Annotated in this window: 53 protein-coding genes, 14 pseudogenes and 1 riboswitch; of the genes and pseudogenes, 37 read left to right on the forward strand and 30 right to left on the reverse strand. The window is 68.2% G+C overall.

Annotated features, from left to right (window positions below; all coding sequences use genetic code 11):
• Nucleotides 1-242 precede the first annotated feature (242 nt).
• The 3 genes and pseudogenes from ABZ915_RS43705 to ABZ915_RS43715 form a co-directional block, all read left to right on the forward strand.
• Nucleotides 243-1343, forward strand: a pseudogene (locus tag ABZ915_RS43705) (ISAzo13 family transposase); the annotation flags it as partial.
• Nucleotides 1344-1460: 117 nt separating this feature from the next.
• Complete coding sequence (locus ABZ915_RS43710) at nt 1461-1835, forward strand: transposase family protein (protein WP_361815617.1); 375 nt, start codon at nt 1461-1463, stop codon at nt 1833-1835.
• Nucleotides 1836-2059: 224 nt separating this feature from the next.
• Nucleotides 2060-2239: pseudogene (locus ABZ915_RS43715) on the forward strand (CGNR zinc finger domain-containing protein); the annotation flags it as partial.
• Nucleotides 2240-2304: 65 nt separating this feature from the next.
• Here the strand turns inward: ABZ915_RS43715 and ABZ915_RS43720 are convergent.
• A complete protein-coding gene (locus tag ABZ915_RS43720) occupies nt 2305-3240 on the reverse strand; it encodes a helix-turn-helix domain-containing protein (protein ID WP_361815426.1) in 936 nt (311 codons plus the stop codon).
• Between the two features lie 413 nt (nt 3241-3653).
• On the opposite strand from ABZ915_RS43720, the gene ABZ915_RS43725 reads away from it, so the two are divergent.
• Entirely contained in the window at nt 3654-4148 is a 495-nt protein-coding gene (locus ABZ915_RS43725; protein WP_361815429.1) for a hypothetical protein, read from the forward strand.
• A gap of 86 nt (nt 4149-4234) precedes the next feature.
• Nucleotides 4235-4636, forward strand: a complete 402-nt coding sequence (locus ABZ915_RS43730; RefSeq protein WP_361815432.1) for a hypothetical protein — start codon at nt 4235-4237, stop codon at nt 4634-4636.
• Here ABZ915_RS43730 and ABZ915_RS43735 read toward each other — a convergent pair.
• A complete protein-coding gene (locus ABZ915_RS43735) occupies nt 4633-5325 on the reverse strand; it encodes an SDR family oxidoreductase (protein WP_361815435.1) in 693 nt (230 codons plus the stop codon). The two genes, ABZ915_RS43730 and ABZ915_RS43735, sit on opposite strands and share 4 nt — an antisense overlap.
• Nucleotides 5326-5591: 266 nt before the next feature.
• Here ABZ915_RS43735 and ABZ915_RS43740 point away from each other — a divergent pair, with 266 nt between their 5' ends.
• Complete coding sequence (locus ABZ915_RS43740; protein WP_361815438.1) at nt 5592-5768, forward strand: hypothetical protein; 177 nt, start codon at nt 5592-5594, stop codon at nt 5766-5768.
• Nucleotides 5769-5900: 132 nt separating this feature from the next.
• On the opposite strand, the gene ABZ915_RS43745 is transcribed toward ABZ915_RS43740, so the two are convergent.
• The 3 genes from ABZ915_RS43745 to ABZ915_RS43755 form a co-directional block, all read right to left on the reverse strand.
• Nucleotides 5901-7199 carry an FAD-dependent monooxygenase gene (locus ABZ915_RS43745; protein WP_361815440.1) on the reverse strand — a complete coding sequence of 433 codons (1299 nt, stop codon included), beginning with the start codon at nt 7197-7199 and terminating at the stop codon, nt 5901-5903.
• A 1539-nt stretch (nt 7200-8738) separates the two neighbouring features.
• Complete coding sequence (locus ABZ915_RS43750) at nt 8739-9620, reverse strand: hypothetical protein (RefSeq protein WP_361815443.1); 882 nt, start codon at nt 9618-9620, stop codon at nt 8739-8741.
• A 35-nt stretch (nt 9621-9655) separates the two neighbouring features.
• Nucleotides 9656-10432 (reverse strand): polysaccharide deacetylase family protein, encoded by a 777-nt coding sequence (locus ABZ915_RS43755; protein ID WP_361815446.1) that lies wholly within the window; start codon nt 10430-10432, stop codon nt 9656-9658.
• Between the two features lie 458 nt (nt 10433-10890).
• Here ABZ915_RS43755 and ABZ915_RS43760 point away from each other — a divergent pair, with 458 nt between their 5' ends.
• From ABZ915_RS43760 to ABZ915_RS43770, 3 genes are all read left to right on the forward strand, one after another.
• The gene (locus ABZ915_RS43760) at nt 10891-11382 is read left to right on the forward strand and encodes a hypothetical protein (protein WP_361815449.1); all 492 of its coding nucleotides are present in this window, start codon (nt 10891-10893) and stop codon (nt 11380-11382) included.
• A 179-nt stretch (nt 11383-11561) separates the two neighbouring features.
• Nucleotides 11562-12281 carry a hypothetical protein gene (locus tag ABZ915_RS43765; protein ID WP_361815452.1) on the forward strand — a complete coding sequence of 240 codons (720 nt, stop codon included), beginning with the start codon at nt 11562-11564 and terminating at the stop codon, nt 12279-12281.
• A gap of 427 nt (nt 12282-12708) precedes the next feature.
• Nucleotides 12709-13233, forward strand: a complete 525-nt coding sequence (locus ABZ915_RS43770; RefSeq protein ID WP_361815455.1) for an SHOCT domain-containing protein — start codon at nt 12709-12711, stop codon at nt 13231-13233.
• 218 nt (nt 13234-13451) lie between these two features.
• On the opposite strand, the gene ABZ915_RS43775 is transcribed toward ABZ915_RS43770, so the two are convergent.
• Entirely contained in the window at nt 13452-13817 is a 366-nt protein-coding gene (locus tag ABZ915_RS43775) for an STAS domain-containing protein (protein WP_361815457.1), read from the reverse strand.
• Between the two features lie 163 nt (nt 13818-13980).
• Between ABZ915_RS43775 and ABZ915_RS43780 the strand changes: the two genes are divergently transcribed.
• Nucleotides 13981-14463, forward strand: a complete 483-nt coding sequence (locus ABZ915_RS43780) for an ATP-binding protein (RefSeq protein ID WP_361815460.1) — start codon at nt 13981-13983, stop codon at nt 14461-14463.
• Between the two features lie 11 nt (nt 14464-14474).
• On the opposite strand, the gene ABZ915_RS43785 is transcribed toward ABZ915_RS43780, so the two are convergent.
• From ABZ915_RS43785 to ABZ915_RS43800, 4 genes and pseudogenes are all read right to left on the reverse strand, one after another.
• Entirely contained in the window at nt 14475-14612 is a 138-nt protein-coding gene (locus tag ABZ915_RS43785; RefSeq protein WP_361815463.1) for a hypothetical protein, read from the reverse strand.
• On the reverse strand, nt 14602-14805 hold the full coding sequence (locus tag ABZ915_RS43790; RefSeq protein ID WP_361815466.1) for a hypothetical protein: 204 nt from the start codon (nt 14803-14805) through the stop codon (nt 14602-14604). Before ABZ915_RS43790 ends, ABZ915_RS43785 begins: the two co-directional genes overlap by 11 nt.
• 172 nt (nt 14806-14977) lie before the next feature.
• Nucleotides 14978-15478 (reverse strand): GNAT family N-acetyltransferase, encoded by a 501-nt coding sequence (locus tag ABZ915_RS43795; RefSeq protein ID WP_361815468.1) that lies wholly within the window; start codon nt 15476-15478, stop codon nt 14978-14980.
• A gap of 130 nt (nt 15479-15608) precedes the next feature.
• Nucleotides 15609-15772, reverse strand: a pseudogene (locus ABZ915_RS43800) (IS3 family transposase); the annotation flags it as partial.
• Nucleotides 15773-16040: 268 nt separating this feature from the next.
• On the opposite strand from ABZ915_RS43800, the gene ABZ915_RS43805 reads away from it, so the two are divergent.
• Entirely contained in the window at nt 16041-19244 is a 3204-nt protein-coding gene (locus tag ABZ915_RS43805; RefSeq protein WP_361815618.1) for a TIM-barrel domain-containing protein, read from the forward strand.
• 135 nt (nt 19245-19379) lie between these two features.
• Here the strand turns inward: ABZ915_RS43805 and ABZ915_RS43810 are convergent, their stop codons facing one another.
• Nucleotides 19380-19526, reverse strand: a complete 147-nt coding sequence (locus tag ABZ915_RS43810; RefSeq protein ID WP_361815470.1) for a hypothetical protein — start codon at nt 19524-19526, stop codon at nt 19380-19382.
• 352 nt (nt 19527-19878) lie between these two features.
• On the opposite strand from ABZ915_RS43810, the gene ABZ915_RS43815 reads away from it, so the two are divergent.
• The 4 genes and pseudogenes from ABZ915_RS43815 (at nt 19879) to ABZ915_RS43830 (ending at nt 23596) form a co-directional block, all read left to right on the forward strand.
• Nucleotides 19879-21246: a cell filamentation protein Fic gene (locus tag ABZ915_RS43815; protein ID WP_361815620.1), complete on the forward strand. Its 1368-nt coding sequence runs from the start codon at nt 19879-19881 to the stop codon at nt 21244-21246.
• Between the two features lie 606 nt (nt 21247-21852).
• Nucleotides 21853-22395 (forward strand): annotated as a pseudogene (locus ABZ915_RS43820) (HAMP domain-containing protein); the annotation flags it as partial.
• Between the two features lie 254 nt (nt 22396-22649).
• Entirely contained in the window at nt 22650-22919 is a 270-nt protein-coding gene (locus ABZ915_RS43825; RefSeq protein ID WP_361815623.1) for an ATP-binding protein, read from the forward strand.
• Nucleotides 22916-23596 carry a hypothetical protein gene (locus tag ABZ915_RS43830; RefSeq protein ID WP_361815473.1) on the forward strand — a complete coding sequence of 227 codons (681 nt, stop codon included), beginning with the start codon at nt 22916-22918 and terminating at the stop codon, nt 23594-23596. The genes ABZ915_RS43825 and ABZ915_RS43830 overlap by 4 nt, the downstream gene beginning before the upstream one ends.
• On the opposite strand, the gene ABZ915_RS43835 is transcribed toward ABZ915_RS43830, so the two are convergent.
• Complete coding sequence (locus tag ABZ915_RS43835; protein WP_361815476.1) at nt 23577-24455, reverse strand: MBL fold metallo-hydrolase; 879 nt, start codon at nt 24453-24455, stop codon at nt 23577-23579. The two genes, ABZ915_RS43830 and ABZ915_RS43835, sit on opposite strands and share 20 nt — an antisense overlap.
• A gap of 11 nt (nt 24456-24466) precedes the next feature.
• A riboswitch (guanidine-III (ykkC-III) riboswitch) is annotated at nt 24467-24534 on the reverse strand.
• Between the two features lie 311 nt (nt 24535-24845).
• Here ABZ915_RS43835 and ABZ915_RS43840 point away from each other — a divergent pair.
• Complete coding sequence (locus ABZ915_RS43840; protein WP_361815479.1) at nt 24846-25571, forward strand: hypothetical protein; 726 nt, start codon at nt 24846-24848, stop codon at nt 25569-25571.
• 31 nt (nt 25572-25602) lie between these two features.
• Here the strand turns inward: ABZ915_RS43840 and ABZ915_RS43845 are convergent.
• Nucleotides 25603-25728, reverse strand: a pseudogene (locus ABZ915_RS43845) (IS5/IS1182 family transposase); the annotation flags it as partial.
• A 156-nt stretch (nt 25729-25884) separates the two neighbouring features.
• On the opposite strand from ABZ915_RS43845, the pseudogene ABZ915_RS43850 reads away from it, so the two are divergent.
• Nucleotides 25885-27112, forward strand: a pseudogene (locus ABZ915_RS43850) (IS110 family transposase).
• A gap of 109 nt (nt 27113-27221) precedes the next feature.
• On the opposite strand, the gene ABZ915_RS43855 reads toward ABZ915_RS43850, so the two are convergent.
• From ABZ915_RS43855 to ABZ915_RS43865, 3 genes and pseudogenes are all read right to left on the reverse strand, one after another.
• Nucleotides 27222-27734, reverse strand: a complete 513-nt coding sequence (locus tag ABZ915_RS43855; protein WP_361815482.1) for a hypothetical protein — start codon at nt 27732-27734, stop codon at nt 27222-27224.
• Nucleotides 27735-28066: 332 nt separating this feature from the next.
• Nucleotides 28067-28228: pseudogene (locus ABZ915_RS43860) on the reverse strand (transcriptional regulator); the annotation flags it as partial.
• A 333-nt stretch (nt 28229-28561) separates the two neighbouring features.
• A complete protein-coding gene (locus tag ABZ915_RS43865; RefSeq protein ID WP_361815485.1) occupies nt 28562-28687 on the reverse strand; it encodes a hypothetical protein in 126 nt (41 codons plus the stop codon).
• A 199-nt stretch (nt 28688-28886) separates the two neighbouring features.
• On the opposite strand from ABZ915_RS43865, the gene ABZ915_RS43870 reads away from it, so the two are divergent.
• The 4 genes from ABZ915_RS43870 (at nt 28887) to ABZ915_RS43885 (ending at nt 31379) form a co-directional block, all read left to right on the forward strand.
• Nucleotides 28887-29201, forward strand: a complete 315-nt coding sequence (locus ABZ915_RS43870) for a hypothetical protein (RefSeq protein WP_361815626.1) — start codon at nt 28887-28889, stop codon at nt 29199-29201.
• Nucleotides 29202-29425: 224 nt separating this feature from the next.
• On the forward strand, nt 29426-30220 hold the full coding sequence (locus ABZ915_RS43875; protein WP_361815488.1) for an NAD(P)H-binding protein: 795 nt from the start codon (nt 29426-29428) through the stop codon (nt 30218-30220).
• A gap of 77 nt (nt 30221-30297) precedes the next feature.
• Complete coding sequence (locus ABZ915_RS43880) at nt 30298-30603, forward strand: ATP-binding protein (RefSeq protein WP_361815629.1); 306 nt, start codon at nt 30298-30300, stop codon at nt 30601-30603.
• A gap of 74 nt (nt 30604-30677) precedes the next feature.
• Nucleotides 30678-31379 (forward strand): response regulator transcription factor, encoded by a 702-nt coding sequence (locus tag ABZ915_RS43885; RefSeq protein ID WP_361815632.1) that lies wholly within the window; start codon nt 30678-30680, stop codon nt 31377-31379.
• Nucleotides 31380-31428: 49 nt separating this feature from the next.
• On the opposite strand, the pseudogene ABZ915_RS43890 reads toward ABZ915_RS43885, so the two are convergent.
• Both ABZ915_RS43890 and ABZ915_RS43895 read right to left on the reverse strand, forming a co-directional pair.
• A pseudogene (locus ABZ915_RS43890) lies at nt 31429-31703 on the reverse strand (ISL3 family transposase); the annotation flags it as partial.
• Nucleotides 31704-31949: 246 nt separating this feature from the next.
• Nucleotides 31950-33161 (reverse strand): cytochrome P450, encoded by a 1212-nt coding sequence (locus ABZ915_RS43895; RefSeq protein WP_361815491.1) that lies wholly within the window; start codon nt 33159-33161, stop codon nt 31950-31952.
• Between the two features lie 121 nt (nt 33162-33282).
• Here ABZ915_RS43895 and ABZ915_RS43900 point away from each other — a divergent pair, with 121 nt between their 5' ends.
• On the forward strand, nt 33283-33933 hold the full coding sequence (locus tag ABZ915_RS43900; protein ID WP_361815494.1) for a helix-turn-helix domain-containing protein: 651 nt from the start codon (nt 33283-33285) through the stop codon (nt 33931-33933).
• Between the two features lie 150 nt (nt 33934-34083).
• Here ABZ915_RS43900 and ABZ915_RS43905 read toward each other — a convergent pair.
• Nucleotides 34084-34242: pseudogene (locus ABZ915_RS43905) on the reverse strand (IS701 family transposase); the annotation flags it as partial.
• 410 nt (nt 34243-34652) lie between these two features.
• Between ABZ915_RS43905 and ABZ915_RS43910 the strand changes: the two are divergent.
• The 7 genes and pseudogenes from ABZ915_RS43910 to ABZ915_RS43940 all read left to right on the forward strand — a co-directional run bounded on the left by ABZ915_RS43910 (nt 34653) and on the right by ABZ915_RS43940 (nt 38653).
• On the forward strand, nt 34653-35441 hold the full coding sequence (locus ABZ915_RS43910; protein ID WP_361815635.1) for a metalloregulator ArsR/SmtB family transcription factor: 789 nt from the start codon (nt 34653-34655) through the stop codon (nt 35439-35441).
• 65 nt (nt 35442-35506) lie between these two features.
• Complete coding sequence (locus tag ABZ915_RS43915) at nt 35507-36022, forward strand: hypothetical protein (protein WP_361815495.1); 516 nt, start codon at nt 35507-35509, stop codon at nt 36020-36022.
• Between the two features lie 378 nt (nt 36023-36400).
• Entirely contained in the window at nt 36401-36709 is a 309-nt protein-coding gene (locus ABZ915_RS43920) for a winged helix-turn-helix domain-containing protein (RefSeq protein ID WP_361815638.1), read from the forward strand.
• Nucleotides 36625-36984, forward strand: a pseudogene (locus ABZ915_RS43925) (transposase); the annotation flags it as partial. The gene ABZ915_RS43920 and the pseudogene ABZ915_RS43925, both read left to right, overlap by 85 nt.
• A gap of 62 nt (nt 36985-37046) precedes the next feature.
• Nucleotides 37047-37148: pseudogene (locus ABZ915_RS43930) on the forward strand (IS5/IS1182 family transposase); the annotation flags it as partial.
• Between the two features lie 209 nt (nt 37149-37357).
• Nucleotides 37358-38209, forward strand: a complete 852-nt coding sequence (locus ABZ915_RS43935; protein WP_361815497.1) for a MarR family transcriptional regulator — start codon at nt 37358-37360, stop codon at nt 38207-38209.
• Nucleotides 38210-38239: 30 nt separating this feature from the next.
• Nucleotides 38240-38653: a DUF6193 family natural product biosynthesis protein gene (locus tag ABZ915_RS43940; RefSeq protein WP_361815500.1), complete on the forward strand. Its 414-nt coding sequence runs from the start codon at nt 38240-38242 to the stop codon at nt 38651-38653.
• Between the two features lie 279 nt (nt 38654-38932).
• Here the strand turns inward: ABZ915_RS43940 and ABZ915_RS43945 are convergent, their stop codons facing one another.
• Together ABZ915_RS43945 and ABZ915_RS43950 are read right to left on the reverse strand one after the other, a co-directional pair.
• Nucleotides 38933-39715: a TIGR03084 family metal-binding protein gene (locus ABZ915_RS43945; protein ID WP_361815502.1), complete on the reverse strand. Its 783-nt coding sequence runs from the start codon at nt 39713-39715 to the stop codon at nt 38933-38935.
• A 219-nt stretch (nt 39716-39934) separates the two neighbouring features.
• Nucleotides 39935-40321 (reverse strand): annotated as a pseudogene (locus ABZ915_RS43950) (transposase); the annotation flags it as partial.
• A 335-nt stretch (nt 40322-40656) separates the two neighbouring features.
• Between ABZ915_RS43950 and ABZ915_RS43955 the strand changes: the two are divergent.
• Nucleotides 40657-41172: a hypothetical protein gene (locus ABZ915_RS43955; RefSeq protein ID WP_361815505.1), complete on the forward strand. Its 516-nt coding sequence runs from the start codon at nt 40657-40659 to the stop codon at nt 41170-41172.
• 357 nt (nt 41173-41529) lie between these two features.
• On the opposite strand, the gene ABZ915_RS43960 is transcribed toward ABZ915_RS43955, so the two are convergent.
• Nucleotides 41530-42339, reverse strand: a complete 810-nt coding sequence (locus ABZ915_RS43960; protein WP_361815508.1) for an SGNH/GDSL hydrolase family protein — start codon at nt 42337-42339, stop codon at nt 41530-41532.
• Nucleotides 42340-42940: 601 nt separating this feature from the next.
• A complete protein-coding gene (locus ABZ915_RS43965) occupies nt 42941-43474 on the reverse strand; it encodes an AAA family ATPase (protein WP_361815511.1) in 534 nt (177 codons plus the stop codon).
• A gap of 325 nt (nt 43475-43799) precedes the next feature.
• Here ABZ915_RS43965 and ABZ915_RS43970 point away from each other — a divergent pair, with 325 nt between their 5' ends.
• A complete protein-coding gene (locus ABZ915_RS43970; protein WP_361815514.1) occupies nt 43800-44609 on the forward strand; it encodes a universal stress protein in 810 nt (269 codons plus the stop codon).
• 158 nt (nt 44610-44767) lie between these two features.
• Here ABZ915_RS43970 and ABZ915_RS43975 read toward each other — a convergent pair whose 3' ends face one another.
• Nucleotides 44768-45337 (reverse strand): TetR family transcriptional regulator, encoded by a 570-nt coding sequence (locus ABZ915_RS43975; RefSeq protein ID WP_361815517.1) that lies wholly within the window; start codon nt 45335-45337, stop codon nt 44768-44770.
• Nucleotides 45338-45462: 125 nt separating this feature from the next.
• Here ABZ915_RS43975 and ABZ915_RS43980 point away from each other — a divergent pair, with 125 nt between their 5' ends.
• Nucleotides 45463-46170, forward strand: coding sequence for an alpha/beta hydrolase (locus tag ABZ915_RS43980; protein ID WP_361815520.1), 708 nt, complete (start codon nt 45463-45465; stop codon nt 46168-46170).
• 364 nt (nt 46171-46534) lie between these two features.
• Here ABZ915_RS43980 and ABZ915_RS43985 read toward each other — a convergent pair whose 3' ends face one another.
• Nucleotides 46535-47224: an ATP-binding protein gene (locus ABZ915_RS43985; protein ID WP_361815523.1), complete on the reverse strand. Its 690-nt coding sequence runs from the start codon at nt 47222-47224 to the stop codon at nt 46535-46537.
• A 51-nt stretch (nt 47225-47275) separates the two neighbouring features.
• Complete coding sequence (locus ABZ915_RS43990; protein WP_361815526.1) at nt 47276-47776, reverse strand: cupin domain-containing protein; 501 nt, start codon at nt 47774-47776, stop codon at nt 47276-47278.
• A 249-nt stretch (nt 47777-48025) separates the two neighbouring features.
• On the opposite strand from ABZ915_RS43990, the gene ABZ915_RS43995 reads away from it, so the two are divergent.
• A complete protein-coding gene (locus ABZ915_RS43995) occupies nt 48026-49009 on the forward strand; it encodes a helix-turn-helix domain-containing protein (protein WP_361815528.1) in 984 nt (327 codons plus the stop codon).
• A gap of 114 nt (nt 49010-49123) precedes the next feature.
• On the opposite strand, the gene ABZ915_RS44000 is transcribed toward ABZ915_RS43995, so the two are convergent.
• On the reverse strand, nt 49124-49627 hold the full coding sequence (locus ABZ915_RS44000) for a MarR family transcriptional regulator (RefSeq protein WP_361815531.1): 504 nt from the start codon (nt 49625-49627) through the stop codon (nt 49124-49126).
• A gap of 196 nt (nt 49628-49823) precedes the next feature.
• Between ABZ915_RS44000 and ABZ915_RS44005 the strand changes: the two genes are divergently transcribed.
• The 3 genes from ABZ915_RS44005 to ABZ915_RS44015 all read left to right on the forward strand — a co-directional run bounded on the left by ABZ915_RS44005 (nt 49824) and on the right by ABZ915_RS44015 (nt 51684).
• Nucleotides 49824-50018, forward strand: a complete 195-nt coding sequence (locus ABZ915_RS44005) for a hypothetical protein (protein WP_361815534.1) — start codon at nt 49824-49826, stop codon at nt 50016-50018.
• A gap of 88 nt (nt 50019-50106) precedes the next feature.
• The gene (locus tag ABZ915_RS44010) at nt 50107-50643 is read left to right on the forward strand and encodes an NAD(P)H-dependent oxidoreductase (protein ID WP_361815641.1); all 537 of its coding nucleotides are present in this window, start codon (nt 50107-50109) and stop codon (nt 50641-50643) included.
• A gap of 96 nt (nt 50644-50739) precedes the next feature.
• Complete coding sequence (locus ABZ915_RS44015; protein ID WP_361815537.1) at nt 50740-51684, forward strand: NADP-dependent oxidoreductase; 945 nt, start codon at nt 50740-50742, stop codon at nt 51682-51684.
• A gap of 195 nt (nt 51685-51879) precedes the next feature.
• On the opposite strand, the pseudogene ABZ915_RS44020 reads toward ABZ915_RS44015, so the two are convergent.
• The 3 genes and pseudogenes from ABZ915_RS44020 to ABZ915_RS44030 all read right to left on the reverse strand — a co-directional run.
• Nucleotides 51880-52254, reverse strand: a pseudogene (locus ABZ915_RS44020) (IS630 family transposase); the annotation flags it as partial.
• Nucleotides 52255-52357: 103 nt separating this feature from the next.
• Nucleotides 52358-52717, reverse strand: a complete 360-nt coding sequence (locus tag ABZ915_RS44025) for an amidase family protein (protein ID WP_361815540.1) — start codon at nt 52715-52717, stop codon at nt 52358-52360.
• A gap of 33 nt (nt 52718-52750) precedes the next feature.
• Complete coding sequence (locus tag ABZ915_RS44030) at nt 52751-53887, reverse strand: hypothetical protein (protein WP_361815644.1); 1137 nt, start codon at nt 53885-53887, stop codon at nt 52751-52753.
• 372 nt (nt 53888-54259) lie between these two features.
• Between ABZ915_RS44030 and ABZ915_RS44035 the strand changes: the two are divergent.
• Nucleotides 54260-54836: pseudogene (locus tag ABZ915_RS44035) on the forward strand (polysaccharide deacetylase family protein).
• Nucleotides 54837-54962: the final 126 nt, after the last annotated feature.

The following is a 54962-nucleotide window of genomic DNA, read 5'->3' on the forward strand; positions in this document are numbered from 1 at the left end:
AACAAGCACCGCGCACGCGAACGCACCGTCGGGAAACAGGGCTAACCGGACCTCACCGCAACCATCACAAGTAGCAGAGCTGGATAAACGTCAAGGTTAGGGCTTGCCGGGAAAAAATCGTGGCTTCCAGCTCTGGGGATCGTTGTAGTGGTATGGGGAGACCGGAGGGGATCGAGGCCGTCCTGGCGGCGAAGTTCGAGACGTTGTTGCCGCATCTGGACGAACGTCAGCGCTGACTGGCCATAGGGGCCGAGGCACGGTCGCTGGGGCATGGCGGGATCAGGCTCGTCGCCCGTGCGGCCAGGGTGCGGGAGGGCACGGTCTCACGCAGGTTTGCTGAACTGGAGTCCGTTCAGGGCCCGTTGGGCCGGGTCCGCCGTGCACGCGGAGGCCGGAAGAGGGCGAGTGAGCTGGATGCGGGACTGCGGCCCGCGCTGCCGGCACTGGTCGAGCCCGACGAGCGGGGCGATCCGATGTCACCACTGCGCTGGACGACGAAGTCGACCCGGAACCTGGCAGCGGAACTGACCCGGCAGGGCCATAGCGTCTCCGCCGATACGGTCGCCGGCCTGCTGCGGGAGGAAGGCTTCAGTCTGCAGGCCAACGCCAAGACCGCCGAAGGCGCTCAACACCCCGACCGAGACGCCCAGTTCCGCTACCTCAACGAGCAGGCACGAGATCACCGGAACGCCGGAGATGCAGTGATCAGTGTGGACACCAAGAAGAAGGAACTGATCGGCAACTACAAGAACGCCGGGCAGGAGTGGCGGCCCGCCGGGCAACCCGTCCATGTCAAGACGCACGACTTCCCCAGCCAGGCCGAGAAGGCGATCCCGTACGGGATCTACGACACGACAGCGAACACCGGCTGGGTCTCGATCGGCACCGATCACGACACCGCGGCATTCGCCGTCGCCTCGATCCGCCGCTGGTGGCAGGCCCGCGGCCGGCACGACTGCCCCCCACGCCCGCAGGCTGCTGATCACCGCCGACGCCGGCGGCTCGAACGGCTACCGCACCCGCGGCTGGAAAAACCCGCCTGACCGACCTCGCCGACGAGAACCGGCCTGGAGATCACCGTGTGTCACCTGCCGCCCGTCACATCGAAGTGGAACAAGATCGAGCACCGGCTGTTCTCCCACATCACCACGAACTGGCGCGAAAGGCCCCTGACCAGCCACGAGGTCACGCTCCGCACCATCGCCGCGACCACCAGCCGCACCGGCCTGACCGTGCACGCCGAACTCGACGGCTGCCAGTACCCCACGGACATCCAGATCAGCGACGAGGCCATCGCCGCTCTGCCGATCACCCGGCGCCGCTTCCACGGAGACTGGAACTACACCCTCCACCCCGCAGACCAGCGATCATGTCCGGACCATCCCCAGCAGAACCGGCCGCCAGCCGACGGCTCTCATTCCCTCATGCCCGACGAACTGCAGCACCTTGAGCTGACCGGCATGACACACCTGCAGCTCAGCGACCTGATCAGCACCTTGATCCCCGGGCTGGAAGAGTCCCGCGAGCGAGCTCGCCACGCAGCCCGCGGCGGACCCCGCCGCGTCGCCCGCGGCACAGGCCGCAAACCCAGCCTCACGCCCGCAGACCAGATCCTGGTCACCATCCTCTACCTGCGAAAGCACAGTCTTCAGGAGCTACTCGGGCAACTCTTCAACACCACTGCCATGACCATCAGCCGGGCCGTCAAAGACGTCCGCCCGCTCCTGGAGGCCCACGGCGTCCACGTTCCCGCCTCAACAGCCCGATTGCGCAGCCCGGATGACATCACCAGATTCCTCGCCCCGGACAACCTCAAGATCGAATCAGCGTGTTGATTCCCGGCAAGCCCTAAGCCGGTCTCCTCCGGTGGCGCCGCCCACCGTGTGCCGGCCAAGCAGCACGGCCAGCTGGTTCCCGACCCAGACGAACGAGGCGAAGTCCGCAGCGATGCCAGGCTGTACGGGCTGTCCAGTCGCGTTCGACGTCCTCGCCGGAGCAGTCGAAGTCACCGTCCGTCAGGAGCACCGCTGACCGGGATGCCGTACTCCCCCAGCAGCGAATCCTCGCGGGCGAACGAGACGGAAGACTCGCCTTGTGCGCGTCGCCGACCTGCCAAGCCGCCTTCTTCGACACCGGCCAGAGCCGCACCCGTAAGTGGTGCGACATGAACACGTGACGGAACCGCCAGAAGAAGGCGCGCTTCCACGCCATCCGACGCAAAAGCCTCAGATCGGCGGAGCGATCCTTCAGGGGCCGAGAGGGCGAGGAGGTCACCTCGTCCGGCCTCCGGTTCGCCACACCGGATCAGCTTGACCGAGCGCCTTGCCCCCGGCGCAAGTCGTTGACGGTCACACCGAACTCATGCTTGAGCGCCCGTCCGAGGTGCTTGCTGTCCTGTACTCCCCATCGCGCCGCGATCGCGGCGGTGGAGATGTCCGGGGAGTCGGCATCGAGAAGATCCCGACGGATCCGCACCAGGCGTTCGTGCCGGACCCAGGCGGCGAAGGTCAGATCACAGCCCTTGAAGAGGGCGTGCAGGTGCCGTACCGAGATATGGTGGCGCCGCGCAACTCGTTCCGCGCTCAGGTGGCTGTCCTCGAGGTGGGCCAGCGTGTAGGCACGTATGCGGTCGAGAAGGTCACTGGCAACGGAAGCGCGTTCGGGGGTCGTGTCGGCGAAAGCGGCCAGAAGAAGTGCGGTGAGCGCGTCGGCCAGATAGGTACGTGTCACCCTCTGGCAAGGCAGATCCTCGTTGGCTGTCCAGAAAGCGTGGCTGAGGAGTCTGCCGATTCCCCCCTGAGTGGACAGGGGTAGCGCCGTGCGCCCGCTGATCGTGTCCGCATGCCTGCCGAGGTGTGTCCGGGGAACGCAGAGTACGGTCATGTCAATGGCGTCGGCGCCTATGAGCCGGTACGGCCGGGTGTTGTCGCAGGCAAAAATCTCGCCGGACTTCACCGACGTGCTTCGGTCATCCTGAATGGCCGTCACTGGACCGTGGTGGTGCAGATTGAAGTGCATCCACTCCACGTCACTGGACGTGATGCAGCGCCTGTCCCGTGTCACAGTCGCCGCGCCGGCCTGGATACGCGCGACGATCAGGGGCCCGATCTCCGCATGATCGACTACGGCTTCGAATGCCGGCCTTCCGGCATCGTTCACCCGCAACGGCGCGAACAGGGCCGAGGCAAGAGCCTCGAACGACTCGGTTCCTTCTAATCGGCAGCCTTCACGGTCTGTCATGCCCGTGCACCTCCAAGTCCCACTTCGGGGAACTTTACTTGCGTCCGCACGCGCTGTGCAGGAATTGGGGGGCCGCAGTGCGCGCAATGGTGCTCTCGGGGCGTGCATCCCGCATACGGTCGTCAAACGAGTGCCACACGCTCGGAATCCGCAGGCAGTGGATCTTGCGTCGTGGGCCGCGAAAGTCTGGAGGATCGCTGCTTGGTGGTGCTCCTGACAGGGTTCAAGCGAATCAGGGGGAACACATGCGACGGAGCGTCAAGTCAGGTTCTTGGGCGGCAGTGCGAAGTTCGGCCTCCTTGGCCAGCCGGTGGAGCGCGGCCACAGGGCCTGGAGACGAGCGGCACAGGCGCCGTCGGACGTGGGCGCGTGGCATCGTCGCCGGATCGGCGAGCCTGGGCGCCGTCTTGGCGATGTGCGGAACGGCCACCGCCGGCACGACGCCTGCGGGAAGCTCCGCTGCGCAAACCAGGGAACTGGGGCTGACCTCCGCGGAGGCTACGGCCCTGCAGAACCGGGTCGACGCCTACATCGCCAGCGTGGGCGGCACTCAGATCGCCGCCGACCGCATTCGGCTCGGCACGGGGGCCGTTCTGACGCTCGCCCTCCCGAGCACGGCCGGCGCGGACCGGGGTGAGGCCGCTCAGGTGGCCTCATATACATGCCGCTACGGGCATTTCTGCGCCTACAGCGACGTCAATTGGTCCGGTGACGTCATCGACATGTACCACTGCGCCGATTACAAGATCCCCTGGTTCGGCAACGGATCGTGGATCAACAATCAGACCCCGGGAACTCAAGCCGGATTCAAGGACAACGACTTCGTCGTCCGCTGGGCCGACCCCGGTGCCTATTCCTCGGACGACGTCGCCGACTGGTCGTGGGTCCATTACGTGAAGAACTGCTGACGCCCCCTCCCACATCCAGCTCTGAACGAGCGGGAAAAGCACCAACCGGTCCGCGACGACCATCGAGGCAAACAGGAGGAGAGATCGTGAAGTTACCGCATCCCATCGCCGCCGCCCTCGGCAGCGCCACTTTGATCGTCATGAGTCTGAGTGGCGCCGGCGCAGCCGGAGCGTCGGCCGCAACTGACGCTTACTACGGCTGCCCCGCAGGAGCAGTGTGCATCTACGCTCAGGACCCCGGAAAGGAGCCGACCGCCGATCCCGACCCGCACAGGATCACCAACATCTACTACAGCTACGGCGCTCACAACCTGAGCAATCAGTACGGCTACCACTGGGTCGCCAACAACCAGACTGGCGGCTCGAACGCCACTTACGATCTGTGCCGGGGTTACAACGGCGTCAACTGCACGTTCGGCGGCATCCCGCGCACCGCGTGGCACGACGACCTGACGCCCATCAACTCGATCGTCCTGAATCGGCCCTAGGTTCTGTCTCTTTGGTCAGCGTCGGGTCCAGCAAGCCGACGGGCCGGAGCTCGGTCAGCAAGCGTTTCGAAGAAGCCACGTGCGGGGGCGATCATCGGGGTCTCGGTGGCGCCGGGCATCACAGCGTTCACCCGCACGCCGTGGGGGCCGTATTCGGCAGCCCAGCTGCGCGTCAGCTGATCGATCGCGGCCTTGCTGGCTGCGTAGGCGGCCAGGCCGTCGATCCCACGGCCGCTGGCGATGCTGGAGACGCTGACGATCGCTCCATCGCCTCGGGCGGCCATGGCCGGGGCAAGGTGACCGGTCAGCAGATACGGGACCTTGACGTTGATCGCGAAAAGGTGATCGAACTCGGATTCCGTCGTCTTCGCGGTCGGGCCGAGGATCCCCGCGCCGGCACTGTGGACAAGTACATCGACGTGGCCGCCGGCGACCTCGGTCGCCCGCTGCGCCAAGTGGGCGGCCGAAGCTCCGTCATGCAAGTCGGCGGGAACGAAATGTGCCGTACCGTCCTGGGCCCGGATGTCTGAGACGATCTTCTCGCCTCGTGACCGATCGCGCCCGGAGACCACGACTACGAGACTGTCACGGGCCAAACGGAAAGCCACGGCCCGCCCGATACCACTGGTCGCCCCGGTGATCAGCGCAATGCGACCAGTCGGTTCTTGGGGAGTCATCCCGCGCTTCATTCTCGTTGACTGTCTGGCAGTTGACGCCGGGTTCACCCCTCACGACATCGTGCGTGGTTGGCGGTGAGGGCCGTGGAGACGGGTTGTTGGGCTGTTTATGGTGGGGAGCCGGGCACGTGCAGTGATCATTCGGAACCAGCAGGTCACGGGCTTGTCGCCAGAAGTGATCGCGGAACTCGTCACGGAGGTCGGTCGGTGTGGCACGAGAGCGGCACCAGGCCGTGCTGGCAGCACGCCCGCGGCGCCGGGCTGTTGGAGCCGGAACCATGCACAAGCTGGTCTTCACCGCGCTGGTGGGCCAGCCTCCCATGCGTTACGTGACCGGCTGGCGCCTGACCTGCGGGGCCTGGTTGCTCCGGGAGAGCGACGCCCCTCTCGCGACGATTGCCCGCCAGGTCGGGTACTCGACGGAGTTCTCGTCCCGAGGCCGGCTTCCGCCGTGAGTACGGCATCTCGCCCGGCCACATCCGCGATCTTGAGCGCGAAGAGAGAAGCGGCGCTGGGAGCGGCCCCGCATCCGGATGACGCCGCCGGCCTCGTCCTCGAAGCACAGCCGGGCCGGTGCGGCATCAACGTCAGTTGTGACTCCGCGCCGCGCTGTTGGCCGCGACGGCTCGTTCCAGCAGTGCGGGATCGGCCAGGGTGTCGGGGTGGCGCAGCATGTACCGGACGTCGCTGAACGCCTGCGCGATGCCTGCGTCGACGGCGGTCGCGCCGATCACCTGCTCCATGGCCCACCGCTGTTGACGGACGGCCTCGGGCACCTCGACATTGTTCTTCGCGTCCAGGCGGGCGGCGTCGCCTCCGGCGGATACCGTCCACGCTGCGTCCACCACCAGTTGCTGCAGGGCGAAGAACTCCGTGGCGGCCGACTCCAGGTCGGGCCCGCCGGTGAGGTAGGAGGACAGGCAGGAAGCGTGCAGCGCGGCGCAGCTCATGCCCTGGCCGTGCAACGGGTTGAACGACGCGACGGCGTCTCCCACGCTGACCAGGCGCGCGGGGAAGTGACGCAGTCCGGTGAAGTGCCTCCTCCTGCTGTCCGACTGCCGGTAGGTCGCTATGGCTCGGGTGAGGGCCCCGCTTGTGGCCTCCGCGAAGAGCGCCGGCAGCTTGGCGCAGCAGGCACGGAAGTCGTCGATCGTCCTGCCGGGCCGGTCGTTGTCATATCCCGCCAGTGTGACAATCCATTGTTCGCCGTCGATCGCGTTCACCACGGCGACGGACACCTCGCCCGAGTCGTACTGTGGCGTAAAGATGGCCACCGCACTGGTCTTGTCCAGGTCAGCGGCCTTCACGGGGCGTTCGAAAAGGGCGGTCGCGTAGTTGATGGGGGCCTGCAACCGCTCGAGCGGAGGCTGTTCGTAACCGTCCTGGCCGGCCCAGTCCGACAGCCTGCTGGAGCGCCCCATCGCGTCCACGACGAAATCGGCCCGCAGGACTTCCTCGGCCTTGTCCTCGACGTCCTCGACATAGCGGACAGCGCTGACGGCGCCGTCGTGATACCGCAGACCCGTGGCCCGGGCATGCAGGACTGACACGTTGGGCAGGGCTGTGACCCTTGCCCGGATGCGGGCTTCCAGGACGGGCCGGTAGATCCCCAGCCCCTCGCGGTCAGGACCGTTCGGTGCCTGCGGACGCCCGTCGACGGCGAAGGATCCTTGGTCGCTCCGGAGCACGGTCGCTCCCAGATCCTGCATCTCCCGGGTCAGGCCCGGGAACCACCGCTCGATCCACAGCACGATGGCCGGCAGCAGCCCGTGCAGATGCTGATCGTGAGGCACGCCCGGACGTGACATGCCGTCCGTCGAGACCTCGTCGCGCTCGACGATGACGACCTGGCGTGCGTGGTCGGAAAGCACCCGTGCCGTCAGCAATCCAGCGATGCTGCCCCCCAGTACGCAAGCTGTGCCGAGCAGGACACGGCCGTCGGCGGGTGGCGCGGCCCCCACGAGCCCTTCAAAGGCAGAAACCGCGGACTCAGGCATAGGTGTACTCCCAATGGGTCGTTAGAAGAATTGATGCGCTCGTCATGATGCGCGGGGCACGCACCTGTTCGGTGCGACATCGGCTGCAACGCTCAAGGCATGGATGGTCGAGTGAAAGTGACCTGCTTCCGCCGATCGCCACACGGCGAAACGCATCGAGAATTGATCCGCCTCTGATGCAGCCGTGGATGTCGGCGAAGACAGGGCAGTGTCTGTCTGGGCCGAATCGGATGCGGCATACGCCGCGGACTGAGAAACGCCCGGCCCCCCAAGGGGTGAAAGGACGGCTGCTCCTCCCACACCAAATTGTGTCGCCGTCCCATCATTTCTCTTTACCTGATCGGCCGGGTTGTCGCCCGCTCCGCCGCCTGTCGGGGTGGTGATTCCCCCACTACCTCTCCAACGGTGGTCTCCACAGCGGGACTCCACAAGACCATCAGGTCCGGAATAAACCCGCCAACCCCGGGAATTATTCACGCGGCCAGTAGGTGTGGGGCTGCGTCAGGCGGGTCCAGCATGGCGATGGACGCCAGACGATCCGGGCCTTCCTGTGCAGGGAAGCGCTCGTCCTCGCGAACCACTCCCCGGGTATGCATGATGCAGTCCTGACCACGGTAAATGCGGGGTGCATACGGCGCCAGGACGCTGAATCAGCATCAAGCATCGGTGACCAAGACTGTTACAAGTCGGCATCCGGCACCCGCCTTCGACGGATGTGGGCGACGGGGGTTGCGGCACACCCACTGGAAAGGGCGGCCGATTCTTTCCAGTAGATTCACCGCCATGAATACGGAACGGAGGAACGACGTCACTGGAACTGCCAACGAGGAGGAGCTCTCGGCCAATTGGGGCCGATGGGGCGCGGATGACGAGCCGGGCGCGCTCAACCTGATACCCGAGGAAGGCCCGGGCCAGGGGCGCCGCGGAGGCCCGTACCGGACGAGCGGTCTCGCTGGCCCAGCAGGTGATGCAGTACACCGGAGGTGCACCCGCCGACGGCGGACATCATGCTGGTGACCAACCATCACGTACGCTCGACCCACCTCGACGCCCTGGGGCACCAGATCCTGGACGGCCAGGTCTACCCGGGGCGTCCCCTCGCGGAGAGCGTGACACCGGCCGGTGTGCGGCACGGTTCCACGACGGCGTTCGCCGCCGGGATCGCCACCCAGGGTGTCCTGCTGGACCTGGCCTTCGAGGGCCCGCTGCCCGAGGGGCACCCGATCACCACTTTGGGTGTAGCTGTGTCACGCCCGGTCGGATCACCTATTCCGCGGTGCCCGAGCTACTGGGGGGATCCGTGGCCTCCACTTCGCGCAGCCTCCAGACGAGACCTGTCTCTTGCATCCGACGCCACAGAGACCGCTGCGGGGGATCGACGTCCGGAGAGCTATCCAGCCATTCACGGGCGTCCTTCAGACGGCAGAGTCAGAGGGCGGGGTGGGGCAGTGCGGATGGGCCGGACGGGGAGCCCCCGGACCCCAAAGAGCCGTTGATGCTGCCGTTGAAGGCGATCAAGCCGGTCTCGTTTCGCCGCCGTCTCATCAGGGACACGGCGGGTGGTAAGGCAGTCCTGCAACGTACTGCTTCCACACGGTCCTCGTCAGAACATGACCGGTTTATGGCACATATGTGACGGATTGCGCGACCGGCGTCGAGAATCCAAATGCGGACTGCGCCTTGTTCAGCGCCCGTGGCGAGGGTCTGGCTATCGGGACTGAACAGGAGGCTGTCCACGAAGGATGCCTGCCCGGCGAACGAGTGCCCCCTGCCTGAGGGGCGGAGTGGATCGCCGGTGTCCCACAACTGGATCTCGCCCTCGGAGGTTCTGATGGCCAGGCTTCGGCTGTCAGGGCTGACAGCTGCACCATCGACAGATCCGTCGGCCTGGAACGGCGTTCCGAGCGGCTGCGGTCGAGGTGGACGGGTGATGTCCCACAGCCGGATGGTTCCCTCCTGCGAGCCGACTGCCAGATAGTGACCGTTTGGTGCGAAAGCCACAGCACTCCCATGAAGGGTGCGGCCACGCCTGACGGGGTGGGTGGGATTGCTCATGTCCCAGAGGTGGATGCCGTCTGCGCCGTCGCTCGTTGCGAGCATGCGTCCGTCAGCGCTGGGTGTCAGGTCTGCGACGTCAAGCTCTTTCTCAAGGAGAATGCCGGTTCCTGCGGGGCGTGGCCGGGACGGATCGGCGATGTCCCAGATCCGGGCCCGGATGCCGTCGTCTTGGGCTGTCCCGGTGTATCCGTCCTTTCCTTCCGCTCGTTGCTCGTACGTGATCAGTGTGTGTCCTTTGGAGCCGAAAGCCATGGCGCCGACGTCTTGCCAGTCAGGCAGTCAGGCAGTCACCTGTAGATCTTGCCGGGCTCGGCCTTGGCCGGAGCGAGCAGTTGGGAGACGGTCACGAAGGTGTAGCCCTGCTTGCTGAGCGCCTTCAGGATGGAAGGCATGGCCGGCACGGTGCCCTTGTGCAGCGGGTGGAGCAGGATGATCCCGTCGCGGCCGGCGCCCGCGAGCACGCGCTTGGTGATCAGCGCGGAATCGTCCGTCTCATAGTCCTTCGCGGTCACCGTCCACAGCACCTGCGCCATCCCCAGTTCCTTCGAGACCTTGGAGACGCGGTCGTCGGTACGGCCCTGGGGCGGGCGCATCAGCGTCGGCTCACTGCCGGTGATGCTGGAGATGGCCCGTGCCGTGCGGCGCAGCTCGTCGCGAATCTGCGCATCAGAGACATCGGTCAGCACCGCGTGCGTCCAGGTGTGGTCCCCGATCTCGTGACCGTCCTTGGCGATCCGCCGCACCACATTCGGGTACTTGTGGATGCGCCGGCCCTCAAGGAAGAACGTCGACGGCGCCTTGTACTCCTTCAGGAGGTCCATCAGCCGGTCGGTGGGTTCGCCCGGGTTGCCGTCGAAGGTGAGCGCGATGCACTTGGTCTTCCGACAGTCCACCTGCCCCGGCGGTACGCCTGCTCCAGACGCGGCCCGGTCACGTTCCTCGCGTGGGGAGAGCGTCTCCATCTTGTTCGCCTGGATGACCATGACGACGGTCACCGTCACGGCCACCACCACGGCCAGGGTCAGGAGTATGAGTAGGCGAGGCCGCCTCTTCAGAATCTTCACCCCAAGGAGAAGATTTCAACGCCGGAAGGGTTGCCCAGCGACCTCGATAGTGATGCAGGACACGTGTGCGCAGGGCGTTTCAAGCGAGCGGCGGCGCCACCTCGGCCGCGATCTGCTTCAGCGCCTCTCCGACATGCTCGGCAGCCGACAGTTGTGCTGGTGTGCCTCCCGCCGGGCAACAGCGCGCTGCTGCGGCCGCCAGGCGGGTCACCTCGGCTTCCGCCTCCGCGAGTTCCGTGCGCAGCTACTCGACCCGGTCCGCCAGCACGACCCGCCGCTGCATCACCCACGTCAACACCGCGGACCAGTACGGCGGCGGTGTTGTCGGCGTTCGTGAGTCGATGTTCGCCCCACCTGGCTTCATGACATGCCCCGCGTTCCTTTACATGCTCACCACATCTATACTCCGATCGCGCTGTCAAGCGCAGCCGAAGTAAGTGTCTGGAACATGAGGGAACATGGCTCGATCTGACAACCGCGGTGACACGGAGCTGGGATGCGCCGTCCTGCTCGGTCTCATCCTCGTCGGCGCGGTCTGCTGGCTGGTGTACCAGGCCGTCCTATGGGTCGTCGCGGAATGGCGTTGGGCCTGGTTCGCCGGGTGCGCCATGGCGGTGCCCTGTGCCGCGTACGCGATCGTCCGAGCCTGGGGTGAGGAGCGGCCCTTCGTTCCGTCCCGTCAACTCGAGGCGTGGGGCACGGCGGTGGCCACGGCGCTCACCGCGGCCGCGCCGCTCGTTGTGCTGATGAAGGGGTGGCCGACCGCGGTCGTCGCCTTGCTGATCGCCGCCGGCAGTGCGGCGGCGGTCACGTACGTGCCCTGGTGGGACGGCTTCAGGAAGACGGCCGCCACTGCCGTCCTGGATGGGGCCCCGTCGGCCGAGGACGGAGTTTCTGGGGCCGACAACGGCGACGCACTGCCCGCCGTAGCAGCATCCCCGACGAAGTGATGTCTTTCGGGCGACGCTTGTCCTCTTCACCGCCGCCCCGGCCCCGTTCGACCGGACCATGCTCCCCGAACGGGGAACGGCCGCACCGCCGAACCCCAGACACCGAACCCCGAACCGACCGCCGACTTCCGGACCGGGCCCACCCGACCGACCCGTCCCAGCGCACCTCTGGAGCCCGCGTGTTCCGCATGTCCTTCCCGCCGCCCGGCCGTCAGCGCCGCGTAGGCACCCTGCTCGCCGTCGTATGTGTCAGCACACTGGTGATCGCCCTCGGCGAGCCGTCCGGTGATGACACAGCCACGGCCACGTCGGCGTCAGCTCGCCCGCCGTCCACCGCCCGGCCCTCCACCGCGCCGGAGGTCTCGCCCTCCCCGCGGTCCACCGCGCCCGCCCGCAGGACACCGGCACAGCGGCTCGACATCCTCGGGCGGGCGAAGAAGTGGAATCTGTCGGGTTCGTCGGCGTCGGAGTTCGCCCAGGATGCGTGCGACATGGCGGACGAGACGGACAGCAGGCCCGACCTGGCGGGTGAGAGCGTGGCGCAGGCCCTCGCGATGCGCACGGCGTCCGCGGACTCCGGCAAGGACGCACTGCGTGCAGGCATACCGGTGCTCTGCCCGAAGTGGACCAAGGCCCTCAAAGCGAGCTTGTCCGGCCAGTACGACCGCTGGATCACGGACGACACCTACGACATCGGCACCGAACCGAGCCAGATACCTCCGGGCACCTACAGGACCGCGGGTGACATATCCGACTGCTACTGGGAACGCACCGCCGCCAATGGAGATGTGATCGACAACGGCCTGGTCACAGCGGCGCGCAGGATCACGGTGCACATCAGCGCTTCCGACAGCACGTTCACCTCGGACAACTGCGGTGTGTGGACGCCGATCCACTGACCACCACCGGCATCCGCCACCGGCGTCCGAGGCCGACAGCGGCCCCATCGATCAGCAAGGAGCCACGGTGACCCTGCCGTCGCGTATCGGTCCGTACGCGCCCCTGCACCCCATCGGTGCGGGAGGCACGGGCGCCCTCCACTTCGCCTGTCACTCGGGCACCGGTGAGCCGACCGCAGTGAAGACGATCAGACCCGAGTCCGCCGGTGACGCCGCCCTTCGGGCCGCGTGCCGCACGGCACCTGACCGCAACGCACAGCCACGGCACAGGCCGGTGGTCACCACCGTTCCGCAACATCCGCCTTGGCAGGCACGCACCGCCACACCAGAACGCTGCCGTCAGGCCAGCCGTACAAGCCTCACCTCTCACCAGGTTTCCAGCCGCAAGCGGCACGCAGCACTCCGCTTTGACACACAGGAGCACCACATGAACAGCACTGCGCTTATGACGTTCAAGAGCCACATCGAGGGCAAAAACGCCGATGTGTCCATCTATCACGACCGGATTGAGTGGGTACGCGGCCGTGGCGTGAGCGGCAAGAAGCTCACTGCGGGGCTCCTGACCGGCGGTATGTCGCTCCTGGCAACCGGCGTCCGTGACTCCAAGGCGGGCACGGAGATGATCCCGGTGAAGAACATCTCGAGTGTGGTGACCAAGCGGGACGGCTTGATGTACACCAAGGTCGTGGTAGTCGCGTCAGGCAACACCATTGACTTCCGCGTGCCGCACGAGTCGGCGCCCGGAATCAAATCACTTCTGACCGACTTGGTGCTCGGCAACGTCCCCGCGCCCGGGCACACTCCTCCCCCGCCTGCTCAGCCGTCAGCCCCCAGTTCCCAGGCGGGCAGCGCCGTCGAACAACTGCAGCAGCTCGCACAACTGCGAGATGCCGGCATCCTGACCGAGGAAGAATTCGCGACCAAGAAGGCCGAGATCCTCGCTCGGATGTAAAAGGCCCGCCCCACACCTCCTTGGGTTCTGGTGGTCGTCGCAACACCCCAGTTCAGGGGTCGCGACGGACTTCCAGATCCGAAAGGTCCGAAGCCCTCAAGGGCGTAAGAAGCTCTCTGCGGAGCGGGCTGCGTCCTTCGGGCTCAAGCAGCAGGGGCTGAGCACGCGCCCGGAAATCCTCAAGCCCCGCCTACGCCACCGGCGCGGTCTGCGCAGCGTCAGGGGTTCAAGGCGTGGTGGAGGGTGGGGTAGCAGTCGATGATCTCGTCGAGTCCGACGAGTTGCATGGTGCGCAGCACGTGCTCGGTCGGGCCGGCCAGGCGGAGCCAGCCGTCGGCGTCGTGGGCAGCGTTGTGGGCGGCGATGAGGATGTTGATGCCGCTGGAGTCCATGAACGTCACCCCGCTGAGGTCCACCACGATCCGCGGGATTGCTGTGCCCTCGGGGAGGCTGAGCGCGTGGCGCAGAGGGCTGCCGGTGTGGTGGTCGATCTCGCCGCGCACCGTGATGACGTGGGCGTCGTCGATGGGGGTGAAGATGATCGTCAGACCGTCTGGTCCTGCTGCCCCGCTCTTGTCTGCCACAGTTCCCTCGACACTCGGTGACTCCGGTCGGCGGTTTCCCCGCCGTAGGCTGGATGGATACTACGGGGACTTCCTTGGCATGGCTGCGCCGAGTGGGGCATGCATGCCCGGGGCGATTGCGGGTATGCGCGGGCGTGTGAACGGGGTGGCGAAGGCGGTGGGGGTGGAATCAGTGCCTCTCGGTGGGGACGGCCTCATAGCCCCGGACCGGGAGCCCAGGCAGGTGTCCGCCGCGCTGGACGGCGACGGGACGTGCATCGCCGAGGCCCGTCATCTCGCGGCCCGTTTCCTCACACAAGTCCAGGCGGAGCACGGGATACCCGTCTCGTCGCGTGCGCTGGACCTCACACAGCTGGTGGTCAGCGAACTGGTCACCAACGCCCGCAAGTACGCCCCCGGCCCTGTGCTGCTGGATCTGCGCGTCACCGGCGCGGTGGTGGAGGTGGTGGTGTGGGACAGCGACCCGGTGCTGCCGGTGGCCCGGGCCGCCGATGCGGGCCGGGTGGGCCAGCACGGGCTGGAGATCGTGATGGCTGTCGCCCAGGGCTTTGAGGCGCAGCGGGAGCCGGTCGGTAAGCGCATCACCGCCCGTATCGCGCTCCTGGACGAACCGGGCGGCAGCATCGCCGGCCGTCGCCCCGCCTGATCCCGCCCCGTTCACCTCCTGCGGGCGAGGGCAGCGTCAAGTTCGGCCAGGACCGTCTCGGGCAAGGCTGCGCCCTGCGCGTGCTTGATGATCTGCTCGGCGATCGAGGACAGCTTGGTGTTGGTGTGCTGTGAGACCTCACGCAGCACGGTGAATCCGTCCTGCGGACTGATTACCCGCCATCATCACCAGGGCCCCGATGACCTGATCGACGACCGCGTGGGAGGCGACCGCCTGCTGCAACTGATCGTTTTCCGCCCGTAGCCGCACGACCTCCTGCACGAGATCGTCGTCGCGGGCACCGGCACTGGGTTCTCGGCCAGGATGCCGGGGGGAGGCCATGCGTATCACCGTCGGTGTCAGCGGAACGGAGACGCATGTTCACCTGCCCCGCCTCCCGCTCCCGCATCCCTACGCCACGGCAACATCACCGCTAGATGACTGAAAAGCAGCCACAGTCCGACCTCGCCCCGACGCTTGCTCGGTCGCGTTCAAGCGGCCGAAGCGTGCCCTCTCACGGCAGAGAGCGTGTGAGCCAGACCAGTTCGCCACGGTCGTCTGCCGAGACGTGGTCGCGCTCGAACCCCAGCTTTTCCAGGACGCGAAACGACGGTGCATTCCACGTACGCACCGTCGCCCACAGCCGCTTCCGCCCAGTCGTGATCGCTGCATCGAGCACCGCGGTGGCCGCCTCCGTCGCATAGCCCTGTCCATGTACTCGGCTGAACAACTCGTACGCGATCTCAGGCTCGTCGACGGAAGCCCGGCCAACGGTGAGCCCGCAATACCCGATGAAGTCGCCCACGTCGTGGCGGTTGATGACCAGCAGAGCAAGCCCCGTCAGCGCCGGCGAAGCAAGCTGAGCGTCAATCACCCGCCGGTTGTCCTCCACGGACGGGATTCCATCGCCCCGCTCGGCAGCGAGCCAGCGATGGTCGTCGGCATCGGACTCCGCCCACGGACGCAGCGTCAGCCGAGCCGTTTCGAGGTGGAGCGGCATCGGCGGATACGGCATGGCGACACTCCAACGATGCTCTGCCCGCACAGCCGAGTGGCACCGGAACTCATCAACGGTGAGAGGTCCACAGTCGATGAACGCCACGAGCGTTCGGACGGCCGGTCGAGTTCGGCTGCGAAGAAGGCCGAGCCCGCTTGACCCAGGTTCGCACCGTCTCGGCGGCACCAACGCCCGGCTTCGCCGCGACCGCCTTCATCGCGGCCCACTCGGTCGGGAGGTGGGGCGGATCTCCGTGACCATGCGCACCGCACGCTCACGAAGCTCGGGGGGGCAGAGGGGCGGACGGGCCATGACTCGATCTGAACCCTCAAGACGAATCTGAGGTGACATCGTTGCACGGCCTCTTATGGGCACCACGGTCAAGGACGTACTCTCGCGCCACTGCACCAGTTTCCAACGATGTAAGTACGGGGGTGCGTTGGGACCGGCGCAAGCAGAGGGCGCGTCAGCCGACAGATACGGAAACGGAGTTGATATGACTGCCGCATCGAGGAAGCGACGGCTCAGATCCATACGGCGGCAGGTAGGCACGACCGCGGCCCTCGCGCTCGCCGCCGCCATGACGCTGATGGGCGCCGGCCCCGTGTCGGCCGGCAGCTCACACGATCACAGCACTCCCACCGTCAGGTCGGGGGACGCGCGCTTCGAGATCCTCTCGTCGACGCTGATCCGTACTGAGTACGCGGGCGACGGGAAGTTCACCGATGACCCGACTTTCAACGCTATCGGCCGCAGCGGCTTCGCTCCGGCCGACTACACGGCCACGATGTCCAGCGGCTGGCTGGTTATCAGGACGAGCGCGCTGACCCTGCGCTACCAGGTCGGTTCCGGGCCGTTCAACGCCCGCAACCTCTCGGTGCACTTGGCGGCGGACGGTAGTCCGGTGACAGCCGCCCCTTGGCAACGGCTGACCTGTGAGATCGGCGCGCTGTGCGAGGCGGAGAACCTTCAGCTGAACGGGCTGTCGGTGGCCTCGGATCACGTCGGCCACACCGGCACGGGCTTCGCCGCGGGATTCGAGGGCACCGGCAGCTCGATGTCCTCTGACATCGATGTCAAAGACGTCGGCGCCTACCAGTTCGACCTGCGCTATGCCAACTCCCGTGGTGGGGACGGCCAGACCCGCACCCGCACACTGGCCCTCTCAGTGGACGGCGGCGTCCCGCAGACGGTGTCCCTGCCGACCACGGCCGACTGGAACACCTGGAGCCTGGCCACCGCGAGCCTCGACCTCACCGCGGGCCACCACACGATCGCCCTGACCCGGACCGCGTCGGACAGCGGGAACGTCAACGTCGACAGTGTCGCCCTGGTCCGCCCCGGTGATGCGTACCCGCCGGTCGCCAGCACCGCGATCACCGACTGCCTGCTCGGCACGAGCTGCGAGGCGGAGGCCGGGCGGATCGACGGCACCGCGGTGAGCGCAATGGACCACAAGGGATACGCGGGCAACGGCTTCGTCGCCGAGCTGAACAAGGGGTCGAGTCTGACCACGCATGTGGTCGGCGTTCCGGCCGACGGCACGTACACCCTGCGCGTGCGCTACGCCAATGGCACCGGCGGCGACGGTCTCCACCAGACCCGCACCGCCTCCGTCACCTCCGGCACCGCCACCGAAGCCTTGACGCTGCCGCCGACAGAGGACTGGGACACCTGGAAGACAGCCTCCGTTCCGATCGCCCTGAAGTCGGGCGAGGACGACGTCACCCTCGGCTGTCCTGAAGCAGCGAGCTGCCACGTCAACCTGGACACCGTCTCCGTGGCCGCGACGAAGCAGGCCGCGCCGGCGCCGCACCTCGCGCTCGGTGGCTACCGCCGGGGCCTGGACGGCGTGAGCGGCGACGGCCGCGCTCCGGCAACCACCCCCGGCCTGCTCAACCAGGACGGCTGGTACCTGCTGGACGACACCCCGTCTGCGTTCTACGACAGCGCGTCGAAGAAGGTCACGCCCCGGCCCTCACACGGTGGCGCGCCTTACCAGGACGGTTACGTCTTCGGCTACGGGCACGACTACAAGCAGGGACTTACGGACCTGGCGACCCTGACCGGGCCTCCGCAGTTGCTGCCGCAGTGGGCGTACGGCGTGTGGTACTCGGAGTACATCGACCGCACCGCGGCCGACTACGAGGACACGATTCTTCCCGCATTCCGCTCCGAACACGTGCCGCTGGACGTGCTGGTCACCGACACGGACTTCAAGGCCGTGAACAGCTGGAGCGGTTGGGAGATGGACCACGGCAGATTCCCCTACCCGAAGGGGTTCTTCGACTGGGCGGCCGCACAGGGGCTGCACAACACACTCAACGTGCACCCGAGCATCCTCGCCTCAGACCCCCAGTTCGCCCAGGCGCAGACCACGGCCAAGGGCAAGCTGACGAAGGGCGGTTGTGCCTCCGCCGCTTCGGTCGACGACAACTGCTACACCTTCGACTTCGGCGACCCCGACCAGCTCAAGGCGTACATGGACCTGCACCGGACCATGGACAAGCAGGGCAACGACTTCTGGTGGCTCGACTGGTGCTGCGACTCCTCCCAGTCGTCGCTGCAGGGCGTCACACCGGACGCGTGGATCAATCAGCAGTACGCCACCCTCACCGGTGAGACCAACAGCCGCGGGTTCGTCCTCTCCCGCGCGTACGGCTCGCTCCAGGCCGGCGGATACAGCGGCCAGCAGGCGCTGCCGACCGGCCCCTGGGCGGACAAGCGCACCACCGTGCACTTCACCGGCGACACCGCCTCCACCTGGGGCACACTGAAGCTGGAGGTCGGCTACACGCCCGGGGAGTCCGCCGCGACGGGGATGGCGGCCATCACCCACGACATCGGCGGGCACAACGACACGACGGGGCTGACTGGTTCGGAGACGTACACCGACGGCGGGCAGACCCGCACCACGCACAAGCTCCCCGACGACCTGTATGCGCGCTGGGTGCAGTTCGGCACCTTCCAGCCGATCGACCGGCTGCACAGCAACCACAGCGACCGGTTGCCCTGGCAGTACGGCACACAGGCGCGGCACTCGGCCGACAAGTTCTTCAACCTCCGCGAGAACCTGGTGCCGTACACGTACTCGCTGGCCGAGGAGGCGAACCGGACCGGCGTACCGATCGTCCGTCCCACCTACCTGGAGTATCCGAACGAAGCGCAGGCGTACCAGACGGCCGACAGCGAGTACTTCTACGGCCCCGATGTCCTGGTCGCCCCGGTGACGACGCCGGGGACGACGGCGACCACCACGGTGTGGCTCCCGCCCGGCCAGTGGACCGACTACTTCACCGGCAAGACCTACCAGGGCGGCACCACCCAGGACATCGCCACCGGTCTGGACACCATGCCGGTGTTCATCAAGGCCGGCGGCATCCTGCCGACCCGCACCCATGACGTCACCGACAACGACCGCAATCCGCTCACCGACGTCACCCTGACCGTCGCCTCCGGCGCGCCGGGGTCGTACCGTCTGTACGAGGACGACGGAACCACCGCGCAGAAGGGACACAGCGCCACGACGACCGTCCGGTACGAGCGCAAGGGCTCGCGCCACACCGTGTCGATCGGCCCGGCGCGGGGCTCCTTCCACGGGCAGGTGAAGAACCGCCAGTGGACACTGTCCCTTCTGGGAACGACCCATGAGCCCACCGGGGTCACCGCGACCGGTGTCCGGATATCCCCGCGCGACTACCACTGGGACAGCTCCACCGGGACGCTCACGATCACCCTTCCCCGGCACACCGTCCACCGCCCGATCACCGTCACCTACCAGTAGGCGACTCGGAGGTGGCGACGGTCTGTCTGGAACTCGCTTCCGGGCAGACCGTCACGCCACGGGTCGAGCCATACCGTTGGTCTGCAGACATCAGCCGACACCTGGGTGAGCACGCCGGTCAGACGCCCGCCCCCGTCACCCCGCGAGGGTGACCGCTGCACCGCCGAGGGCGAGTAGACGCACGTCAAACGTAGTCTGGCCAGCCTCGCCGTCGTCGCCGTCGCCGTCGCCGTCGACCACCTGGAACAACTCCTCCGTACCCGGCTCAAACGCCTCCAGCACCAGCCCGACACCCTCGACGGCTTCATAGCGGCTACCGGCCTGACCCTCGCCGACCCAACATCACCCTGACAGGCCGAAGTCAGTAACCGCCGGCGCCTGCCGCGGGCCGAGATCGCGGCCTGGCGTCGGTCGGCTGATCGACGCGGCATCGATGCACGACGATGGAACGTGATGACCTACTCGGGAGGGCGCCACTCCTCCGGTGGCACCTCACGGCCGAAAGAGCCACGCGAGCAAGCCTGCTCGACACGGCCGCCAGAGGCCGGGGTGGCGAGACTCAAACGGGGTCGGCAACCGACCGGTAATCGGGTTGAAACCAGTACCGGTGGGCGGAGAGACTTGCGCAGTGATCATGGAGCTGTCCCCCCGCAACCTGACCTGGGACGATGTGGATCCCGCCCGTCATCCTTTCGACAGCGAGTCGGCGGCGCGGATGGTCAGATCACTCGGGCCGGCCCAGCGGGTGCCCCGCCGCCCCGACGTACCGCCGGGTGACCGGGCCCTGCACGAGTGGAGCTGGAACGAGGCCAAGCCCTGGTCCGACGCCATGACGTACGCCCTGGCCGAGCACTACGGCCGCTGGGTCACCGGCTGGCGGTGGGCGCACGACGAGGGGGACTTCGACGGAGGACCGGTCGGCAGCTGGTGCTGCGCCCAGCACTCGGTCACCACTGCGGACGAGACCCTCGACCGTGTGACCGCGGCGCTGCGCGAGTGGCGCGAGTGGCTGGAGAGCCTGGCCGCACGGTTCGAGGCCCACCCGCTGGACCTGGCCGGCATCGACGACCAGCGGATCCTGTGGGACCGCACCGCCCGCCACCTGATCCTGCACGTCACCGACCGCACCGGCTGCGGCAGCGGCTGGTACGGGCACTGCCATCAGGTGCTCGAATGGTTCCTCAGCCACTGGGGCGTCGAGGCCGACGACGCCGAGCACCTGGTGGAGCAGGCGATCGGCGGCCGGTTCAAAAGCTGGACCGGCCCCGACCCGGTACTGGTCGAGGACATCGCCGAACGGCTCGCGGCCTCCGTGCGGCCGGACGCGGACACCCGGGCCGCCGAGCCGCCACTGCCCGACCACCTGGAGCGCTGGCTCGCGGTGCGGGAAGCCGTGCCGTGGCACAAGGCCCAGGACAGCAGCGGGGACGGACCGGTGACGCCGGCCCGCGACGGGGCAGCGAAGGAGATCCGCGCCTTCGACGCAGTCCTCGACCCCACCCGCGGACAAGGCCTGCTCACCGCCCTGGAACTGATGCGGGCCGACGCCGCGCGCGGCGCCCGGCTCGACTTCGAGTTGATCCAGGGCTGGCAACGGTACGTTCTGGCCACTCCCGGACCGCCACCGTTCCGCAGCCTGCCCGCCTTCGCCAAGGGCGGCCGGGAACGGTACGGCATCGGCCCCGACACCCGCGACCGCCTCGACGCCTGCCTCGCCGAGAGCGCGAAAGACGCCGCCCGGCCCCTGCCGCTGACCGCCCGGGCCGCACGCGCCTTCCTCGACGTCTGCTTCTTCCACCCCTTCGACGACGGCAACGCCCGCTCCGCCCTCCTCACCTGCCTCTTCGTCCTGGCCCGCCAGGATGTCGCACTCGACAACGTACAACTGCTTCGCCGTGTCTCCTTCCAGGCCGACGACCCACAGGACGCACTGACCCTCGCCGGGTACATCGACCTCCACCTGCGCGAGACCCGGCGAAGGACCGCCGAACCGGCCTCCTAGACAGCCTGCGGTCGCGTCCCGCTCCGGCCGGTGACCGCCCTCAACGACGAGGCCATCCGGCCGTTCCAGATCGGTGCGGATGCCGCCAGGTAGCGGCTGGGGTGGTGGATCCCGGCCGACAGCACGCCGGCAGCGGCTGGTGGTGACGCCGTGCCCCCTCTCCAGGATCTCCACCACCGCCTTGCGGATGTCGAGGTACGAAAACCGCTCCGGTTCGCGGCGCCGCCGGATGCTCCCGTGACACGCCCCCGGACATGGACGGGCGGGCTACGCACTCGCCTTGTCATCACCTTCGTCCTCGTCGCCAAGGTCAGCGCGGTGACCGCCACCACGCTCGCCTACCGTCAGTCCCGCAACGCCGTGCTGGAGCGCGCCCGGGACGCGATCCAGACGGACTTCCGCAGCCGGGTGAGCGGGGTCGCGGCCAACGTGGACACACCCCCCGACCAGAACACCCTCACCCGCCTCACGGCCGATGTCTCACGCGGGCTCGGCGGTGACCTCGTGGTCGCCAGCTACCACAACCTCACGGCCTCCTCCGACACCATCGCGGACCAGACACGCATCACGCCCGAACTGCGCACTGCGGTGCGGACCACTGGCCGGATGCAGTTCCAGCGCGTCGAGTGGTACGGCGAGCCCTACCTGGCCGTCGGCACGCCCGTGGCCTTCGACGACGGCCGCACCTCCGCGCTCGACGTCTTTACCATCTCCCCGCTGCGGGCCGAGGAAGAGGACAGCACCGGACTGCTGGACACCGTACGGGCAGGACTCATCCCCGTCCTGCTGCTTGCCGCGGTCCTCGCCCTGCTCTCCGCCCGCACCGTGCTGCGTCCGGTGCGGGACCTGGCCCGGGCCACCCGCAAGCTCGCGGCCGGCGATCTGTCCACACGGGTCAGAGTCATGGGCCGGGACGAACTCGCCGAACTCGCCGAACTCGCCCAGAGCTTCAACCACACTGCCGACAGCCTCCAGACCTCCGTCACCGAGCGGGAACAGGAGGAACGGGCCCGCCGCTTCGCCGCCGACGTCTCCCACGAACTGCGCACCCCGCTGGCCGCGATGACCATGGTGTCCACAGTGCTGGACGAGGACGCCGACCAACTGCCGGCCGACTCCGCCATGGCCGCCCGCACCGTCACCGCCGAGATAGGACAGCTTTCGCGTCTCCTCCAGGACCTGATCGAGATCTCCCGCTTCGACGCCGGTGCCGTCCAGCTCAACCCCTCCGACACCGACCTCGCATCGGCGATCCGCTCGACGCTGGCACGTCGCGGCTGGACGGACCAAGTGCACGCCGACCTCCCGAACGGCATGCGGGCCAACGTCGACAGGCGCCGCATCGACGTGGTCGTGGCGAACCTCGTCTATAACGCGCTGCGCCACGGCGCCCGCCCGTCGGCGTGGGGCTCCGCGCCACACACGACGAGATCACCGTCGAGGTCCGTGACCGCGGGCCCGGCCTGCCGCCCGAGTCCCTGCCTCACGTCTTCGAACGCTTCTACAAGAGCGAAGCCGCCCGCACCCGGTCCGAGGGCAGCGGCCTCGGCACAGCCATCGCCCTGGAGAATGCCCGGCTGCACGACGGAACCATCGAGGCGGCCAACCGAGCGGACGGCGGCGCACTGTTCACCCTCCGGCTGCCCCGTCAGCAAACCGAGGAACTGCGATGAGCATCCCTGAACGCAGCCCAAAGCGCCCGCCGAAAAACCACCGCCACCGCCGGCCGGGCCGAATGGCCGGCCTCGTGCTCCTGGCCGCGGTCACGGGATGTGGGGTCCAGCCGACCGGAGTGATCGACGCGGGCGAACCCACATCGGGACTCACCAAGGGCATGCGGGTCTATTTCGCTTCCGACACGGGACTTCGCGGTGTCTCACGGCCCGACCGAGAGGTCACGGAACTCGGTTCCACCATCAAGCTGCTGATAGCGGGCCCGAACGCATCGGAGCAGCACAGCGGGCTCACCAACCTCGTCGAGTCAGCAGGTACGTGCACGGCCACCGGCCACGGCAAGCAGGTCACGCTCGACATGCCGGGCACGCTTCTCTCGGCCGGGAACCGCCTGCTGAACGGGCAGTTGGTCTGCAGCCCGGCGCGCGCCCAGTCCGTGCTCGAACCCGACGTCCGCCCGGACGACGTCCAGGTCACGCTCAAGCCGGACGGGGATCCTCTCGGCCCGTACGAATGCTCCTACTTCCCGACACCTGATGCAGAGCCGAGCCCGCGAACCATCCAAAGACCCCAGCCGCCCCGTGAGCGACAGCGGGTCCGCATGCGGCGGGCCGTCGGTGGTCCGCGCCGGGCCGGCGGTGTTCCTCGGGCGTGGCTCAGTGGTCTGGGCAGATGACGAAGAGCGAGTGGGCGACTCGGCGGGGTTGGTCGCCGATCTCGTTGAGTGCGGCGCGGATTTCGTGCAGGTGGCCGGTGGTCATCTGCAGCGGGGGTTCGTGGGGCTGGTAGGTGGTGCGGACCGGGTAGTCCACGCCCGGTTCGGTGGTCATCTCGATGTGGCAGCCCAGGACGTGGGTGACCGGTCTGTGCTCGCAGAACTTGATGAGGCGGTCGATGGTCCGGGTGAAGGCGGGCCAGTCCTGGACGTAGAGCCGGCCGGGGTAGACGGTGTCGCCGGTGAGCAGGATCCCGGTCCACGGGTCGTAGAACGTGACCGCTGCCTCGTGGTGTCCGGGAGTGGCCAGGCACTCGAGCGTGCGGCCTCCCAGATCGACCCGCGCCACGGCAGTGGGGTCCTCGTCGAATCCGAAGTACGTCCAGGCCGTGGCAAGCTCTGCGTCGACCACGGTGGTGTCGGGGCGGTCTGCGAACTGGCTGTCGCCCGCTGTGTGGTCGTCGTGGGCGTGAGTGTGCAGCACAAGCAGGTGGTAGTCCTGACGGGGGTGGCGGGCGAGCCAGCCGTCGACGAGCTCGTCAACCACTCGGCGCAGGGGGAAGAACTCGGTGGACGCGGTGGCTCCGGTGTCGATCAGCACCGCCCGTGTGTTGCCGAACAGCAGGAACAGGAACGGCGCTTCGTAGTCGATCGCCATGTTCTGCCGCAGGATGATCGTGTGCTCGTCGTACGCGTAGACCTGGATGTCCGGGTCGGTGTTGTGCTTGGACGACGGTGAGCCGTGGATCCAGCGGACGTCCAACTCGCGAGGCCGGTGGACCGGGCTGTCGAAATCAATGAAGGATGTGCCTGCGGCCATGACGCCTCCTGAGTGCGTCGTCTTGGCAGGCCGGGTACGGCGCACATCTCGTCCGGGGCTGGCACCTACGTGCCTCCGCCGCGAAGCTACCACGACATCGACCGACGCCTCCGCGGCCTAGCAACCGTACGGCGACACCACTCGCGTCGCGCTCGTCCCCATGCGCAACGGGAGTGATCGTCGTTGAGAAGACTTCACTCCTGATCCCGACCGCGCAGAAAAGCAGTCAGTCCAGGTCGGTGGTATCGGAGGCGGCGCGGGGCCAGTTGCGTTCCCGACGCTGGGAGGAGTTCGTGGGCCTAGCGGCTCCATCGCCCAGGGCCTGTCCGATGAGTCAGGAGTAGGGGCGTCCACCCCGTCCCGGCTGTCCCGGGGGGATTTAATGCCCAGGTGGTGAACTGGACGCAGATGCACGACTGCTACGAGGACGTCGATCGCGTCCCCGCGCTTCTGGAACGGTTGGAGCGCGAGGACAACCCCGAAGCGTGGGAGGAACTGGGATATCGCCTCGTCCTCGAACACGACCTCGTCTTCCCTGCCAGCTTCGCCGCTCTGCCGAGCCTGGTGCGTCTCGCATCGGGGAGCGCACGGGCGCGTGGACTGGCAGGGGAGATCCTGCGCCGCGCGGCAGGACACCACGGCTGCGACCATCTGCTGGCGGACTGTACCCACGCGATCACGGAGTTCCGCAAACTGCTGGACCAGCATCTCCAATCGCGCCCGGAAGACTACCTCGCGGCCTTCCTGGATCTGCTTGCGGCCGAAGGGGAGTACCACTGGAGTGCCGTCCTGGGGGACTTCACGGACGACTTCTACCACCTGGCCTGCCCCCACTGCGCCGTGGACGTGACGATCGCCATCGGGGACCACGGGCGCTATTCAGCGATCCGGGACTGGAACCTGGGAGACGTGGACCGCCGCAACCTACGGCCGGCGACCTCCGATGAACTCTCCGGCAGTGGCCGGTGGATGCACGAGACTGCCCTCCGCGACGGACTCAAGGCGCTCGCCGACGGAATCGCCCATCTTTTCGGCAAGGCCGAATGTCCACATTGTGCCAGCGTGTTCAACATCGCGGACGAGTACGCATCCGCCAACCGCCCCGTCCTGCGGTAGGCCAAGGCCAATCGCAAGAAAGCGGGGAGGCTCAGGAGCGAAGCCACAGCCGGATCGCGTTGACAATCACTGTGCCGTGGAAGACGTAGGCCCGTTTGTCGAACCGAATGGCCACGGCGCGGAAACCTTTGAGGGCGTTGATCGTTCCCCCGACCTCCCGCGCAGACCGGAGCCCGTGGGGTGCGCTGGTGCCACGAACGGCTAGTGAGGTGGAGGCACACCGCAGGGCGGTTGATGCCTGGGATTAGGTCGCTCGCGTGGCCCGCATGCGCTCGTGACCAGCGCAAACACCTGCACATCGGGGAGGGAAACCTTGATCTACTGCGGAATCGACTGGGCAGAACGCACCCATGACGTCGCCCTGGCCAACGACACCGGCACGCTGGTGGCGAAGCGACACATCACCGACGACGCGGCCGGCTACAAGCTGCTGCTGGAACTGCTCGCGGAGCACGGAGACACCGAGGAGAACCCGATTCCGGTGGCGATCGAGACCTCCCGCGGCCTGTTGGTCGCCGTGCTGCGGACCGGGAAGCGGAAGGTGTACGCGATCAACCCGATGGCGGCCGCCCGCTACCGCGACCGGCACAGCGTCTCGCGCAAGAAGTCCGACCCCGGCGACGCCCTCGTCCCGGCGAACATCCTGCGCACCGACATGCACGCCCACCGGTCCCTGCCCAACGACAGCGACCTCGGCCGAGCGATCGCCGTCCTGGCTCGCGCTCAGCAGGACGCGCTGTGGAACCGGCAGCAGATCGCCAACCAGCTCCGTTCCCTGCTTCGCGAGTACTATCCGGCTGCCCTGGACGCCTTCGCCACCTGGACCAACGGCTTGTGCCGCCCTGAGGCCCGTGAACTTCTCAAGGCTGCACCGACGCCCACCCGGGCCGCGCGGCTGACCCGCTCCCAGCTCCAGGCCGCGCTCAAGCGGGCCGGTCGCAAACGTGGCATCGAGGCGGAGGCCGACCGCCTCCGCGACGTCTTCCGCGCTGAGTGGGCCCACCAGCCGCCGCTGGTCGAGGACGCGCTCGGCAAAGCAGATGCTCGCCCTCCTCGTCCAGCTGGAAGCGGCCTGCACGGCCTCCGACGACCTCGCGAAGGCGGTGGAAGAGGCGTTCCCTCAGCATCCGGACGCCGAGATCCTGCTGAGCTTCCCCGGGCTCGGTATCCAGCTCGCCGCCCGGATCCTGGCTGAGATCGGGGACGACCGTGCTCGCTTCGCCGACGCCCGCGGCCTGAAGTCATATGCTGGCTCCTCGCCCATCACCCGGGCCTCCGGCAAGAAGTCCGCCATCACCCGACGGTGGGTGAAGAACGACCGGCTCAACCATGCCGGCTACTTCTGGGCCTTCGCCTCGCTCCGGGCGTCCGCCGGGGCCAACGCCCACTACCGGCACCGCCGAGAGGTCGGCGACTGGCACGCGGCCGCCCAGAGGAACCTCTTCAACCGCATGATCGGCCAGCTCTACCACTGTCTCCAGCACCGCAAGCTGTTCGACGAGGACACGGCATTCCCCACCGAACTGGCCGCCGCAGCTTGACGCGTTGGCATCGTGAGGTGTCTGCCTTCATACGCCGCCCTCACCGCGATCACCCGAACGCGACTTCCGTTCGATCAACAAGCTCCATGATCGGTACGACAACGGCTCTTTACAGACTCGCCGTTGCGCTGTATGCCTCATCGGTGAACTGCCCGTTCCCACTGCTGTCGAAGTATCCAAGAATCGCGCCCGATTTCCATTGGCCGGCCTCATAGGGCGCCGTAACGGTCACATAGCACGATGTGCAGTTGTGTTTGGTCGCATTGTTCTGGCTGACGTTGGATCCGTAGAAGTACAGGGCCGTCCCGAACGTCAGTGTGGCCGCGTTGCTGTTGCAGTAGGCCCAGACCGTGGATGTCACGCCGGCAGCGCCGTGGTACGGCTTGCCGGGGCTGACGGTGCAGGTGAGTACGGCGACGGAGGGTGCTGACCTGGTGACGGTCACTGTGCTTCCGCCCACCGTCATGGTCGCACTGTTCTCGCCGGCCGGCACGCTGATGGTGGCCGCGTGGGCCGAGTGGGAGGCGGTGGACGGAGCGGCCTGAGCGCCGGGGGCGCCGATCAGCGCGACAGCGGTCATCGAGGCCACGCCGAACAGGCAGCCCAATATTTTAGTGCGCATGCAACCTCGATCTGGAGAGGGGAGACTGAGCACGCTGGTCAACCGCCGCAGCGCAGCGCTTGATTAGCGGAGAACGGCCGAGCGCAACATGTGCCACTGAAGGCGCCCGCCGCAGGGCGAGCGTCCCAAGGAAAAGAAGTTCGCGATCTTCACGGACCGACCACGAGCTAGATTCTGTGGCATGGAGTCAGAGGCGTCCATGCCGCGCCGTGATATTTCAGGCCATTCTGTTTCCGGAAATGCTCACGACGGAGCCGTGGGCGCCCCGGTGACGACGGCAACGGCCCGCCGCCCCGATCCGTGCGGGTCCGCTCGCCGACGGGGCGGCCGGACTATCCGGCGTACGGGACCCAGGCATGCGCGCCCACGTCTTTCCCGCCGTACCAGTAGTGCGGCATTCCCTTGATGGCCGTTGTCCCGAACGGCCCGCCGGGATCGTCGACGCGGATCGTGCCGCTGCGGCCCTGGCAGGACCAGTCAAGTTCCAGGTACCAGCGGGCCTCGACTGCCAGACGCGTCGCCCGCTCACGCAGTTCATCGGCTTCACTGGTGATGCGGCTCAGCCCTTCACGCGCCGCTGCGTCCGTTTGAAGGGCCTGACCTTTCACGGCTACGGCTGCCGTTGTGGCCACGCAGCCGACGATTTCGCCCGCCCATAGCTTGATCATTTATCAGACAGGACCTAGGAGCTCTTCCGGTTCGCAGAAGTACCGGCGCACCCGCACCCGCACCCGCACCCGGACTACGACCCGACGAGAGCCCAACGGTCTTTCATTCGGGGTGCGTTGGTACGCTCTGCGTATTCGCCTCGCCCTGTTTCCGGCAGTTCAGGCACCGGCCGGGCGAGCGGTGGACACCGCCTCCACCACCAGGACGTCGGAGGAGTCGCTGACGCGATCCACTCGCACATCGATCCCGGGAAGCAGCGCAGCCTCGACCGTCTTGCTCGCCATGCCAGGAAACACTCTGCCGCAACGATCCCTCGTTCCCCTCGCTGGACCTGGAGATTCACGGAACTGCGGACAGAGCCAGGGGTTGAGGGTCCGGCAGCCGGAGGCTGCCGGACCCTCGTGATCAGTACTGCCCTGCGGTCCATGTCAGACCGGCGTGGAAGGCTCCGCGGTATCGGTTCAGCGTGGAGGGGTGGTCGCGATGTGGAACAAGGGGGAGGTCTGGCGGCTTTGCCGGGGCGAGGAGGTGGTCGGCGAGATCCTCATTGAGGAGGGCGACTTCCCGTGGCTGTCCGGTCGCTTCGTGCCGACAGCGGGCTTCGCCGAGGTAAAGCCTCTGTTCGAGCGTGAATTGGCGCTGACCGAAGAGGAGGAGTGGGGCGAATGGGACTCCGTGATCGGAGAGATCAACGAGAAGCTGCAACTGGTCGCCCCAGCGGGACCGGTCGCTGAGTTCTTGCTGCATGTCGAGGGCGAACGGGCCTCGTTCCGGTGGATCGAGGATCCGGTCGACTGACGGGTGTTCCGGTGTTGCCGGCGATGGCGTAGTCAAGGCCGTAGTCCTCCCCGCCGACGCGGGGGTGTTCGGGCACGGCGACACAGGCCTGGGCAGCGGCGCGGCACCGGATCCGGGCCAGCGCGTGCTGGCCGTGGCGACGGATCCGGTGCCGCTGAGGAGATGGTCTGGCGGTGGGCGGGCGATGTGCCGCCTACGGTGGCCTTCTGTGGTGGTGTGCGGAGGTGCGGGCTCTGACCCGCAGCCCACGCACGGCGGCGTTTCCGGAAGGCGTGCGCGTAGTTGCGGGAGATCTCATGCAACCGGAATCGTTCGGCGAAACGTTAAGGGGCGTCGACCGGATGTATCTCTTCCCAGCCGCCGAAACGGCATGGGAAGTGGTTGCGTTGGCACGGCAAGCCGGCGTGAGTCGCATTGTGGTGCTGTCCTCCGGGGCTGTCACGACAGGCTTCGACAGCGACTTCCACTTACCGGTCGAGCAGGCCGTAGAGGCGTCGGGCCTGGAGTGGACTCACGTGCGCCCCGGCGAGTTCGCGATGAACAAGCTGGCCTTGTGGGGCCCGTCCATCCGTGCCGAGGGCGTAGTGCGCGACCCCAACCCCGACGCGGCCGGGTGTCCGGTGCACGAGCAGGACATCGCCGATGTCGCTGCCCTGGCCCTGCTGGAGGACGGACACTGCGGACGGGCGTACACCCTCAACGACCCCGAAATGCTGTCGCATCGTCGGCAGGTTGAGCTCATCGCCGAGGCCGTCGGGCGCCCGATCCGTTTTGAAGTCGTGAGCCGGGACGAGGCACGGGAGAGCTACCGCAAGCAGGGGGGATTCGCAGCGGCGAACGCGGATTTCCTGCTCGGTTTCGAGGACTATTCGGGCGGTCAATCAGACCTGCAGGCACTCCAGGAATTCGATCCGACGGCGACTGGCTCGGTACCCACGGCTGAGGAGGCCACCAGGGTCCCGGCTCGCACCTTCGCTCAGTGGGCACACGACCATGCCCGGGAGTTTCTTCCTGACTGACCGTTTCGCTTCATACGGCGGAAATCTCCGGGGAACCACGCCCGCTGCCGCCCGGCACCGACGTCACCGCCTACCGGATCGTCCAGGAGGCACTGACCAACGCGCTCAAGTACGGCGACGGCGGCACGGCGACCGTGACGGTGCGCTATGCCGACCACGGGCTGCGGGTCGAGGTGCTCAACAGCGGACTGAGCGTGCTGCCCACCGGCCCCGCGAGCCCGGGAGCCGGCTCCGGTGGCCGCGCGCGCCGGGCCGACGGAGCGGGGCACGGACTGATCGGTCTGCGCGAGCGCGTCGCCGTCTACGGAGGCCACTTCGACGCCCGGCGCCGCGTCGGTGGTGGGTTCCGTGTCCGCGCACGCATCCCTCTGGAGCGCCCGTGACCCAGCCCGCCGCTGACCGCCGCGTCCCCCACGGCCCGAACCCGAGCAGGGAAGCCGTCGCCCCGCGAGTCCTCATCGCCGACGACGAAGAGCTCATCCGAACCGGCTTCCGCCTCATCCTCACCTCACGCGGCATCGAGGTCATCGGCGAGGCCGCAGACGGCGTACAGGCCATCGCAGAAGCCGAACGGCTACGCCCGGACGTCCTCCTGATGGACATCCGGATGCCCAACCTGGACGGTCTGGAAGCCGCCAAGCGCGTCCTGCGGCTACGCCCGCACTGTCGGGTTCTCATGCTCACCACGTTCGACCTCGACCGCTACGTCTACGCGGCGCTCGCCGCCGGGGCGAGCGGCTTCCTGCTCAAGGACGTCACCGCCGCCCACCTCGCCGCAGCCGTGCGACTCGTGAACACGGGCGACGCGCTGCTCGCCCCCTCGATCACCCGCCGTCTGGTCGAGCGCTACGCGACCACCCACGAGGCCGACGAAGCCGAGGCGGCTCACCGCCCCGCCACTGCGGCGACTGTGGATCGCACACCCCCGCTCCACCGCGACCTCGCTCCGCTGACACCCCGCGAACGCGAGGTGCTGGCCCTGATGGGCCGGGGCCTGTCGAACACCGAACTCGCCGACACCCTCACTCTGAGCGAAGCCACCGTGAAGACCCACGTAGCCCGCATCTTCGCCAAGCTCACCCTCCGCGACCGCGCCCAAGCCGTCATCCTCGCCTACGAGACAGGCCTGGTCACCCCCGGCAGCTCCACCGCCGAATGACACCCCCTCGACAGCACGCGGCATCGACCCCCACCGAAGAAGTGCTTGAAGGGACGGCGGGGTCCTCGGTCCGCCGCTTGCGCAGATGCTCGCGGTAGGGGTCGACGAGGCTGGCACGGTACTTGGGGACGCGGAGCATCCGCTCGGGCTGATCGGCTCGCGCGTAGCGCTTGACGCGGTGGCCCAACAGGTGCTCTATGCCTTTACCTCCCTCAGGGCGGCTTCGCACAGGTTGTGCCACAGGTGCCACCTGCACCGCGTCGGGCAGCGCGCGGCGGATGCCTCGGCATAGGTCGCGGAGCCATCACGGCACACGACCTCGACGGGCACCTTCCCCTGAGTGGTGGACACGCAGCCAGGGCCATCGGCCGATACCCTCTGGGCGGTCATCGTCCGGCGCCGGCATCGAGCTGGTCCACGAACCTTCTTCCACGCCGTATCACCTTGATTGCGCTGATCTCGCAGGGACGGTCTCACGCGGAGTGGAGCATGGGTACAAGTGCCACCAGGACGCCGTCGACGGCGCTACCACCTCGACGGCGTCCGTTCCGCCGTGAAGCGGACGGCGGATCACCAAGTCACGGGAAGCGAGGCCACGCCCCCTGTCAGCGTCGGGCGGGCCTCGAGATCCTCAAGGTCTGCGGCGAGGCGCAGGTCAGGGAGTCGGCGGGCCAGGGTGGCGAACACGATCCGCATCTCGATACGTGCCAGGCTGGCTCCGATACAGAAGTGGGGGCCGTGCCCGAAGCCGAGGTGGCCCTGATCGCTTCGGTCCGGGTCGAAGCGCTCGGACTCGGAGTAGACCGCCGGATCGCGGTTCGCTGCGTTGACCGAAAGAACCACCGCGTCCCCGCGCTGGATCGTCACCCCTGCGACGTCGAGGTCGGTGTGGGCGTAGCGGACCAGTCCAAGATCTCCAGGGGCGCTCATGCGCATGATTTCCTCGACACAGGCGTCGGTGCGCCCAGCCGGGTCGGCGACAAGGTCAAGCCAGTTGTCGCGGCGAGTCAGCAGGAACAGCGTGCCCAGGCCGATGCGGTTGACGGTGGTCTCATGACCGGCGAACAGCAGCCCGACGCACAGGTCCACCATCTCGTCGTAACTGAATCCCTCGTCGTGCCGCTGCGCGGCAACGACATCGGAGATGACGTCCTCGCCCGGCTGAGCACGCTTGACCTCGGCCAGCCCGGACATGTAGTGCGAGAATTCCTCCCGTGCCGAGTGGGCGTCGTCCTGGTCGTTGACACCGGCCATCCGCTCGGACAGCGCACGGAAATGGTCTCCGTCGCCTACCGGCACTCCGAGCAACTGGCAGATCACCGAGACCGGCAGCGGTTGAGCGAGGCCGGTGTGCAGGTCGACCACCCCGTCAGGAGTCGCGTCATGCGCGGCGAGGAGGTCGTCGACGAAGCCGTCCACCAATCCCTGGATATGACCGGAGAGCGACATCATCCGCTTCGCCGAGAACGATGGCGTCAGCAGTCGTCGCATACGGGTGTGGTCGGCTTCCTCGGTCTCGTAGGAGCCGGTGGGACCGTCCTGGATAGCCGCGGTACTGACGCGTGCGGCCTTGTCAGGTTCCGGGTGCGAGCGGCCCAGACGCTTGTCTGCCAGCAGCTCGCGGCACTCGCGATAGCCGGTCGCCAGCCAGGCTCGGTCCCCTGCAGGAGTGATCACTGCGCTGACGGGTGCCTCGGAACGCAGCACCTCGTACACCGGTGCGAGCTCGAGGATGTTGGGACGGGCGAAGGGCATCTGCGGTCGTGGGGGGACAGCTTTCATGGGGTTCTCCAAGAGCTGGACCGAGTAGAGCCACTTCCACCCTAGAGGTTTCTGGCAGTGCCCGCCAATAACCTCGGGTATAACCTTGAAAACTCGCACGTCGGCACGAAGGGAGTGGCAGGTGCCCCTTGCCCAGGGCGGGGTGGCCCGCCTTGGCGGGCGGCCGCCGGTCAGCGACGCAGCCCGCCGAGAGCAGCGCGAGAAAATCTCCCGAGTGGCTGTGCGGCTCTTTCGTGACCAGGGCGTGGCCGGGACCTCCGGGCTGCAGATCGCGAAGTCCGCCGGTGTCTCCGAGCGGACCCTGTGGCGGTTGTTCCGCAGTAAGGAGAGCTGCGTAGAACCTCTGCTGTCCAAGACGCTGGATGCCTTCCGTGACGTCCTGCGCACCTGGCCGGCTGAGTCCGATCTCGGCAAGCACTTGCGCGCGAGCTACGCGTTCCTTCCCGATGATTCGCGCGCGGACATCGACGCGGTGCTCTCTGTGGTTCGAATGAGCCGAGATGAAGCGGGCCTGCGCGCGGTATGGCTAGTACTCCAGGAACGCGCCGAGCCGACCTTCGCCGACGTACTCGCTGCGCGTTTCGGACTGTCCCCGGACTCACCGAAGGTACGGCTCGCCGCCGCAAGCATGAACGCCGCGCTTCGCGTCGTCACCGACGATTTCGCCTGGGCTGCCGCCTCGACTATGGACACTGAGGAACTCAACCGTCACCGCAGACGCGTCGCCAATGCGCTACGGATACCCGCACACATCCTCTCCGCCGACGACTAAGCGCGTCCAGCTGACGAGCGGGGACCACGGCGGGCCGAAGGGCAAGAAGTCCAAAGGTCGGCAGGCGAAGACCATCAGTCCTGGCGGCCAGGCCGCGCGGATGCCGCAGGGCTGCGTGAAGTGGAACGCTTCCGAGAGTGCATCCGCGCTGCCGAACGGGGTGGTGTGGCCGGCGTACTCGGCAAGCTGCCAGCTGTTCTTTCGGCCGACCGGGCCGAGCAGTCCGCGGACGTAGTCCCGTATCCGCCGCCGGGACTCCGCCTGGGAGAAGCGGGCTCCGGTCCGCAGGAAGAGTTCTTCGAGTTCCAGGTCCCAAGCATTCGTTGGTAGGTCGTGGATCACGAGCACGGACGGCTCGTCGCGCTGTCACTACATGCGGCGCGGACACACGTTGGTGGGACGACCTGTCCAAGACTGTCCCGCGCATGCCCATCCCCCGCTGCACTCCCCACCGCCAGGCCGTTGACCAGCAGAAATACAGAAGTCCGGCTGGAGTACTAGGCAGTTTCGTTGAGATCACCGGATCACTGGCCTGGCGTGTCGCTACTGACTTCGGCCTGTCAGGGTGACGCAGGGGGCCTCGAGGAGGACATGCGTGATGGGGCGGCCCCGGACGTCGGCGCACATCGCTGCGCTCGGCTCGCACGGCTGTCCTCGCCCTTGACTATAGGCAGGTGAATGCCTGCATAATAATGAGCGTGAGCCTCGAAGAAACAACGATGGACTTGGTGTTCAAGGCGCTGGCCGATCCCACCCGGCGGCTCCTGCTCGACCGGCTACGCGAGCACAACGGGCAGACTCTGCGCGAACTGTGCGAGCGCCTTGACATGGCGCGCCAGTCGGCGACACAGCACCTGGACATCCTCGTGCGGGCCAACCTCGTCACCGTGGTGCGGCGCGGCCGGGAGCGGCTGCACTACCTCAACCCGGCCCCGATCCACGAGATCGAGGAACGCTGGATCTCCGGCTTCGACAAACCCCGGCTGCAAGCGATCAGCGCCATCAAGCACCAGGCAGAGGAGTACGCCATGACCAACGCACCCACACCGGTGCCCGACTACGTATACGTCACCTACATCCGCGCCACTGCGGAGCAGGTGTGGCAAGCCCTGACCGACGCCGACCTGACGGCGCGCTACTGGGGACACGCCAACGTCTCCGACTGGCAGCCGGGCTCCGCCTGGGAACACCGGCGAGCCGACGGCTCGGGCAAGATCGACGTGGTGGGTCGTGTCCTGGAGGCCCAGCCCCCGACCCGGCTGGTCATCACCTTTGATGACGCCCCCGATGCCGAATCGCCGAGAGAGCCTTCGGTCGTCACCTTCCTCGTCGAACCGCATCAGGACATCGTTCGCCTCACCGTGACCCATGAGAACCTCCCCAACCAGGAGATGCTGGGCGGCATCTCGGCCGGCTGGCCGGCCGTGCTGGCGAACCTCAAGTCGATGCTGGAGACCGGCGAGGTCCTGCCACAGGCGCCCTGGGAGATGTCCCGCGCCCACGCCTGAGCCGCGCCTCTCCGCCTCTCCGCCTCTTTTCATTCCGCATACGCCCGCGCAGAGAGGTGCAAGACATGCTGGACACTTCCTCACTCCAGGACGCCTACCGCGCACTGCTCGACGCCGCCGCCACCGTGGCCGACGCCGACGACCCCAGCCCCGCCCCGCCAGACAGCGAGTGGAACGCCGACCAGATCCTTGCGCACGTCTCTCTCGTCAGCGCCGCCACCATCGCCGCCGTCGCAGGTATTGCAGCGGGGGCCAACACGACGTACGACAACCGGATCGCCCTCGACGCCTGGACCATCGAGCAGACCATCGCGCACGCCGGCGGTAGCGCAGGGCTGCGGGACCGCATCAGCGGCCAGGCAGCTGCCCTGTGCGCCCTCGCCGGAGGCGCGGCGCTCACCGACGCCGAGCTCAGTACCCTTGTGCCCGCACGGCTCCTGTCCAACGACACCCTCCTGGTCGATCAGCCCATGCCGCTGCGCGACATCGTCGCTGGAATGACGGAGGCAGAACTGCCCGGCCACACGAAACAGCTCCTCGCCCTCCTCCCCGACCGGGCCGTGGCCGAGGCCACGCGGTGACCAGGTCACAGTGATCCTGACTTCCGCCCGTCAGCGAGATGTTCGGGAACTTGCCGATACTTATGGGCTGTTGGCTGTGGTCCGTGGTGTGTGAGGTATGCGGACGGGGGCGGGTTGACGCCGGAGTCACGGCGACGTCGAGAGGCGGTGCCGAAGCAGGCGGCGGAACTGTTCGCCCAGAAACTCCAGCCGCCGGAGGTCGCGCGGCGGCTGCGGGTGAGCCGGAAGTCGGCCTCCCAGTGGTATCAGGTAGGGCGGGACGGAGGCGAGGAGGCCCTCGCCTCGCGGGGGCCCGGTGGATCGCGATGTCGTCTGTCTCCGTACTGCCTGCGAAAGCTGGCCGGGTACCTTGAACAGGGCCCGGCCGCCCATGGCTGGGTGGAAAACCAAGCGTGGACTGCGGCCGAGGTGGCCATGCTGATCGGCAGGAAGTTCCACGTCTCCTATGGCGTCTCCGGCGCCACTCGGCTGATCCACCGACCCGGCTTCACCCCGCGGATCCCCGCTCGGCGGATGACGGAGCGGGATGAGCAGGCGGTCGCTCAGTGGAAGGAGGCGACCTGGACGGAGGTAAATGAGCCCGGGCGGCCTGCGGAGGGTGGATCCGCTTCCAGGACGAAGCCGGCTTCACTCGCAGGCCGCCCAAGGGACGAACCTGGGGTCGACGCGGCATCACCCCGCAGGTGACCATCAGCGGACGGCGGTCCGGACGCCTGTCCATGGCCGGTCTGATCGCCATGCGGCCCGGGCAGCGCACCCGCCTGTGTCACCGCCTTCGCTCCCACCCCGCGGGCAAGGGCGCCCGGCGCAGCATGAGCGAGCATGACTTCATCCAACTCCTGGACGGGGCCAACCAACTGGTCAAGGCACCCCCCGTGCTGGTGTGGGACCGGCTCAACACCCACGTCTCCCACAAGACGCGCCAGCTCGTCGCCGAGCGCGAATGGCCAACGGTTTTCCTGCTGCCTGCCTACGCGCCGGACCTGAACCCCGTCGAGGGAGTATGGGCGCACATCAAGCACAGTCCCAGGCCGACGCCGATGAGGATCTCGGCTGGGCGGTTTCGGTGGACTCCACGATCGTGCGATCCCACGAGCATGCCGCCGGGGCCCGCACAAGGGGGGCCCGGCCGGCGAACCCGACGACCTTGCCCACCTGCTCGTGATCGTCACGCACCACCAAATCCGCGACAGGGCCCAGGAGTTGGACCAGCACCCGCTCTGGCATACACAACCACGCAGGCGCCAGCCCATCTGTACTGCTTCCCTTCGGTCGCCGATGAGTTTCGGTGTGCCGGACGGTCCAAGTCGGCACACCGAACAAAGGGAGAACCCGATGGGCAAGACGCGCTTGCATCCGATGACTCACATCGCCCGTCGCATGTTCGAGCTCCTGGAGCCGATCTGCCTGGTCACGTTCTGCCCCGACGAGTGCAACGAGGAACTGGCCGCACTCGGCCACCGGACCTACTGGGACGGCTACTTCGCCAGCCGCGCCGCCCCGTTGGGGCGGGTACCGGCGCAGGTCGTGCACGCCGCCTTCTACAATTTCGCCGACGGGGAAGCCGCCCGGCACATCCCGAGCGCCTGGGAGACGATTGCGCCCGAGGCCTCCGTCGCCGCGCGGGAAAGGGGCAGCGCGGCCTCCCTACGGCGGATCCTCGGCGCCGAACTGGCCGGCTCCCCGGGCCTTGTGCGCGCCGCCGACCTGACCACCAAGGCCGCGACCAGCGCCCCCACCGAAGGCCGGGTGATGTACGCGGGGATGCGCACCCTTGCGGTGCCGAGCGACCCGGTTGCCCGGCTGTGGCATTCCGCCACCATGCTGCGCGAGCACCGCGGCGACGGGCACATCGCCGCTCTCGTCGGCGCGCGGATCGGCGGCACGGAGGCCCACGTGCTCTCCGCGCTGGAGCAGGGTATCCACCCGCCGGAGTCGTTCGGACGCATCCATCACCTGCCGAAAGAGCGCCTGGCCGCGGTCATGGACGGCATGCGCGAACGCGGACTCGTCGACACCGACGGCCACTTCACCGACGCCGGCCGCGCGACCAGACAACGCATCGAAACCCTCACCGACGAACTCGCCACCCCGCCCTACGACGCCCTGTCCCCCGCCGAACTCGACGAACTGATCACCGAACTCGAACCCATCACCGCGACCCTGGTGGCCACAGGCTCGCAGTGACACGCAGAAATCTGCCGCCGCCGCGGCGACATGGCTGCAGCACGCAGTCGCGGGCCGGCTGACGTTGTCGAGGCCCATTGGCAGTCCCTGCAACTCAGCTGGCAGTGGAGGCATGCAGTGCACGAGATCAGCTCGCCCGGGCGCCCATATCCGGGCATCGTTCCGCTGCTGGAGGCTGCCGCCGCTCAACCACGACTCCGGCGGCTGTTTCCGTTCACCAGCCACTTCGCCCTGCTCTTCAGCAGTTCCACCAGCTACCCATGGGCTGTGCAGGCCGGACCGATCGAGCCCCTGTACAACGGACGGTTCAAGGTTTGCCGACGCGGTCCTTTCGCTGTGATCGACGATGTCGAGACCGCCGAAGAGGCTGTGGCCCTGGTCCTTGAACTCCTGCCCACCGGCCCCGAGCCCGTCATCACCGCCTCCGCGGACGAGCACGTGTGATGGTGTGGCCATGCCCGTCGATATCAGCACCCCGCGGCCTCTACTCGAGATCATTCACGATAGAGCGGCCAGAGCCAGGTTCAAATGTCCCCATCAGCAGCGCGGCACCGGACGGGGAGCCCGGCCCGCAGCCCCAAAGGCCCCTCAAGCATGGGCCGCTGACGGCCTCGACGTTGTCGCACTGGCACACACCACGTGATCATTCCGAGGCCGTCGCCGCGTCTGGAGGCAAGGTCGCAACCGTCACGCGTCTCGCATGACCAGGCACCCGACACGCTTTCAGAGGAAGACGCGCGCGACCTCCAGCCACTTCTGCGCGTCCTCGCCGGTCGCCGTCATGTTGGTCTCGGACCAGGGGCGACGCCGGGTGACACACAGGCAGAAGTCGACAGCGCCGCCCCGTACCCGTTGCGCGGCAGCCTCGGGGCCCCACGCCCAGGTCCGTCCGTCGGGTGCTGTCAGCTCGACACGGAAGGGGTCCGCCGGCTCAGGCAGTCCGACGGCGGCGAAGGACAGCGCTCGTCCCAACACCCCCAGCGACGCCACGTGCTGCAGTCGATCCGTCGGGCGGTGCGCCACGCCCACGGCATCGAAGACGTCCTGCCCGTGTGCCCAGGTTTCCATCAGACGAAGGGGCGTCATCAGGGCCGGGGTCACCTCCGACATGTACCAGGGGAATGCGTGGTCCCATGGCGTGTCGCGCAGTGCCGCCGCCAGTTCCGCTCGACCGGCCCGCCACTCGTCCAGGAGTACCGACCGCGGTTTGGCCGCTCCCGCGGCGGCGGCCTCGTCCGCGTACCCGCTGCCTTCGGTTTCCGCCCGCCCGAGCTCGGCGCCGAACGCGTCCGGAGTGCGTAAGGCGCTGAGTGCGTTCGCGTCCGCCCACGCGAGGTGGGCTATCTGGTGGGCGACGGTCCAGCCCGGTGCCGGTGTCGGTAGGGACCAGTCGTCCACTGCCCTGACCAGGACGTCGAGTTCGTCGCCCTCAGCCACCAGCGCGGGCAGGACACCGGCGTCATCAACATCGGGGACGGCGAGGTTGTAGTTCAACATGTGCGCCATGGTGCCACTCCTTCCTGACCAACGGCGGAGACAAAGTGTGCGGGCAGACTCCGATGTCGCCGGAGTCTGCCCACTCGGTGGTGAGGCTCGTGGCACCACGGGGCCACCGCGCTTCCTCAGCGGCGGCGCAGAGCGTGTCGGGCCGGCTGGTCACACGAGACGCGTGACGGTTGCGATCTGCTCTCCAGGCACGGCGACGGCCCCGGAATGATCACGTGTCCGGTGTACGGCCATGTCGGTGCGGAGGATGTTGGCCAGCACGAGGGCGTCGCCCCGGGTCTGACTTCTTGCGGGACCGGGACACACCATGGCGGTCGCCGTAGCGGGAGGCGGCAAGCGGGTTGATCGCGAAGACCTTGCGGCGGCCAGTGCCCAGGGCTGGGACGAGCAGGCCCCGGCTGGTCTCGATGACCACCGGTATCGGCTACTCAGGGCTGTCACCGTGCTCGGCCAGGAGCTCCAGCAGCATCCGGTAGCCGGCCGCGTCTTCACTGATCCGCCGTTTGGCCAGCAGTTCGCCGGACTCATCGACCAGCGCGATGCCGTGATGCCGGGATGCCTCTCTGCCCCGTCGATCCCGCAGAACACAGTCACACGTTCTCCCATCGTCGAGCGTTTATGCAGGTCACAAGCTCATGCGGGTCACGCGGCGTCCTAATGCCAGGACTCGGTCGGTCCGCCATTTCGATAGCGTTCGCGACACCAGCGCACCCCGGGGGCCTCTGTCTGCGCCAGAGTTCGAGGCTCGCGGAGGTGGACAGGAGGTCGCCCAACGGCCCGTGGAGAGCAGCGGAACGGAACTCACGAGTGCGCCCCGATCCCCCGGTCCCTACCGGGATGACTGCCGGTCAGATCGTCTTACGCATTCCTCACGATGCGCTGCCGGGACCGGGCTGCGTTAGCCTGCAGCCAGCAAGATCACACCACGTCGGGGGGCGTCCATGACAGCGCAGGGCGAGGCAATCCTGGCCGAACTCAGCTCTCTTCCAGCTCACGTGCGCGCGGACTACATCCGCATTCTCGAGGCGGTCGTGCGTGTCGCCCCCAGAGCATGGACCCGTCGCAGGGGCGTCCGGCTACAGTGGATCACACTCCATGACGGCGACGATGACGTCGTGGTACAGATGGACTCCGGCGAACTGAGTAAGCACGTCGACTGGGACGGTCCACGGTCCACCCGCTCTTTCGCCGGCGCCCTGCGGGAAAAGCTGGGAACCAACCAGTGTGCCGCTCTGGTCTATGGGAACGCCATCGACTCGCGTACGTGGGGTTGGGTCCTCCCGCTTCTGGTCGGGCAGCTTCCCAGGCTGGACACAGCGGTGATGGTCGATGTCGAACACCGCACGGGAGTCCGATCCACATTCTGGTTCCCGATCAGGTACCGGCGTTTGCTCGTACGACGCCTACGGTTCCAGGAGGACGTGCGCGCGATCCTGCAGCGCGCCAGGAACGCGTGACCCGAGTTCCGCGGCTGCCGGGCACCAACCGCTGCCAGCCAGAAGGGCGCCCGCAGTTGCCGAGGCGCCCGTTCCGGTCAGATCACCGCCCTGAGCCACGCCCCTGCACCCCACCGGCACCTGCGCCCCCGCACCCTTGCGGGAGCTCCCCCCGGGCCACCCCCGGGTCGGTGCCCCGCCGCCGCGCCTCCGCGACTTGGCTGGAGGCACGATCGGCCATGAGGAAGGTGGAGGAGCCGGCAGCTCCGTACGATGTGTGTTTCACATCGCCGGCTCCGCCCAAAGGTCGGGAGGGACGAGCAAGCGCACCGCATAGGCCGTCGCTCGCGGAAATCCGGGGTGAGCCAGGCGGTGTCGTCACCCTGCCGACGTCGTGCGGACGGCCGCAGCGAGGGCCTCGCCGATGGCTCGTGCTCCCGGTGCGTTGGGATGAAGAGGCGCGGCCGCACGAGTGGGGACGAGGCCCTCGATGTAGCGGTCGGCGGGGGCGGCGCAGATGTCGTGACCGGTGCCGAGGTTGTAGGTGTCGACGAAGGCGGCGCCGTGTTCTTCGGCCGCCTGCCTCAGTACGGCGCTGAGGTGGTTGACCGCGCTTTGGATGTAGGTGGCGTCCTGCTTCCAGAAGGGCTGAGCGGGATAGCAGCCGTTGGTGCGGAGGTAGTTGCCGTAGCCGACGACGAAGACTTCGGCGTGCGGTGCCCGCCGGGCGATTTCGTCCAGGACGGCGCTGAAGGCCGGGCCCCAGGCGTCGATGCGGGCCCTGACCTTGTCGGTGCCTCCGGCGGTGTTCTCTTCCGCGCAGCTGGTGCCGTGCGGCTGGGGCAGGATGTTGACGCAGCCCAGCGCTTCGCTGAAGAGGTCGGTGTCGTTGCCGCCGATGGTGACGCTGACGATATCGGTGTCCGGCGTCAGTGAGTCGAACTGGGGTGCCGTTCCCGGGTGCTGCATGGTGTTCAGATCCTCGGCGGTGGCGCCGGAGCAGCTGACGTCGGTGAGCTTCGCGGCGAGGGCCTGGGCCGCGATGTGCGGATAGTCGGACAGGGAACGCAGGCACGCCGGGTTCGCCGGGTCGACGGGCGGCACCAGCGGTGCGGACGCGAAGGAATCGCCGAGCGCGACGTACCGCAATGGTTCGACCGCGGCCGACGTGGCCGTGATGGGTGCCATGGCCGATACTGCACCAGCGGACAGAACAGTGGCCAGAGCTACGCGCAGGGTTGTCTTCAAGAACGCCTCCGATCAGGACGCGCGAGTCGTGATCCTGCCTCGCTATGAGCATGTCCGAGCAGCCGTGCCGCCGCACGGCGGACCGCGACATCGGTGAAAGTGACGACCGCCGATGACGGATGCCGTACCTGATTCGCCACGGCGCCGTGGAAATCCTCGGCGGCTACTCGGACGGGGCAGCCAACAAAGCCTTGCTGGTGGCGCTGAAAGACGGCAATCCCGGCATCCGCCGGGCCGGCCGCGTCCGGCCTGGCCGACCGGGCCGGTCCCGACGTCCACGCGGCGGTCCTGACTGGACGAGGGGCAGCAGGCCGTCGGAGCGCCGGACCCGCCGGTGTCGAGAACCGGATGCGCGCCCCGGGCGCGGGGCCGGCGAGTCCCCTGGACCGGCTCCGGGCATTGGCAGACATGAAGCGCGGCCGCCGCAGAGAGACGTCGGCCGTGCGCTGACCAGTCATGATCGGGACTGAGTGCGGCATGGCCGTACCCGTGGTCGGCCTCATGGTCGGGGCGGGGTCGGTGCGTCGCAACAGTGCTCCGGTCAGCGGTCCACGGCGGGCAGGTGGGCCAGGCCGGTGTCGTTCATGATGCGGTCGACGGTCTCGTGCAGGGCACTGCCGGCGCCGATGACTGTCTCGATGCCGACGGGCAGCAGATCGCGCGGCCGGTACCAGTCGCGCAGCTGCGTCTCGCTGACGTCGTTGGCGATCGGCTTGGTGGCGTGCCGGGCGAGGGTTTCACCGAACGGTACGTCCAGGTAGTAGCCGTGGGTCGGGCCTCGGTGGTCAGCACGCAGCGCCGCAAGCATGTCGCCGTAGTGGTCGGCGTAAAGGAGGCCTTCGACCACTACGTGATAGCCGGCGTCCAGGGCGTAGCGGGCGGTCAGGTCGATCAGGCCGATGTTCGCGGCTCCGGGCCGGTCACGCTCCCGGAGGACGATGCGGCGGAGGTTGTCCTGGCCGACCAGGGCCAGGCCGCGGCCGAACCGCTCGCGCAGGCCGGCCGCGACGGACGACTTCCCCGAGGCGCTGTTGCCGCGGATGACGACCAGCCGGGTTTCTTCGGTTCCCACCATCACAGCGGTCACGTTATCGGCGGCCAGTGACAGCGCCGGGGCGTTCCGGGACGCCGTCGGCGGAGATGCCCGGACGGGTGACTTCTGCCCTCGCGTACGCGAGCGGGTACCTGGTGAGTGACGTATTGGTGGCGGCTCTTGCTGTCGGCGACGGCGGCGAGGACCAGACGCGGGGGTTCGTCGATCGCGATTCTCGAGCGATCCGCTGCCACCTCGCTTCGCCTCCGCCATTCGCCCGGCCGGCTGGCGACTGCGCTCGGCCGGAGTGAGGCTTGGAGCCGAAGTGGCGGATGGGGTGGGAAGCCGAAATGAGTGCGGAGGCAGAGTGAGCGGCCTGGTCGTCGTGGGAGTGGATGGCTCGTCGTCGAGCGATGCCGCCGTGGTGCAGGCCGCCCGGGAAGCCGAGCGGCGTGGTGCGAGGCTCCGTGTGGTGCACGCCTTCAGCTGGCCGGTCGGGCCCATGTACGCGCCACTGGACCCGTCGCCGCTCAATCGCCTGGCGCAGGACGCCGCACAGCACGCGCGGAGCGTGGCGCCCGAGGTGGAGGTCACCGACACCGTGATGACCGGCGGTGCCGCATCGGTACTGGCGGGCGAGTCGCGGACCGCGGACCTGGTGGTCGTCGGCAGCCGGGGCACGGGGGGCTTCATCGGCATGCTGCTGGGTTCGACGGCGGTGTCCCTGGCCGCCCACGGCGAGTGTCCGGTGCTGGTGGTCCGCGGAGAACCGGATCACACCGGGCCGATCGTGCTGGCTGTCGACGGCTCCCCCAACGGTGAGCAAGCAGTCGATTTCGCCTTCGCCGAGGCGGCACTGCGGGGAACCGAGATCATCGCCGTGCATGCGTGGCTGCCGGACTACGCGCCGCCCGGTACGGGCGTGGAGACCGCGGAGCGTCTGCTGGCCCAGGCACTCGCCGGCCGCCGGGAGAGGTATCCGGACGTCACGGTGCGACAGGAAGTATTGAGCGGGGAACCTCGCGAGGTCCTGATCGAGACGAGCAGGACCTCCCAACTGCTGGTCACCGGAGCCAGGGGGCGCGGCGGCTTCGCCGGGATGCTGCTGGGTTCGGTGAGCCAGGCACTGCTGCACCACGCGCACTGCCCGGTCGCCGTCGTCCGGGGCACAGCATGACCAGTGCCGTGCACGCGGCCGACGAGCGCTCAGGCGAAGACCACGCTGGAGGCCACCGGGGACCGAAACGAACCCGCGCGGTGCGGGATGCCGATCGCGGGATCCACGTCCCCCGCCGACACCCGACCAGCTGAGCGCGCGGCCCGATCCCCTCTCGGTCAGGCCTCCTCAGCGGGGAACACCTCGTCGACAGCTCGGCGCAGTGTTTCGCGGACGACCGCCGGGTCGCCGAGTTCTGCTGCCTGGAACGCGCCGTCGTGCAGCAGGACGAGTACGCGTGCGGCGTGCTCGGGGTCCGAATGGCCCAGGTCGGTAGAGAGTTCGCGGAACACCTCGAACAGCCAGGTACGTTGGTCGTCGATGACCGCGCGCACCGGATGGGTGCGGTCGGGGTACTCGGCGGCCGCGTTAAGGAACTGGCAGCCACGGAAGCCGTCTTCGAGGGTCGCGTCGCCGAGGACAGCCATCACCGCACGGATCGCCTCGCGCGGAGACCTACCGTCTCGCGCATGGCCGACAGCATCCCGGATCCCCTCGGCGGTCGTCGTGAGGTAAGCGGAGACCAGGTCGTCCTTGCTGGGGTAGTGCCGATAGAAGGTAGCGCGCGTGACCTGGGCCTCGGTGATGAGGCGTTCGACACCGACAGCGTGGATGCCCTCCGCATAGAACAGGCGGGACGCGGTGCGCAGCAGCCGGTCCTTGGGGTGGAGCTCCGAGGCAGTCGTCATACACCCATCGTAAAGAAAGACCAGTCGTTCTGGACGGTCACCCTCGTCACGTTGCCGCCACCAGAGAGAACGACTAGTCTTTCTCGAAGAAAGACCGATCATTCTCCCTGAGAGGTACGGAACCCATGAGCACCACCCCCACGATCGTTTTCGTCCACGGCGCCTTCGGTGACTCCGGCATGTGGAAGGACGTCGTCGCCAAGCTCCAGGCACAGGGCTACACCACCCTCGCCGTCTCGAACCCGCTCCGCGGCCTGGAGTCCGACGCCCAGTACGCGGCCACCGTCGCCAAGACCGTGGACGGCCCGGTCGTCCTGGTCGGCCACTCCTACGCCGGCGCGATCATTACCCGCGCCGCCCGCGACGCGTCGAACGTCGAGGCCCTGGTCTACGTGGCCGCCTTCCAGCCCGACGAGGGCGAGAGCTGCCTGGAGAACGCCTCTCGCTTCCCGGGCGCCAAGATGGGCCCGGACACCACCATCGCCACCGAGCACGAGGGCGAACCGGAGCTGCGCATCCTGCCTGAGCACTACCGGGACGTCATCGCCGGTGACCTGCCTGCCGAGGTCACCGACGTCCTCGCGGTCACCCAGCGCTCGGTGCGCGTCCAGGCCCTGACGGCGGAGCTGCCCGGCCAGCCGGCCTGGCGCACGCTGCCGTCGTGGGCAGTGATCGCGACTCAGGACAATGCCATCCCCGGCCAAGCCCAGGAGTTCATGGCCGAGCGCGCCGGATCGCACGTCGTGCGCATAGAAGCGTCGCACGCGGTAGCCATCTCGCAGCCCGACGCCGTGGCCGACCTCATCATCGAGGCTGCCAAGGCCACCCGCTGACCCCCTCCGTCACCACCACGGCCGCTTCCGGCTCCAGTGAGGCCGGAAGCAATCGGCACGGACGGCCGCGAGATCCAACGCCGTCGCTGCAGCCTGCTGTGGGCAAGAGAGGCCCGCTCACGATCGCGTGAACGGGCCTCTCACCTGTTTCGAGCCAGCGGAATCTTCCTGACCAGGTGGAGCGCGCCACTGTACGAACGACCTGGACGCCACACGCCATGTCTGCTCGGCTCTGAATGGGTCGACGGTGGACGGGATGGGAGCTCCCCGCGCACGCCGCTACGGGCCCACGGCCGCGAACGCCGCCCCTCCATCCCGGTGCCGGCCGATCCCCCGCCGGAGGCATCGTCTTGACCGTGCCGCGCTATACGGTGGGCGCACGTCGGCGGCGCCGAGCGGGCCGAAGGCAGGAGCGCGGGCGCAGCCGACGCCGGGAGCGCGCCCGGCGGAGCGGAGCCGGGGCTTGATGAGGCAGAGAAATCTGTAACAGCTCTGCTGTCCCGTGCCTTGTCTTGTTTCGGTTGATGCTTGACGTTGTGGCTTCACCTGATGCTTGACACCGCTTGCCTCGGCTTGGCTGTGTGCGTCCGGCCAGTGCGGTGAACAGCTGCGCCCAGCCAGGATCCAGGGACCAGTCGGCGTCGGGGGCGACCCTGCTGGCCACAACCACGATCGCATGGTCGGCGAGCCGCAGCAGGAAGGTCTCGCGCAGCCACGCCTCGAGTGGCTGACACTGCTCGAAGGTGTCGATGAGCAGCACCGCGCCGGGTTCGGCGCACGCCGGGGCCGCGGCCTCCTCGAGCCGGCGCGGATCCGCGTCGAGGAACCGTCCGTCCACGTGCACCACGCGGCGGCCGGTGAGCTCGGCCTGCCGGGCGGCGTAGCGCACCAGCGAGGACTTGCCGATGCCGCCGGGACCGTGGAGGTAGGCCACGAGCGGAGCGTCCGCCGCGCCCGACAGCATCCGGTCGAGCACCGCCCGCTCCGGCTCCCTGCCCACCAGCGCACCGGCTCGTGCCGCGGCCAGCCGGCCCGCCAGTCCCGCCGCTCCCAATCCGCGCTCCTTCCTGCTTCTCTCAGGCCCCCGCGATCGGCACCCTGCCGGCTAGAGGAACTCGCTTCGGTAGGTCGAGGCCAGCTCGGCCGCGCGGCGGCGACGCTCCGCGAGCTCGTCCTCCGACAGCTGCGGCGGCGGCGCGTCCTTGCCCGCGACGACATCGCCGATGCGCAGGAAGTACTCGTCCTGGCCCGCGGGGGTGCACATGCACAGCATGCGGGCCGGCGCACCCGAGGCGTTGCGGAAGTTGTGCGGCGCGTTGGCCGGGATGTTGATCGTGGACCCTGCACCCACGGTGTGCTCCTCGCCGCGGAAGGTGAACTCGATCTCGCCCTCGAGGATCGTGAACATCTCCTCGAAGTCGTGCCGGTGCGGCGGTGGGCCTCCGCCGTCGGGGACGCGCATGTCGATCAGGCAGTATCGGCCGTTGGTCTGCTCGCCGGTGACCAGCATGGCGTACGTGTTGCCCACCAGCGAGACGTACGTCGTGCCGGGGGCGTCGGGGTTCGCCACGGTCAGCGAGCGGGACGGATCGTCGTCGGGGATCATCGCGGTCGTCTCCTCGGAGGTCGGTCAGGTGGGAGTCGGTCGCCGGGCGCGACGACGACCTTGCCGCTGGGCAGTGCGCCCGCGGCGGCGTCGGCGTCAGGGCCGGCAGCTCCGTCAGCGGCACCCGCAGGCGGTTGATCGTTGACGGTTGAAGCGCAGCCAAGAGTAGGAACGGCCGTGCGTAGAAAGCGAGTACATTCGCGACACCGGATGGTATTCCGGCGACACCTTGACCAGCGCGGAGGACGCATGAGAAGCGGGCCGCGTTTCCTCGGACCGGGCGGCAAGACGGGCACGTTCACCGTCGACGCCGACTCCACTGGCATCGGTCGGGGAACGTGGGAGCCGTTCATCGACACCTGGAACGACCGCATGGGAGACCTGTACCCGCTGCCGGAATTCAGCGCTTCCACAGTCGACGGCTTTCAGGGGACGATGCGCTCGGTGACCCTGCAGGACACCGCCGTCAACGAGCTCTGGGGCTCCTCATCCGTGAGCACCCGGGCAGTCGGAACGCACGAGCACGACCAGATCAGGCTGTACGTGGGGCTGCGCGGCGCGGTGGCCCTGCAGGATCCGCACGACCAGGGCGGTGACGCGTACGTCTCGGCCGGCACCTACTTCATGCACCACGTCGTGACGGAGAACCACTTCCACACCACGCCGGACATCGGCACGCGCATCTTCATCTTCCCCGGCGACGCCTTACGGTCCCTGGTCGCCGGGAAGCCACGCGCCGGCCAGGCCACTTCGCCCGCGGCGCAGATCCTCATGGCACACACCAGCATGGTGCAGCGGACCGTGAGCGACCTCAGCCCGGCGGGTGCGCACGCGTCCCGCAACGCCCTGCTCGAACTGGCCAAGGGGCTGGTCCTCGACCACTTCGACGACCGCGAGCCCACCTTCACCCCGGCGCTGGCCCAAGCGGCCAAGGACCTGGCCGACACCCGACTCACCGACGCCGACCTGTCTCCGGCCGCGATCGCCGCGCACCTGCACGTCTCCGTCCGCACCCTCCAGCGGGCCTTCGCGAGGCTGGACGAGTCGTTCGGCGCCTACATCCGCCGCCGACGCCTGGAGGAAGCCGCCGCGGCACTCACCGCCCCCGGATCACGGCTCAGCGTCTCCGAGGCCGCCGCGCGCTGGCACTTCACCGACAGCAGCCACTTCACCCGCGCTTTCAAGAAGCAATACCATGCAACACCGGCGCAATTCGCACGCCGACCGGTCTGACGACTCAGCCTCCCGCTGCCCCGTTCCGGTTCACCGGCGACTGCCGCGGCCGGCGCGGCATCTCGCCGCGTCCTGATCCGCTGCGGTCGCAGGGCTCCGACGCCTGTCGCGTCCTTATGCTCCACCTTTACGGCGGCGAGGCCCGGCCGAGCGAGGCGGCGTCGAGCGCATGTGGTCGCGCACCGGCGCCAACAGGTCGGCGAGAGCCTTGACGTCGTCACGCGAAAGCGGCTCGAACAGGAGGCCGCTGACCACCTCGACGTGACCCGGCAGCACCTTCGCAAGCAGCTCGTGTCCGGCATCGGTGATGGTGACGGTGATGCTCCGCTCGTCGTCCAGCGAGGGAGCGCGGACGACCAGGCCTTCCTTTTCGAGCAGACCTACCTGGTACGTCAGGCCGCTGCGGCTGTAGACGACGCCGTCGGCCAGGTCGGTCATGCGGTGGCTGCCCGTCGGCGAGTCTCCGAGGCGGGCGAGCAGCTGGAACTGCACATAGCTGAGATCACCGGTCTCTCGCAGCTGCTGCTCGACCGCATGCCGGAGCAGGCTGGTCACCTCGATGAGGTCGAAGTAGGCGCCGAGCTGCACGGGGTCGAGCGACGGCGATGGATCTGGCATGACCTGAGTCTACTGCTTCGAATTCGAAGAGTGTGGCGCGCCGTCGTTCCAGCCACCACAGGTGGAGCTGTGGCACACCGTGTGGGCAGTGTTGGGCCCGACTGAGCACCACAGAAGATGGAGATCGGGCAGTGGTGCGGCGCAGGGTTGCGGGCAGGTGGACGGCGCCGCCGCCCACGGATCCCGAGGAGCGGCCATGAGCATCCCCTGCCTCGCGCAACGTGAGGACCAGCAGCAGCTCGAACGGATCGGCGGGAGTGTCTTCAGCGTCCTGCTCGACGCCGAGGTCTTCCTGCTCTTGTCCGGTTCGGCGCTGGTGTGGGCGGACGACGAGGAGTACGAGTTGCCGGCGGGACTGTCCGGCAATGTCGTCCCCCGTCCTCCCCGGTGACGGCACGACAGCCCGGCCGCAGGGAAGTAGCCATGAACTTGATGCCGGGATGAGCGCCGCCGCGTGGAGTCCGGTGTCCTTGGCCGTCGTGAGTGCCGGTGTCGGCTGTCCGCGTCCGACTCGCCTGCTCGCGGACTGGGTCGCGGAGGCTGTGTGCCGGTCGCTGGCGGCCGGCGGTGCGCGCGCCGAGGTGGAGGTGCTGGAGCTGCACCGGCTGACGGCCGACCTCGCCCAGTGCTCCGCCCAGGGCCGCGCCAGCCTCGACCTGCGGGAGGCGATCGCGGCGGTCGTGGCGTCCGACGGGCTGGTGGTGGCGACGCCGGTGCTCGCCGCATCCCCGAGTGAGGTGTTCGACTCGTTCTTCGCCGTCCTCGGGGACAAAGTCCTCTCGGGCATGCCGGTGCTGCTGGCCCTCGACAGCGGCTCCCGCTGGCAGCCGGCCGACCTCGCGCAGGTGATACGCAGGCGCCTGACCGGCGCGCACGCCGCCCCCGTGCCCACGGTCGTCATCGCGGGCCCCGCCGACTGGCGGGCCGCGGCTCGCGGCGACGCGGCGCGGCTGCACGCCTGTATCGGCCAAGCCGCCGCCGAACTCGCCGCGGCGATGCGCTCGCACCGGCGGTGACCGACAGAACTTGCTTCGAATTCGAAGCAGGACTACTGTCGCACCAGTTACTTCGAATTCGAAGCAACGTCGATCGCAGTGAAGGTGAGAACCGAAATGAAGGCAGTGCGTTTCCACGAGTACGGCGACCCCGGCGTCCTGCGCTATGAGGACGTGGAGAAGCCCGCCCCTGGGGCCGGTGAGGTCCGGATCCGGGTCGCCGCGACGTCGTTCAACTCCGTCGACGGCAACATCCGCGGCGGCTTCATGCGCGGCCCCATACCGGTGGTGCTGCCGCACACTCCCGGTATCGATGTCGCCGGCACGGTCGACGCGCTGGGCGAGGGCGTCGACGGCCTCGAGGTCGGTGACGACGTCGTCGGCTTCCTGCCGATGGACGGCAATGGCGCCGCGGCGGAGTACGTTCTCGCGCCGGCCGAGGTGCTGGCCCCGGCGCCCAAGAGCGTCCCCCTGGCCGACGCCGCCGCGCTGCCGGTGGTGGGCCTGACCGCGTACCAGGCGTTGTTCGACCACGGCAAGCTGACGGCCGGGCAGCACGTGCTGATCAACGGTGCCGGCGGCGCGGTCGGCGGCTACGCCGTGCAGCTGGCCAAGAATGCCGGTGCCCACGTCATCGCCACGGTCAGCCCGCGCAGCGCCGAGGCGGTCACGTCCGCCGGCGCCGACGAGGTCATCGACCACACCACCACCGGCGTGACCGCGGCGGTTGCCGAGCCGGTCGACATCGTACTCAACCTCGCACCGGTCGACCCGGCCGAACTGGCCGCGCTGGTCACGCTGGTCCGCCCGGGCGGGGTCGTGGTCAACACGACGGTGTGGATGCCCGCACCCGCCGACGAGGAGCGCGACGTGCGGGGCATTGACCTGTTCGTCCGCAGCGACGCCGGCCAGCTGGCGCAGCTGGTGGCGCTGGTCGACCGCGGCGAGCTGCGCGTCGCCGTCGCCGAGCGGGTGCCGCTGGCCGAGCTGTCGGCGCTGCACGCCCGGGCCGCCGAGGGCGCGGTGCACGGCAAGGTCATCGTCGTCCCGTCCGCCGTCTGACGGCGATCCTCCATCGAAAGGAAAGGGCTATGGCTTTCAGCCTGGATCCCGAACTAACCGCGGCGCTGTCCCCGATGGCGGCGCGATGGCGGACGCCACACGACCGGCCGTAGGCGATATCGCGGCGCGCCGCTCCCTGTGGGAGCCGATCACCGGCGCCGCGTCGACCGCTCAGCCGATCCTGCCCGACGTCAAGCGGTCCAGGACGTGTTCGATGCGGTCGAGCCTGGCGTCGCGGTCGGCGTCGGGCGACTCCTTCCAGGTCTTGGTGCGCTGGAAGGTGACGCCTCGGCGCCGGAGCAGGCGCCGTAAGGCTTCACGGCCGATGCGGATGACGCGTCCGTGGACGCGGCGCAGGAAGGCGGCGAGTTCGCGGATCGACCAGCGAGTGAAGGGCTGGCCGAGCTTGGTGGGGCGGGTGATGGCCGTCTGGATGACGAAGTCCTCGTCGTACTGAGAAGGCGGGGACGGCCTCCCGCTGCGCGCTCACCGGGACCCGGTTCCCGCCGGCCGAGACAGCTTCTGTCCTTCCTGATCGGTCAGTCCGCGCGCACGCACCAGCCCGGCCACCACACCTCCAGCGGCCGGAACGGACGTCACCGCCATCCAATCGCTCGAACCACCAACCCGGCGAACCTTCACGGTCACAGCACTGGGTCTTCGGCCATGGCGATCAGGGTCCGGTCCGAGTGCGCCGGTCCCACGAGCGGCACGCCGATCGGGAGGCGCCCGCGTTTCGCGCAACAGGCATGATGAGGCTGGGCAGGCCGACGTGGCAGGTGAGATTGGCCCAGCGGGTCTGGTCGAAGAAGCTCCGCTCGACGCCATCGACCGTGAGAGAGCGGGTGCCAGCCTGGATCGCCGCGGTGGGAGCGGCGGGGGTGATGAGGACGTCGTGCCGGGCGTCGGCGAAGAACCGGTGCCACGCCCGTCGAAGCCGTAGGCGCTCCTCGTTGGCGCGGAGCCAGGAGAGGTGTGTCTGCGTTCGATGGCGGACGATGGCGGAGGAAAGCGGCTTGAGGGCTCGCGTCATCCTCGTGCATCTTTCCGGCGTGCCGAGCGTGGTTCACTTCGCCGTGCCCACTGCCTGATCGGTTCCCACCGGCTCGCTGCGGGACTGGGAGGAGCGCCGACGCCGGTCTCGTACCGGCCACAGCAGGACATATGCGGTGGAGGCGATGACGAAGCCCAGGCGGATCAGGCCGCGGGCCGCGTCACCGGGAACGGCGAAGACCGTGCCGTACAAGGTGATCAGGCCGATCCAGCTCCACCAGGGCACCAGGCGCCGTTGCCCGATCACATCCCACAACAGTGTGCCCAGCAGGACGGAGGCGGTGTAGTACGTGTAGACACTGGGGTCCAGGGCGATCCGGGCGTTGGCGCCGAGCAGGACGACGGCGGGCCAGCGGCCTCGCCAGACCGCGACGCAACCCAGGGCCAGCCCCATCGCGGCCTGCGCGGACCGGTCCCAGGGAGGGGTTCGCGGATCGTTGACGCCGAGCCAGTGCAGCGCGGACGCAGGCTGGTTGGGGATGGTGAACGCGGCTGCGTCGAACGACTGCGGGGCATTGAGCAGGAACGGCAGCCAAGCGACCGCGACCAGAGCCGTGCACCACAGCCCCGCGCGCAGCCACTGCCCTCTCGGCAGTGCGAGCAGTAGCGGCAGGAAGGCCAGCGCGGTCGGTTTGGAGTCCATGGCCAGAGCCAGGAAGGCGCCCGTCGCAGCGGGGCTGCCGCGGGTGAGAGCGCGTACGGCAAGGGCGGTGAAGAAGAGTGCCAGAACGTCGTCCAGGTGGCCGAAACGGACAGCGACCTCGATCCACATCGGAATGAACGCCAGGCCCGCGATCAGCACCCGTTGCCGCAGCCGCTGGTGATTGGTGCCAGTGCCCAGGAAGTGCCAGGCGGCGCTGCGTCCGGCCACCACCAGGATCAGCAGACCGAGCAGGGACATCACGCCGGCGGCCAGAAACTGCCCGACGGACTCGGGGAAAGGGTTGAACAGGCCCGCCGCCAGGAAGCTGAGGGGACCCATCTGGAGTTCGGGGTGGTGGGCGTACAGATTCAGACCGCCGTCTGCCCTGCCCGAGCCCGCGTAGATCAACTCCCCACCAGTACGCAGGTAGTGCCATGAGAATCCCCCGTGTGGCTGGACCACGCCGAACCAGAGGATTGTCCAGGCGGCAAGCAGCACCAGGTGCATCCGCTGGCTGATGGCCGACACGCGTTCTCCCTTTCGGTCCTTGTCGTCTCATTCGGTTTCGCTACGTCATGCGTCCCTGTTTGAGATGGCCGGAAGGTAGATCAGGTTGTCGGCGTGAGGTAAGAAGCGGTCGCCTGGTCCGGCGAGCCGGACGGGCTGCGGGTCGCGAGAATGCGGCCGGAGACATCGGCAGTCGCTGCACGGTCGAGTCGGAATACGTGGTGGCCGAAGGGCTTCCGCCCCGCTGCGTCAGCGGCTTGTTGCCCCACCCCTGCCGGCTTGTCCGTGATCGGCAACAGATGGATCCCTCAGCAGGCTTTCCCTCTCTCGCCGAATGCACAGGCCCCACAGCGACGGCGAGGAACAGAGGACATGGCACGAAACGGCGGACGGGTATGGTACCGAGAGTGCTCGCGGCGGCGCTCGGGGTGACTGCGGTGCCGCCTTACCTCGCTCTGGAACGCGCAACTCGGTTCCACCGAGGGACAGTCCACCCGAGCAGGCGTCTCGGCGCCTCCTGCCAAGTCGCACACTCAGTCGCGGGCCGAAAGACTCCGTCCGTATCGGCGGTGATCGTGCATGCCTCGGATGCGGGTGCCCATGGCGTCAACATCACCATCGACGACGGACCGGACCCCGTCTGAACACCAGAGGACGCGTGATCACCAAGGCGTCCGGGGGCGTCCGCCCCCAGTACTACCTGGCTCCAGGAGGTGCCTTCACTCCCTACAGCCGCCACCGCGCCGCGTCCCGGGGAAATGCGCCCGCTCGGCTGGATCATCGACTCCAAGGACTGCGAGCGCCTCGGCGCGAACACCATCGTCGCCACCGTCAAGAACGAGATCTCCAACGGCCCGACCCTCCTTCTCCACGACGCGGGGAAAGCCGCTCCCAGGCCGTGGCCGCCCTGCGCGAGGTTCTGCCCTGGCTGAAACCGCAAGGCTGCTAGTCCTTCGGTTTCCCCCGTGCGCTGACCGCGGCTGAGCGTGGGGCACCGGGGCAGTCAAGTCGTAGCGCCGGGCAGCCTCGCGGGACGGGTAAGAGAGGTCTACGACGACAAGACCGTCCTCGTTGA

Source organism: Streptomyces sp. NPDC046915 (assembly GCF_040644935.1).
In the GTDB taxonomy this organism is placed as follows: Bacteria; Actinomycetota; Actinomycetes; order Streptomycetales; family Streptomycetaceae; genus Streptomyces.

Coding starts and splice junctions, on each gene's coding strand:
- ABZ915_RS43760 (WP_361815449.1), top strand. CDS start 10,891: ATGGCTCGATCTGACAACCGCGGTGACACGGAGCTGGGATGCGCCGTC.
- ABZ915_RS44030 (WP_361815644.1), bottom strand. CDS start 53,887: ATGCACCTGGTGCTGCTTGCCGCCTGGACAATCCTCTGGTTCGGCGTG.
- ABZ915_RS44005 (WP_361815534.1), top strand. CDS start 49,824: ATGAGCATCCCCTGCCTCGCGCAACGTGAGGACCAGCAGCAGCTCGAA.
- ABZ915_RS43955 (WP_361815505.1), top strand. CDS start 40,657: ATGACAGCGCAGGGCGAGGCAATCCTGGCCGAACTCAGCTCTCTTCCA.
- ABZ915_RS43960 (WP_361815508.1), bottom strand. CDS start 42,339: ATGGCACCCATCACGGCCACGTCGGCCGCGGTCGAACCATTGCGGTAC.
- ABZ915_RS44015 (WP_361815537.1), top strand. CDS start 50,740: ATGAAGGCAGTGCGTTTCCACGAGTACGGCGACCCCGGCGTCCTGCGC.
- ABZ915_RS43990 (WP_361815526.1), bottom strand. CDS start 47,776: ATGATCCCCGACGACGATCCGTCCCGCTCGCTGACCGTGGCGAACCCC.
- ABZ915_RS43935 (WP_361815497.1), top strand. CDS start 37,358: ATGGGCAAGACGCGCTTGCATCCGATGACTCACATCGCCCGTCGCATG.
- ABZ915_RS43725 (WP_361815429.1), top strand. CDS start 3,654: ATGTGCGGAACGGCCACCGCCGGCACGACGCCTGCGGGAAGCTCCGCT.
- ABZ915_RS43865 (WP_361815485.1), bottom strand. CDS start 28,687: ATGGCGAGCAAGACGGTCGAGGCTGCGCTGCTTCCCGGGATCGATGTG.
- ABZ915_RS43750 (WP_361815443.1), bottom strand. CDS start 9,620: ATGGCTTTCGGCTCCAAAGGACACACACTGATCACGTACGAGCAACGA.
- ABZ915_RS43980 (WP_361815520.1), top strand. CDS start 45,463: ATGAGCACCACCCCCACGATCGTTTTCGTCCACGGCGCCTTCGGTGAC.
- ABZ915_RS43835 (WP_361815476.1), bottom strand. CDS start 24,455: ATGGCCGCAGGCACATCCTTCATTGATTTCGACAGCCCGGTCCACCGG.
- ABZ915_RS43995 (WP_361815528.1), top strand. CDS start 48,026: ATGAGAAGCGGGCCGCGTTTCCTCGGACCGGGCGGCAAGACGGGCACG.
- ABZ915_RS43975 (WP_361815517.1), bottom strand. CDS start 45,337: ATGACGACTGCCTCGGAGCTCCACCCCAAGGACCGGCTGCTGCGCACC.
- ABZ915_RS43710 (WP_361815617.1), top strand. CDS start 1,461: ATGACACACCTGCAGCTCAGCGACCTGATCAGCACCTTGATCCCCGGG.
- ABZ915_RS43895 (WP_361815491.1), bottom strand. CDS start 33,161: ATGAAAGCTGTCCCCCCACGACCGCAGATGCCCTTCGCCCGTCCCAAC.
- ABZ915_RS43740 (WP_361815438.1), top strand. CDS start 5,592: ATGCACAAGCTGGTCTTCACCGCGCTGGTGGGCCAGCCTCCCATGCGT.
- ABZ915_RS43720 (WP_361815426.1), bottom strand. CDS start 3,240: ATGACAGACCGTGAAGGCTGCCGATTAGAAGGAACCGAGTCGTTCGAG.
- ABZ915_RS43790 (WP_361815466.1), bottom strand. CDS start 14,805: ATGGCCTCCCCCCGGCATCCTGGCCGAGAACCCAGTGCCGGTGCCCGC.
- ABZ915_RS43830 (WP_361815473.1), top strand. CDS start 22,916: ATGAGCATCCCTGAACGCAGCCCAAAGCGCCCGCCGAAAAACCACCGC.
- ABZ915_RS43795 (WP_361815468.1), bottom strand. CDS start 15,478: ATGCCGTATCCGCCGATGCCGCTCCACCTCGAAACGGCTCGGCTGACG.
- ABZ915_RS43805 (WP_361815618.1), top strand. CDS start 16,041: ATGACGCTGATGGGCGCCGGCCCCGTGTCGGCCGGCAGCTCACACGAT.
- ABZ915_RS43815 (WP_361815620.1), top strand. CDS start 19,879: ATGGAGCTGTCCCCCCGCAACCTGACCTGGGACGATGTGGATCCCGCC.
- ABZ915_RS43915 (WP_361815495.1), top strand. CDS start 35,507: ATGCTGGACACTTCCTCACTCCAGGACGCCTACCGCGCACTGCTCGAC.
- ABZ915_RS43870 (WP_361815626.1), top strand. CDS start 28,887: ATGTGGAACAAGGGGGAGGTCTGGCGGCTTTGCCGGGGCGAGGAGGTG.
- ABZ915_RS44000 (WP_361815531.1), bottom strand. CDS start 49,627: ATGCCAGATCCATCGCCGTCGCTCGACCCCGTGCAGCTCGGCGCCTAC.
- ABZ915_RS43855 (WP_361815482.1), bottom strand. CDS start 27,734: ATGCGCACTAAAATATTGGGCTGCCTGTTCGGCGTGGCCTCGATGACC.
- ABZ915_RS43940 (WP_361815500.1), top strand. CDS start 38,240: ATGGCTGCAGCACGCAGTCGCGGGCCGGCTGACGTTGTCGAGGCCCAT.
- ABZ915_RS43965 (WP_361815511.1), bottom strand. CDS start 43,474: ATGGTGGGAACCGAAGAAACCCGGCTGGTCGTCATCCGCGGCAACAGC.
- ABZ915_RS43770 (WP_361815455.1), top strand. CDS start 12,709: ATGAACAGCACTGCGCTTATGACGTTCAAGAGCCACATCGAGGGCAAA.
- ABZ915_RS43735 (WP_361815435.1), bottom strand. CDS start 5,325: ATGAAGCGCGGGATGACTCCCCAAGAACCGACTGGTCGCATTGCGCTG.
- ABZ915_RS43945 (WP_361815502.1), bottom strand. CDS start 39,715: ATGGCGCACATGTTGAACTACAACCTCGCCGTCCCCGATGTTGATGAC.
- ABZ915_RS44025 (WP_361815540.1), bottom strand. CDS start 52,717: ATGACGCGAGCCCTCAAGCCGCTTTCCTCCGCCATCGTCCGCCATCGA.
- ABZ915_RS43910 (WP_361815635.1), top strand. CDS start 34,653: ATGGACTTGGTGTTCAAGGCGCTGGCCGATCCCACCCGGCGGCTCCTG.